The following is a 57,671-nucleotide window of genomic DNA, read 5'->3' as shown; positions in this document are numbered from 1 at the left end:
GTCCAGCGTCACGTCCGCGGTGGAGGTGTCGTTGTAGGTGAAATTCACCTGCGCGCCCAGGCCGAAGGGCAGCGTGTGCTGCGCATAGACCTCGACGCCCTGCGACACCGCGCTCGAACCGTTGGCGACGGTCGAATAGGATTCGATGAGCACCTGCTGCCCCGCAACCTCGCGCGTCACGTCCATCACCAGCGGCACGATGAAATTGTCGACATCCTTGCGGAACAAGGTGGTGCCGATCACCGAGCCGCGGCTGAAATACCATTCCAGCCCCACGTCATATTGCCAGGCGGAAAAGGGCTTCAGCCCCGAGTTGCCGCCGCTGCCCGACCAGCCTGCGAACTCGCCGAACTGGTCGCGGTCGAACGCATAGGCGTCCGACTTGTAGGTGAGCGAACGCGAGCCCGCGAGGTCGGAGATCGCCGGCCGGGCGACGACCTTTGCGACCGCGCCGCGCAGCAGCAGGTTGGGAGTGACGTCATAGGAGACGTTCAGGCTCGGCAGGAAATCCGTGTAGGTCTTGCGCTCGTTCAGGCGCACGTTCTCGATCCGCTCGCGCTCGGCCAGGGGCAGGATCTGGCAGTTGCCGTCGGCGCCGATCGGCCGGTTCGGATCGAGCGGGCCCAGGGGACCGTTGACGCAATAATCGTCAAGATACTGGAGCCGGTCCGAGGTCTCGTCGGTCTGGGTGGTGTGGACCAACCGGGCGCCCAGGTTGCCGCGCAGGCCCCCCGTGCCGAAGTTGAGCTGGGCATAGCCGCCCCACACTTCCTCGCTCAGGTCATAGACGTTGTTCGGCTCCTCGACCTGGACCGACGCACCGTAGCGCTCGTTGATGATTTCCAGGTACCGCTCGAAGTTGATGCCTGGGTAGAGGTTGGCGCTGAAGCCGCCGTTGATGTTGCCCATCGGCGTGTCGTAGAAATATTCGGGCTGGGCGACCGCACCTGCCGCCGTGTCCTGGTAGCGCTGGGTGTTGGCGTCATCGACATACCATTCGTTGCGGCCGGTCTCGCGATGGACCTTCAGCTTGCGCCACTTGCCGCCCAGCTGGATCGAGCGCAGCAGCCCCCCGTCGAACTCGCGCGTCAGGTCGAGCTGGAGATAGGGCTGGCTGATCTCGCTGTTGGTGAAGCTGGAGGTGGTGCCGCCGACGTCGATCTGGGCGATGCCGTTCATCAGATTCTGCTGGAGCTCGGGCGAGAATTCCATGGCCACGCCCTGGTTGCTCAGGTCCCAGGCGCTCAGGAAATTGCCGTTCTGCTCCTGCCCGGTGACGGTGATGCGGGGCTTGGCGGCGACCTGGAATCGCATCGAGGGCCCGCCCTCGGACATGGTCTTGCCGACCTTCAGCACCGCTTCGAAACGGTCCCGCTTGTAGCGCGCCTCGCCCTCGTAGGTCTGCGAGTGCTGCTTCTCCTTGCTGTAGTAGCCCGTAAGGCGCGGGGTCTCCATGGTGCACATCGGCGTGCTGGTGAGGCAGCTGGCGCCGGGTACCGCGAAGGTTGCGGACTGCATGACGGTGCCGCTCTCGTCGAACGCCGCATCGCTGAAGAACTTGCCATATCCCCATTCGGGGATGGTCAGCTGGTTGAGCACATAGTCGCTGCTGTATTCGAAGCGGAAATAGTTGGCGGTCAGCGTCAGATTATCGACCGGGCGAAACTGGGCGGTCGCCTGGATGCCGAAGCGCTCACGATCCTGGTCCATGACCTCGGCGCGCACCGACTGGGGCGCCCAATAGCCGGTATAGTGGGTGCCGTCGGTCGTGCTCTGGCCGCCGCCGGTCCAGTAGGACACCGCCGCATCATTGGCGATCGGGTTGCCGTTCACGTCGGTCGCGCGCTCCAGCACATTGCCATCGGCGTCGCGATCGCTCCACCAGCGCCAGGTACCGGCGGTCGAGCGCATCTCGCGGTTGGTGCGCTTCTGATAGACGCCGCCGATCAGGAAGCCGACCGTTTCCGCCTCGTTCTTCCACGAATATTGCGCGCCGATCTGCGGCTCGAACTTGTCGCTGTTGTCCGAATAGGTGCCTTCGGCCGAGATGAAGCCGGAGCCCGAGGGCACGTCAAAGGGGCGGCGGGTGTTGAGGATGATGGTCCCGCCGATGCCGCCCTCTTCCAGCCGGGCCTCGGATGACTTGTAGACCTCGGTGCTGGCGATGAAGTTCGACGGCAGCATGACGAAGTTGAACGAGCGCTGGGGATCGCCGCTATCCGCGCCGGCCAGGAAGTTGCCGTTCAGCAGCGTCTGGGTGAGGCCGGGCTGGAGTCCGCGGATGCTGACGCGGCTGCCCTCGCCGCCGTCGCGGGTGATGACGACGCCGGGCATGCGCTGCAGCGCGTCGGCGACGTTCTTGTCGGGGAACTTGCCGATGTCCTCGGCAGTGATGACGTCGATGAAGGCGTTGGCCTGGCGCTTTTGCTGAAGGCTCTGCTCGATCGACTCGCGATAGCCGGTGACGACGATCTCGGGCTCGTCCGCGGGCTCAGCAGCCACCGCACCGGGGACGTTTCCCACCGTGTCCTGCGCAAGCGCGACCAGCTGGCCGTCGTCGCCCACGACCTTCAGCCCGGACCCTGCGATCAGGCGGCGGAGCGCCTCCTGCCGGGTCAGTGTGCCCCGCACGGCCGGCGCCACTGCGCCCCGGACCTCGTCGGCGGGATAGACGATCTTCACCCCGGCCTGCTTGGAAAAGGCGATCAGCGCCTCGCCCAGCGCCTGGCTCGGCAGGTCGAAGCGGAACGTCGCCGCCTGAGCCGGCGTGGCGACGATCGCGGTGGACGTGATCAGGGCAGCAAAAAGCGAATGGAACGTGCGAGCGGACATGCGATGAACCCCCCCTGGCGCAGAAGCGCGCCACTCGCAGGGGTGACGGCGGGGCGGGGCGCCGCCTCCAAACCGCGCGAAAAAAAATCAGCGGGTCAGCGTATACCCTGCCTCGGTGCGCAGAACCCGTGCGCCCAGCGTCAGCGATACCGCCCGCAGGAATTGGTCGGGCTGGTGAAGATCAAAGCGCCCGCCGATCTTTTCGCGCGCGAGTGCTGCGTCCGCGACCCGGATCTTGGCGGTGAGATGGCGGTTGAAGTCGGCCGCCGCCTCGGCCAGCGAGACGTCCAGGAAGACGATCTCGCCGGCGCGCCACGCGATGAGCGATGCCACGCGTTCCGCACTGCCGCGGTGGACGCGCTGCCTGCCGTCCCGGCCGATCACCAGCGTGTCGTGCGGTTGCAACGACATGCCGGCCTCGGCGCCCGGCACCGGCATGGTCGTGCCGTCGACCAGGGTCAGCTCCGTCCTGCCGGACGTCGTGCGGGCATCCACCAGTCCTGCCGCCAGCGGGAAGGACCGGTCGTTCATGCGCAGCGCCGTGGTGCCGGCCTGCCGTATGTCCAACGCCACTTCGCCGCGATCCAGCCTCACGGCATGCTCCGCGCCTGCAAACCGCCACGCCAAGGCGCTGTCGGTGTTGAGATAGGCGACGCTGCCGTCCGGCAGGACCAGCCGCCGGGTTTCCCCGACCCCGGTGGTCGCATGCTGCCAGGCATAGGCGCGGCGGGTGAGCAGCGTCGAGCCGACCATCGCCAGGGGAAGCCCCACCGCGGCTGCCCGCAACCAGCTGCGCCGGCTCGCCCGCGCAACCGCATTGGGCTCGGCGGCGCCGCTGACCGTCAGGCTTTCCCAATTGTTGACCACGCGGGCATAGGCGACCGCATGCGCGGGATCGCGGTTCCGCCACGCCTCGAACTCCTCCTGGCGCGCGGTTCCCGCATCTAGGGAGGCGAACCAGCGCGCGGCTTCCGCGACAAGGGCATCCTGACCCAGAGGATCTTTCGAGTGGTGCATGGGTCAGCGAATCCGCATCCTGATCCGATCGGATGAACGACCGGCGGCGGGCCGATGCTTATCAAGCGGCATCGGATCAGAGAAGCGCCTTGCGCGCGCCCTCCTCCGACCGCTGTGCCTCCTGCCACCGATCCTGCGGGGTCAACGCATGGGTGAGCAGTTCGACCGCGCGGGCGAGCCGCTTTTCGAAGGTGGAGACGCTGATGCCAAGATCCTGCGCGATCTCCCGCGGGGTCTCCTCGGCAAAGCGGCGCCGGACCAGGGCGACCCTGCACCGCTCCGGCAGCGCGGAAATGGCGTGCTGCACCTGGGTCATCTGGGTCTGGGCGGCCACGACCCGGAAGCTGTCGGGCGTCTCATCCGCCAGGTCCAGCATGGCGGGGGAGGGGAGCGGCTGCATGGCCACCACGCGCGCCTGCCGGATGCGGTCGATCGCAATGTTGCGGATCATGCGCATGACATAGCCCGGCGGGTTGGCGATCGCGGCCCAGCCGTCCAGCGTGAACAGCTTGGCATAGGCTTCCTGCACGACGTCGCCCGCCTCGTCCTCATGGCGCATCGTTCGCCGCGCATAATCGATGTAGGCGCGCTCGTGCGGCAGCACCTCGTCGACGAACCAGCGATCTATCGGGCGGACATTGGGCGCGGTCACGGCAAGGCTCGGCTCGATGAGGGTCAGCCGCGCCTAAGAGACCAAGATGTAACTTTCGCGACAATTGGTCCGCAAGCGCAAGCCGACGCCTCCGAGATGCGGCCGCCCACCGACGAGGCGTTCCTGCAGAAGCGGCACGAAACGCTGACGGGCGGTCCCGCACGAACGCTGGCATCGGACGGGGGCAGTCGGCGGTCCAGACGGAGGAGGTCCGCGACAACCTGTTCCACATCCACACACCGGTGGTGCAGCAGCTCGCTTCCTTGTGCCGGGATCGCATGAACGGCCGTAGGAAAGGATGGCCTTCGGGAACGGTCGTCGAAGTAGTCGCTGTGAACGTAGCTAGTCGTTGGATCCAGCCTACAAACGGCTTAGGTCCGATGGCTGGTCACCACTTGCACTGTTCGCGACGGCACCATCATGGGGCGCTTTGATCTGCGGGTTCCGATTGGTCGAGTTCGCGCTTCAACGCACTCCGGATGGCGGCCGCCCGCCTCAGCCCATAAACTCGCAGATCACCTTTGTAACGGCCCTTGAGGTATGCCAGGTCCCAACGCGTTAGCGAGGTAGGAGGGCGGCTACTCGCTGGTGCGTCCAGCACCCTGAGAATGCTCTGCGAGTTAGCCACTGTCGTTCGTAAATCGCCATCTACGACCGTGCGCATCATCGCGTAATCTGCAATCTGCGTAGCGGACTGCCTGAGCAATGCCTTGCGCTCGATAATCACGACCGACGCAGCGACAGCGCGCGTGATCATGGACAGAATCCGTGACCCACCGACGGGGCTAGCCACGACGCGGGGGCCAAACCGCCTCGCGGCAAGCGGCATGTGCTGCGGATCGAAATCGCGCTTCAACTGCCAAGCCAAAACGGGACCGCCATCAGCGCGAGGCTCCTTGTCGAGAAGATCGCCGAAGAAAATAGGCTGCTGCGCCTTGAGGAGGTCCAGGAATGCGGCAATGTCATCCACGAAGAAAACAAACGCGCTCGCAATGCACGGTCGTGCTGCCGGCCTTACACCCGCGATTTCGGCTGCTCGCCACATGCGGGCGACGACCTCCTCATTGCGAGTGTCGCTGAGACCGAAGGCAGCCGGACAGTAGATGCCGGGTTCGTACAGCGCGATAGGATCAGCGGGATTCATCTCGGTCAGCGCGTCCACATATCCGGCAATCGCCTTATCTCGCTCCTTTCTGTTCATGCCCCTGACGACGATGTCTTCCTCGCCCGATGCTGCCGGCGTTACTGGCATCTGCGGCGCTACGGCTTGGGCTTGAGCGGAATGGGAGGTGCTGAGCAGCAGGAGAGGAAGCGAAAGTCTGCAAATCCTCCTTAATTGCTGATGGCCCATATCTCAGCTCCCTCCGTCGATGTGAACCGCGCCAAGGGATCACAGGACTGCTCGAGAAGTGTCGTAGGGCTAGCAAAGAAAACAAACTATTCCACTGTCGACGTCGCGTATCGATGCGCTCACGTGACAATCACCCGAGGTCCGCTTGGCGGCGCTTGATCCGCAGCCCCTTTTTTCAACTATTTCGAGCAGGCGGAGCGCAGATATCTGAGCGTCATCCCAAGCGCGGGGCACTCGACGCCCGGCTGTTGGCCATCAGCGACCGCCGCGCGCGGGCTGCCTGCGCGTCCTGCGGACGGGAACGTGGCGGGCGAGGCCGGCGGGGCCTAGCGGGAGCGCCAGCCTTCCGCCGCCGCAAAGACGATCAGCGCGCCCAGGGTGAGCAGCGCGCCCTTCAGTTCGAGCCAGTTCAAGGCGAAGTCGAATTCCATCGTGCCATCTCCTGCACCGGGAAGGATGCAGGCGTCTGGTACAGGATGGTTTTTGCTGCAGTGCGGCGCAAATGTAGGGAAGTGTTGCTGGGCGTGCCGCGCCGTGGAGAGAGCACGGCTCGGCGCCGGAAAAACTATCCGCGCTCGACGGGCACGTTCAGCATGTAGCCGACCCCGCGAATCGTGAGGATCGGGGCCGGCTTGTCGCCGACGCTCAGCTTGCGCCGGATCCGGCTCACCAGCACGTCGACGCTCCGGTCCGAGGAATCCTCGTTGCGCGTCCGCGTCAGCTCCAGCAGCCGCTCGCGCGCGACCGTCCGCTGCGCATGCTCCAGCAGCGTTACCAGCAGGTCGAATTCGGCCGCGGTCAGCTCCACGATCGCGTTGCTGGCGGATCGCAGTTCGCGTCGCGGGAGGTTCACGGTCCAGCCGTCGAAGCGCAGGTTGTCGCCGCTGCGGCCCCCATCCTGTTGTGTGGGAGCCGCACGCCGCAGGACGGCGCGGACGCGTGCCACCAGTTCCTCGGTGCTGAAGGGCTTGGGCAGATAATCGTCCGCGCCCAGTTCCAGCCCCACCACCCGGTCTGTTTCGCTGCCCTTGGCGCTCGCGAAGATGATCGGCGTGTTGCCCTTGCGCCGGATCTCGCGGCACAGGTCGATCCCGTTCGGTCCGGGCAGCATGATGTCGAGGACGATGAGGTCGATGACGCTTGCGTCCAGGAATGCCCACATCTCGGCTGCGCCGGAGGCTGTGCGGACGACAAAGCCGTTCCCCTGAAGCGCGCGCGCGATCAGGGTTCGCAACTGGGCGTCGTCTTCCACGATCAGGATCGTCGGAGCGGCCATGGCTATCCTTTTGCTTGCCGACGGCTGCCGGTCGAAAACGCTCGTGCGCGGGACTCCCGCTCGCGAGCCAGTGGCTGCCGGGGACCCGGCGACGACGGTGCATGGAAAGGGGGCCGCGGTCGGAGCTTTGCACTCTCTGGTTCGGGTCGCGACTTCCCGGTGCCGTCCCGTTCTAGCAAAGGCGCCGGCGGTTCCAAGCACCGTGTGCACAGAAATCCGATCGCCTGCGGATTCGATCCGGCGAACGGCGAGTGGCAGGCACCGATCCCGCAGGTTTCGAGCCCGGCTGCTTCCGTCATGGACAGGGCGGCACTGCGGCGCTTTAACGCAAGACTTGTTCGATCAGGAGGGAAGATGGCCCCGAACCGCAGAGCCGCTGTTATGCTCGCAGCTCTATGTCTGAGCCTGGGCCTGCCGGCCCATGCTGGCGCCGACGCGCAGGTGGCGCAGGAGGCGCTGCCGCAACAGGACGCTCCCGGGCTGACGCTGGCGCTTCCGTCCTATGAGGAAGCGCAGCAGGCCGATGCCGCGCGGCCGGGCGGCGCCCCTTCCGGCCCGCGGGTCGAAGCCGCCCGTGCCGCGGAAGAGGCTCGGGAAGCGGCCGAAGCGGAAGCGGCGCTGGTCCGGGAAGCGAATGCGCGCGAACGCGCCACGCTTGCGTCGGAGACTGGCCGGATCGCCGCCGAGCGCGAGGCGCAGATGGCCCAGTATCGCGAACAACAGCGCGCGCACGACGAAGCGCTGACTGCCTATGCGGCCCAGGTGGCGGCCGCCGAAGCGGCGCGCAAGCGCTGGCAGGCGGATGTCGCGGCGTGCCAGGCGGGCGATTACAGCCGCTGCGGTGCCGCTCCGACACCCGCTCCGCGCTGAGCCGCTCGGTCGAAGGGAGGGAGCAACCGATGTCGCGTGAGGAACAGTGGCTGGATCTGGAGCGGCAGGTCCGGGAGCGCACCGCCGAGCTCCGGACAAGCCGCGATCTGTTGCAGGCCACGATGGACAGCTCCACCGACATGATCCAGGTGTTCGAGGCGATCCGTGACGAAAACGGCCAAGTGGTCGACTTCCGCTGGGTGCTGAACAATCACACCTCCGAAAGCCTCTACGGCGAAATACGCGGGGAAAGCCTGCTTGAGCGCAATCCGGGCGTGGTGGAGGAGGGGATCTTCGACGCCTTTCGGCGAGTGACCGAAACCGGCATCCCGGAACAGGCCGAGCGTCGCTACCAGCACGAGCAGTTCGACGGCTGGTTCTACCAAAGCGTGGTGAAGCTCAACGACGGGGTCGCGACCACCACCAAGGAGATCAGCGTCTGGAAGGCCGCGCAGGCCCAGGTGCTGCGGCTGCGCGAGGAGGTGGCCGAATCGAAACTCAGTGCAAGCGAAGGCAGGCTCGCCGCGATCTTTGCGGATGCCCCGGTCGGTTTGTCGGAGATCAGCCTGGAGGGGCGCTTCCTGCGGGTGAACGGCGAGCTGTGCCGGCTGCTGGGCAGGGAACGCGACGACCTGCTCGCCCTGACGATCCTGGACGTGACGCATCCGGACGACCTCGCGAAAAGCCTGGCAAGCGTTCAATCCGCGATCGCCACCGGGGGCGCCGGTATGGTGGACAAGCGCTATTGCCGGCCCGACGGTACGGAGGTCTGGGCCAGCAGCACCGTGTCGCTGCTCCGCGACCCCGAAGGAAAGCCGCACAGCCTCCTGGTCGCCACGGCGGACCTGAGCGCGCGGCGCGAGGCGGAGGAAGCGCTGCGCGCCAGCACAGAGCGGCAGAAGATCCTGCTGGCGGAACTGCAGCACCGGGTTCGCAACATCCTGGCCGTGACTCGCTCCATCATCAGCCGGTCGCATGACGGGGAGCGGAGCACGGAGGAATATGTCCAGCACCTCCAGGGCCGCATCTCCGCGCTTGCGCGCACGCAGGTCCTGCTGACCCGCACGGCCGGTGCGGGCGTGGACCTGGAGAACATGATCCGCGACGAATTGCTCGCCCAGGCGGCCGCGGACGCGCAGTTTACGCTGGAGGGGCCCGACATTTTGCTGTCGCCGAAGGCGGCGGAGGTGCTGACGCTGGCGGTGCACGAACTCGCCACGAACGCGATCAAATATGGCGCCTTTTCGCGCACCGGCGCGCATCTGGACCTCCGCTGGCGGGTAGAACTCCGCGAGGGACAGGACTGGCTGCTGCTCGACTGGACCGAAACCGGGGTGCCGATCGTGGAGGCGACGCCCCGTCGCCTCGGCTTCGGGTCGGAACTCATCTCCAGGCGCATTCCCTATGAACTGCGCGGGTACGGCAGTTTCGAAATCCGGCCGGGCGGGTTTGCGAGCAGAATCGAATTTCCGCTCGTTCCGGGCGAGAGCATCCTTCAGTCGGGCGGGGATCCGCGGTGACCGAGGGCGCAGACCTCCGCGGCGCCCGCATCCTCGTTCTGGAGGATGACTATTACCTCGCCTGCGACCTGCAGAATGCGCTGGAACGTGCTGGTGCCACCGTGCTGGGACCGTTTGCCGCAGAAGCGGATGCCCGGCACGCACTCGACGCGGGGCGCCCGGATTGTGCCTTTCTGGACGTGAACCTGGGGGCGGGGATTTCCTTTTGTTTCCCCGACACGCTTGCCGAACGGGCCATCCCATTCGCCTTCGTGACCGGCTATGACCGCGAAGTCATCCCCGATGCCTTCGCCACGGTCGAACGCCTGGAGAAGCCGGTGGAGGCCGCCCGGGTACAAGTAGCTGCCGCTCGCCTGCTTCGTTCAGGCTAGGCCGCGGCTGGCGCGCGCGTCGCCGTCCGGCCGGGGCAGGCACAGATAGTCCGGGTCGAACTCGGCTGCCTCCACCAGTCCGTCCCAATCGTGAATCTGCACCTCGCTGCGCGAGATCTGAGCCAGGCCCTCGTCGCGCAGGACCTTCAGCGAGCGGTTGACGTGCACCGCGGTGAGGCCAAGCGCGTCCGCCATGAGCTCTTGGGTGATCGCCAGCGGAAAGCGTCCATCCCGAACCTCACCAATGGCCCGATAGCGTAGCGCCAGCTCGCACAACAGATGCGCCACCCGCCCCCGGGCGGTGCGGCGGCCGATGTTGACCAGCCTTTGCGCGACGATGTTCCCGTCGATGATGCAGTCCCGCCACAGCGCGGCGGCCAGGATCGGGTAATCGGCCGTCAGGTCGCGCAGTGCGCCGTGCGGAATCTGGAAGATCGTGGTCGCCGAAGCTGCCAGCAGGGCTCCGGGCGCGGCGGGAAGCGCCAGCGAAAAGAGGTTCGCCATGTCGCCGGCGATGTGGAACGTGATGAGCTGGCGCCTGCCATCCTCCAGTTGCGCAAAGCGCGAGACGACGCCTTCGGCGACCAGACACGCATAGTCCACCCGTTCGCCAAGCCGGATGATCTCGCGATTGGCGGCGATCCTCTTGGGAGCAGCGGGCAGCGCCAGCACGGCCCGTTCCTGCTCCGCCGTAAGGTCGGTGTGGGCCGCGAGCTTGCCCAGGAAGAGGCGCAACGATTCGGCAGCGGCGACGAACGGCATGCGGACCTCCCGCAAGGATCTGGACACCTCGCGATCAACGAACGCGTGTTAACGCGAGTCGGGCGCATCGATGGACACCGCCAAGCGGCGATGATCTCCCGCATTGCTGATCGCGCTTCGCTGGGCCAGAACCGCGCGATGGCGGTGCAACAGCATGTAGAAATCCCGATCGATGGTCCGCTTGTCGACGCCGATCTTCCCCGTCGCCGGCTTGCCCTTGTGGCAGAAGCGGCGGAGCGCCTGTTGGCGGCGGACGATCCGGCGCGCATGGTCGACGAGCTGTTCGTGCTGATCCAGGCGGAGCTGCGGCTGGACGTCTTCTTCAACTATCGCCTGGAAAACGACCGCCTGGTGCTCGAGGCGCATGGCGGCCTGAGCGAGGCGCAGGCCCGCGCCGGGGCCGAACTGCAGCTGGGCCAGGCGGTATGCGGCTGCGCCGCCCGCGACCGCCAGCGATTCCATGTGACGGGGGTGCAGGCGTCCGAGGATCCGATCGTGGCGTTCGTCCGCGGCATCGGCCTGGATGCCTATGCCTGCACGCCGCTCCTGCATGGCGACACGCTGATGGGGACGCTGGGGTTCGGCCGGCGCTGGGCGGACCGGTTCACCGACGACGAGCTCAGCTTCCTGCACACGCTGTGCCATTATGTCGCGCTCGCCAAATACCGGCTGGCGGTGGAGCGGGACCTGCGCGCCGGGCTGGAGCAGCGGGACCGCTTGCTCGGTGAACTCAACCATCGCGTCCGCAACGCCCTGCAGCTTGCGGTGAGCGTCGTCCGCCTGGAAGCCAGCTCGGCCACGGACCCGCACGCCGTGGAGGCGCTGGCGAAGGTCGCCGACCGGGTGGAGGTCATCGCCTCTGCCCACCGCCCGATCTATGCCGCCAACGATCTTCGCGTGGTGGGCCTGTCCGATCTGTTGCAGGCCGCAAGTGCCGGTTTGACGATCGACCGCATCGCGCTAAGCGGCGCGCCCGAAACGCGCTTGCCGATCGAACACGGCGTCGCGCTCGCGCTGCTGGTCCACACCATTGTGGCCGACGGTTCGCGTGCGGGCGAACCGGTTGCGATCGCGATCGTTGAGGGGGCAGATGCAACAGCGACGGAAGTTCGAGTGACGGGTGTGGATTCAACGGTTCAGCTGCTTGGCGGGCGTCTCCCCCAGGCGCTTTTGCGGCAGCTCGGGGCAGGCGTGGCCGAGGCGCCCGGCATGATCACCTTCCAGCTTCCGGCAGCCTCGCATGACTGAGCGCACAACCACGCTCAACCTGCTGATCGTCGAGGACGAGGCGCTGATCGCGATGACGATCGAGGATGCGCTCACCTCTTATGGTCACCGCGTGGTCGGCATCGCCGAGGACGTGGCCTCCGCGCTCAGCCTCGCGCGGGCGCACCCGGTCGATCTGGCACTGTGCGACGTGCGGCTGGCGCATGGCGACAGCGGTGTGGATGCAGCCGCCCGGCTGGCCGACCGCGGCATCCCGGTCGTGTATCTGAGCGGCAACTGCCCCACTGATGCGGCCGCGCCGCTGGTGGTGGGCTGCATCAGCAAGCCTTTCCGCACGGCAAGCCTGCACGCGTCGGTGCTGGCTGCCCATGCAATCGCCAAGGGCGGTTCCGCGATCAAGGCTCCCGAGGCGCTGGCGCTCTACGCCTGAGCCTCGCCCGGCGCGGTGGTGCGGATCGCGAAGACCAGGTCGCGCTCGATCGGCGCGGTCGTCACGCACAGCATGCCGTCGCGGCTCTCCGCCTCGTAGGATCCGGCCGCGTTCCCGTGCCGCGTGTCATAGGCCGTCACGCGATACGCGCCGTTTGCCAGGCCGGGGATGCGGAGGGTCGCAGGCGGTGCCAGTTCCTTGGATCGCACCGTGCCCTCCGGCGACAGGCTGTCGGTGCGGACCGCCCAGACGATCGCCTGCGCCTCGTCGCCACAGCCGACCAGCGCCAGCCCGGCATCGTCGCAGTGGAGCTCGTCGGTCAGGTTGCGGCGCCGAAAGCTCGTCCAGTCGATCCGCGGCAGGAACTGCGCCAGCACCTGCTGCGCCTGGCGCATGCCGGCGGTGAGCACATGCGGGTGGCGGTTGGGCCAGCGCATGCCCCCGCCTGCGCCGCCGCTCGCCAGGTGGGCCCATTGGATGTGGCGGAAATATTCGTCGTCGAACGCCTCGGGCAGCGTCCGCTTCTTGTCCTTGAAGCTGTGGATCGGGCCGTGCTCGGAATCGAAGACCGCGCGCCCGGTCCCAGCGTCCTGCACCGCCTTCTGCATCAGCCGGGCGACGGCAAGTGCCGGCGCCACGGTGTCGCGTGGCGCGTCGATGGTCCCCTTTTCGTAGAGGTGCGTGTTCGCGAAATCGAGGCCGGGGTGCCGGAAGATCGGCTCCACTAGCGCCGGATGGTTGATCAGCTCCGGACCGAAGACGGATACGGTCTGCAGATTGGCATAGCCGCGCCGTTCGATCTCGCGCGTGCGCAGCCAGCTGCCGACATCGTCGATGAACGGAGCGGCGGCTGCGGGATCGTTGCCGCCATGCGCGGGATGGATCTCGTTCCACAGGTCCCATGCGAACAGCGCCGGGCTGCCGCCCCAGCGGTCGCTGGCAAAGCCCAGCCGGTCCTTGATCGCTGCGCGCGTGTCCGGGCAGGTCAGCCAGCTCCCCCGGCTGGCGCACACGCCGCCATTGGCGCGGTTGTACGGGTGGTGCCGCCACCGGATCCACATGAAGAAGGTGTCGTACGGGGTCAGCAGCACGCGCAGCCCGGTTTTCTCGAGCAGCTCGAACAGGTCGTCCCACAGCCGCACCATGTTGGGCACGAAGCGTCCGACCGGCCGCTCGAAATAGCGGTGCTCGCCGTGGCAATATTCCAGCATCAGCCGGATGCAGGTGACGCCATGGTCGCGCAGCCAGAGCAGATGGCGTTCCACAGCCGCCGGATCGCGCCTGCGGAACAACGGGCTCAGCTCGGGCCAGGTGATGGCATCGTTGTGCCCGATCGGCGTCCACGCCGCTCCGTCGCCGCGGGTGAAATAGGGCAGCCCTTCGGGGGCATGGATGCGGTCGGGACGGCGGACCGCCTGGTCTGAAGCAAGAAGCACGCGAGCGGGGTAGCCGCTCGCGCCGCGCTTGGCCACTGCGCCGCCGGCCGGGTCCGCTGCGACCCAAGCCGGCCGCCTCCGCAAGCCATTCGGGCGGACAGGAAAACACGTTGGCTACGACGGACGATTATTGCGGTGGGAAGCCAGGCTGTTCTCAGGCAGGTTAAGGACAGTCGGTGTGTCGAGACCTAACAATAGGCCAGGCGCAGTGATCAGGGAGAGAAGATGGTGCAGCTGGGCGCAAGTCTGATGGCCACCCGAATCCGGGAAAAGAATTGGTCGTCGACGCCATTAGGCGCGCGCGATACCTGGCCGCTTGAGCTCACCACAACGCTGGGCCTCATACTCGATTCCGCGTTTCCCCTGTACTTGCTGTGGGGAGACGATCTCGTCAGCTTTTTCAACGATTCCTATGCAAAGGTTCTGGGCAAGAAGCCCGATGCGCTGGGCCGGTCCTTCCGGGACGTGTGGCCGGAAATCTGGGATGAATTTACCCCCATCTTCGCCACCGCACGGTCGGGCAAGGCGACCTGGCACGAGAACAAGCGGTTGCTCCTGGAACGCGGCCACGGCCTTGAGGAGACGTGGTGGACCTTTTCCTTCTCGCCCGTGCGCGACGCCGGCGATCGTGTCGCCGGGATCCTGTGCACCACCTGGGAAACCACCAAGCTGGTGCTTGCCGAACGCGAGGCGGCACGTCAGGCGGCCGAGCTGACCCGCTTCAGTGCGCTGGTGCCGGAACTGCTGTGGGTGACCCGCGGGCCCGGCTACACCGACTGGGCGAACCAGCGGATGATCGACTTCCTGGGATTGGACCCAGCCACCAGGGGAGCGGATTGGCCATCGGTCGTGCATCCGGACGACGTTCAGGCGGTCGCGTTGCGCTTCGAAAAGGCGCAGCGCCAGCGCGTGACGTTCGAAAGCCGGCACCGGTTGCGACGCGCCGATGGTGAATATCGCTGGGTGCTCGCGCGGTCGGAGCCGGTGTTCGGCCCCGACGGCGAAGTCGAAGGCTGGTACGGCGCCGCGACCGACATGCACGACTGGCACCTCGCTGCCGAAGCGATGCGATCCAAGGAGGAGCTGTTCGAAACCTTTGCCCGCTCGTCGCGCAAGGTGCTGTGGATGATCGATGCCGCCACCCAGCGAATCGAATATATGAGCGGAGATACCGCCCATATCTGGGGTGAGCAGACCGCTTCCCAGATTACGTCGTGGGACGATTGGGTGCGAACCGTCCATCCCGAAGATCGCGATCGTCAAACCGACTTCCTTCCTCGGCTGCTCGATGGCGAGCTGATCTCGGAGGAATATCGCGTGATCGGCGATCACGGCCTGGTCCGGCGCGTTCGCGAGACGTTGTTTCCGATACCCGACAAGGAGGGGCACATCCACTCCGTCGGAGGCATTGCCGAGCGGATTGATGCGGACGAGGTGCATCAGGTGTATCTGGTCGGGCTCGAACCGGTCCACGAAGCCCGGCTGGCGGGCTGTTTCTGGCGCAAGGGCTTCAAGTCGCAGACGTTCGAAGCCATCGACCAGTTCGTGAAGATCGCGCCTGCGCTTCAGCCGGGTTGCATCCTGTTCGAGGCAGGCGTGCCCACCAGCCTTGGACGGATCCTGGGGGCATTGGGCAGCAGGCGTACGGCGTTCCGGACCATCGCCTTGACCCCCCACCATGACGATGCCGGGGAAGTCCGCTCGCTGATGAAGATGGGTGCTTTTGACGTGCTGCCGGACTCCGGCGGAAGCGAGGAGCGTCTCCTGCGCATCGTGCGCGAGGCGCTTTTGTCGCTGTCCGCCGCGCCCAATGATGCGGTGCCCGCCGCCCAGTCTGCCCGCCAGCGCCTGCTCGCGCTTTCGGCCCGCGAACGCGAAGTGCTGACCCGCCTGATGGCGGGGCTCAGCAGCAAGCTGATCGCCAAGGAACTGGGGCTCAGCCCGCGCACTGTCGAGGTTCACCGTGCGAAGATCAAGGAACGGCTGCAGGTCGGAACCTTGTCGGAGGCGCTGGCACTGGCTGCTTCGGCAGGGCTGACTAGTTAACGCTACCACAAGTTGACGATGGTTAGCGCAAAGTAAACATTGCCGGTTCCCCCTACGTAGTCCCCTATGGGTTTGGGCGAATAGGCACTCCCCCTCCGTACAAATACATAAGTTGCTAGGTAAGAGACTGCCCCAGGTCCCTGAGGACCTGGGGTGGGTGAGCTGTTGCCTTTCGCAGGTGGGCGTGAGCCGCCGAAGACTGAGCTTCCGGAGGTGTCGATCGGCGCTTCACTGGAGCCATGAGGGAGATGACGAGCCGTGACTGCACAGACGAGTGACAATGTCGCCCCTGCCAGCCCTGCTGGCACGACCACCATCACTCCGGGATCGAGCGGTGTCGTCAAACTCCCCTATGCGCCCTCCGAAGTTGCAGGCTTTGCGCGCGAGGGAGATTCGCTGGTCGTCCGCCTTCAGGACGGCGGCACCACGCGGGTCGAGAATTTCTACACCGAAGTTACGGACGGCGCTCCCCGCGACCTGTTGCTGCAGGGTGCGGACGGGCATGTCTGGCTGGCCCGGGCGCCGCTTGGCAGCACGGACTTCAGCTTTATCGAGATCGCCGCGGGCGACCAGCTGGTAGGCGGCGCCATCGGCGCGGGCGCCGCCAGCGGCCTTGGCGGTCTTGCGGGTCCCTTGGCCGGCGTCGCTGCGGGCCTGGCAGGCGGCCTGGTTGGCGGCGCCATCACCGGCGGCGACTCCGACGATTCGGATGCAGATGCTGACGCGGATGCGGATGCTGACGCTGACGCTGACGCTGACGCTGACGCGGATGCCGACGCAGATGCGGATGCGGACTCGGATGCTGACGCTGACGCCGATGCGGACGCTGATGCTGACGCGGATGCCGATGCTGACGCGGATGCCGATGCTGACGCTGACGCTGACGCTGACGCGGATGCTGACGCTGACGCGGATGCTGACGCGGATGCTGACGCTGACGCAGATGCTGACGCAGATGCTGACGCAGATGCTGACGCTGATGCGGACGCAGATGCAGATGCAGATGCAGACGCAGACGCAGACGCAGACGCAGACGCAGACGCAGACGCAGACGCTGACGCTGACGCGGATGCCGATGCTGACGCCGACGCAGACGCTGACGCGGATGCCGATGCCGACGCTGACGCGGACGCAGACGCCGATACGGAGGCGCCTGAGGCACCTACCGGTCAGGCCAATGAGAACGGGACGGCGGTCACGGGAACCGGCGAGCCTGGTGCGACGGTCACCGTCACCAGTGCCGATGGCGCAGTTCTGGGCACCGGTCTGGTTGGCACGGACGGCCGCTACACGGTGGAGCTGTCGCCAGCGCAGGCGAATGGCGAGGCGCTCACGGTCAGCCAGGCCGATGCGGCTGGCAATGTCTCTGACCCGACCACCATCGATGCGCCCGACATCACCGCTCCTGGTGCGCCGACGGATGCCGACGTCAACGACACGGGGACGGCGGTTACGGGAACCGGCGAGCCCGGCGCGACGGTCACCGTCAACACTGCCGAAGGCGCAGTTCTGGGCACCGGCCTGGTAGGCACCGACGGCCGCTACACGGTGGAGCTGTCACCAGCGCAGGCGAATGGCGAGGCACTCACGGTCACCCAGGCCGATGCGGCCGGCAATGTCTCTGGCCCGACCACCATCGATGCGCCCGACATCACCGCTCCTGGTGCGCCGACTGAACTCGATGTGAGCGACGATGGGGCGGTGGTGACCGGTGTCGGTGAGCCGAATGCCCGGGTCGAAATCAAGGATCCTTCAGGCGCTGTCATCGGCTCGGGCACGGTCGGCTCGGACGGCCGCTTCACGATCGCGCTGACGGATCTGCAGAACGATGGAGAGACATTGGGTGTCGTCCTCATCGATGATGCCGGAAACGCATCGCAGTCCGCATCCGTCGTCGCGCCGATAGACGACACCGACGCGGACGCGGACGCTGACGCGGACGCGGACGCTGACGCGGACGCGGACGCGGACGCTGACGCGGACGCTGACGCGGACGCGGACGCTGACGCGGACGCGGACGCTGACGCTGACGCGGATGCCGACGCAGATGCTGACGCGGATGCCGACGCTGATGCTGATGCTGATGCTGACGCTGATGCTGATGCTGATGCTGATGCTGACGCCGACGCCGACGCCGACGCAGACGCTGACGCTGACGCGGATGCCGATGCCGATGCCGATGCCGATGCCGATGCTGACGCTGATGCGGACGCCGACGCCGATGCGGACGCTGACGCGGATGCCGATGCGGACGCTGACGCGGATGCCGATGCGGACGCTGACGCTGACGCCGACGCCGATGCGGACGCTGACGCGGATGCTGACGCAGACGCAGACGCCGATGCGGATGCCGACGCGGATGCCGACACAGACGCGGATGCTGACGCAGACGCTGACGCGGATGCTGACGCAGACGCGGATGCCGATGCAGATGCGGATGCTGACGCAGACGCGGATGCCGATGCAGATGCGGATGCGGACGCTGACGCCGACGCTGATGCAGACGCTGACGCTGATGCGGATGCGGATGCGGATGCGGACGCTGACGCCGACGCTGATGCAGACGCTGACGCCGACGCCGATGCTGATGCGGACGCTGACGCTGATGCTGATGCGGACGCTGACGCTGACGCTGATGCCGACGCCGACGCTGATGCAGACGCTGATGCGGATGCCGACGCTGATGCGGATGCGGACGCTGACGCGGATGCCGACGCAGACGCAGACGCGGATGCTGACGCAGACGCAGACGCAGATGCCGACGCTGACGCTGACGCTGATGCCGACGCGGATGCTGACGCGGATGCTGACGCTGACGCTGACGCGGATGCTGACGCCGACGCTGATGCCGATGCGGACGCTGACGCGGATGCTGACGCTGACGCGGATGCCGACGCGGATGCAGACGCTGACGCAGACGCGGATGCCGACGCTGACGCAGATGCTGACGCAGACGCAGACGCCGACGCCGACGCCGACGCGGATGCAGACGCTGACGCTGACGCAGACGCTGACGCTGATGCCGACGCTGACGCAGACGCTGACGCGGATGCCGACGCAGACGCTGACGCGGATGCCGACGCAGACGCGGATGCCGACGCCGACGCCGACGCAGACGCCGACGCTGACGCGGATGCCGACGCAGATGCTGACGCAGACGCCGACGCCGACGCGGATGCTGACGCTGACGCTGACGCTGACGCAGACGCTGATGCGGATGCCGACGCTGACGCCGACCTGGAGGTCGTCGCCTATGACGACGTCATTTCCGCCCAGATCGACATTGCGCCCGTGGTTTCCACCCGCGCGGCGACCGATGGCACCTCCGTGCTCCTCAACCTCGGCGGCTTCTCGGACAGCTTTACCTTCGAGGTGCCGGCCGAAACGGTGACCGACGCGGCCTTCACGATCACCGTGGACAGCCTGGTTGGCGTGCTGCCCGATGCGACGGCCGTGCTCGAGGTCGAGACCGACGCCGGCTGGGTGCAGCTCGGCGACGCCTCACAGGGCGGCGTGCTGGATCTGCTTAGCCTTGCCGGGACTGGCTTCCGGGTAACCGCGGACGATCTGCCGGCGGGCAACTATCGCCTCACCTATGGCGGCGGCGGCACGCTTGGCGTGGGTACCGAGGTGAACCTCGCCGCCCAGCTCACCGACACCAGCCTCACCAACTTCGAGGTGGCCAGCGCACCGCCCGTGATCGGCAACGTGTTCGCCGCGTCCGAAGCGGGTCCTGCCGACGTCCGCGGCCCTGGTGCCGTACTGCAGGTGCTGGGCGAAGACGGCAGCTTTGTCACCGTGAACGCCCCGACCGCGGTCGAGGGCCAGTTCGGAACGCTGGTGATCAACCCGGACGGCAGCTTCACCTACACGCCCGATGTCGACGCCTCCGACATCGGCGGGGTGGACCGCTTTACCTACCAGCTGGTCGGGCCGGAGGGGACGTCGCAGGCCACGCTCAACATGCGTCTCGACAGTCCGGATGCGCCGGTCCTCTGGGACAATACCGCCCCGGGGTCCCCCGGGACCACGGTGGTCGCGATCGGCGACACTGCGGAGGCGAGCGTTGTCCTGGGCCAGGGTGTCACCAGGACGACGACGGAGCCGGACGCCATCCGCTTCCAGACGCCGCAGCAGCAGGGCAGCTTTGACTTCACGGTCAGCCCCGACTCCAGCACGGACCTGACGCTCAACATCGTCACGCAGTCGGCCCTGGGCGTGCTGCCGGGCGCGAGCTTCAGCCTGCAGCAGTTCGTCGGCGGGCGGTGGGTTCCCGTCACCAGCGGTACCGGCGCGACGCTGATCGACGTGGTCGGGACTGCTCCCGGTGCATTCGAGGCCCGGGTCGAGGATCTTCCGGCAGGCAGCTACCGCGTGACGGTGACGCCGACGGGTATCAACCTGGGAACCGTCGCCGTCACTGGCGCGGCCCAGTTCGACACCACCTATTTCAACGAAGTGGAAGCCCGCGGCGTGGTCGCTGCGACCGGCAATGTGCTGGCAGGCGCGGACCAGGATATCCTGGGTTCGGACCTGACGGTGCTGCGCATCCGTCTGGCCGACGGCACGTTCGTGGCGCCGGGCTTCGGTGGCCAGCGGGTAGTCGGCGAGCATGGCACGCTGGTCATCCAGGCGAACGGCGACTTCACCTACACACCGTTCGAGAATGCAGGCGGAGTCGGTGAAGTCGATCGCTTCACCTACCAGCTCGTGCATCCAAACGGCCAGACGTCCATCGCCGAACTGGCGGTCACGATCGACGATTCCGACGCGGATGCGGACTCGGATGCAGACGCTGACGCCGATGCGGATGCGGATGCGGATGCGGACGCCGATGCGGATGCGGACGCTGATGCCGATGCCGATGCAGACGCAGACGCAGACGCAGACGCAGACGCTGACGCTGATGCGGATGCCGACGCTGATGCTGATGCTGACGCTGATGCAGACGCCGACGCTGATGCGGATGCCGACGCTGATGCGGATGCCGATGCCGACGCTGATGCGGATGCTGACGCTGATGCGGATGCTGATGCCGATGCCGACGCGGATGCTGACGCTGACGCCGACGCCGACGCTGACGCTGACGCTGACGCCGACGCTGACGCTGACGCTGATGCGGATGCGGATGCCGACGCCGACGCTGACGCGGATGCCGACGCTGATGCTGACGCCGATGCAGACGCCGACGTGCGTGCCTTTGACGATCTGGTGACCGCTCAGATCGACATCGCGCCGGTCGTGTCCACTCGGGCCGGGGCCGATGCCACGACCGTGCTCCTCAACCTCGGCACCTTCTCGGACAGCTTTGTCTTCGAGGTGCCGGCAGAGACGGTGACCGACGCCCGGTTCACGATCACGGTCGGCAGTCTGGTCGGCGTGCTGCCCAATGCGGCGGCCGTACTGGAGGTGGAAACCGACACCGGCTGGGTGCGGCTGGGAGACGCCACGCAGGGCGGGGTGATCGATCTGATCAACCTTGCGGGAACCGGCTTCATCGCCACGGCGGACGATCTTGCGGCCGGGACCTATCGCCTGACCTATGGCGGCGGTGGCACGCTTGGCTTGGGCACGCAGATCAACCTTGCGGCTCAGCTGACCGATACCAGCCTCACCCAGTTCGATGTGGTCGACGCACCGCCGGTGATCGGCAACGTGTTTGCCGCGTCCGAAGCCGGGCCGGCCGACGTACGCGGCGGCTCCGCCGTGCTGCAGGTGCTGGGCGAGGATGGCACCTATGTCACGGTGACGGCGCCGACCGAGGTCGATGGCCAGTTCGGAACGCTGGTGATCAACCCGGATGGCAGCTTCACCTACACGCCGGACGTGGAGGCGACCGACATCGGTCAGGTGGATAGCTTCGCCTATCAGCTGGTCGGCCCCAACGGGACGTCGCAGGCGACCATGAACGTGCGCCTGGACAGCCCGGATGCTGACATCATCTGGGACGACACCAACTTCGGGGCGCCCGGGACCACGGTGGTCACGTTCGGCGATACCGCGGAGGCGGGCATCGTGTTGGGAACGCGGGTCGGCGATCCTGTGATCGTCCCGAACGCGGTCAGCTATAACACCGGCCTGTTCCAGGCGAACCAAGGCAGCTTCACCTTCAATGTCGGAGCGAACACCACCACCGATGTGACGCTTGACCTACGGTCCAGCTCGGTACTCAACCTGCTGGGCGGTACGAGCTTCACGCTGGAACGGTCCGCCGGCGCAGGACGCTGGACGGCGGTCAGCAATGGAAGCGGCGGCTCGCTGGTCGATCTGGTGGGCCTTGCCGGCGGCGGCGTGCGGGCCGAGATCGATGACCTTGCGGCGGGGACTTATCGGGTGACGGTGACAAGCTCCGGCATCAGCCTGGGCACCACCGTCACGGGCACGGCCACCTACCAGACTACCTATCTGAACGAGGTAGAGGCGCAGGACGTCGTCGGCACCAGCGGCAATGTGCTCACCGGAGCAGGCGGCTCGGGCGGCGATGTGCTGGGCTCGGAGTACACGGTGCTGCGGGTTGAGGAGGGTGACGGCGTGTTCGTGGCGCCAGGCTATGGCGGCGAGCGCATCGCGGGCGAGCATGGCACGCTCCTGATCCAGGCGAACGGCGACTTCACCTACACGCCGTTCGAGGATGAAGCGGGGATCGGCCAGGTCGACCGCTTCACCTACCAGCTCGTGCATCCCAATGGTCAGACCTCCACCGCGGAGCTGTCCATCACGATCGGGGAGGCCGAAGCCGGCGTGCCGGTGATGCTGGCCGACACGTCGGCGGCGGATGCGCCACTGCTGGACCTGCATGCCGACGTCACACTGCTGGATGGGCTGAGCGCGCTGTCGCTGTCGGTGGACGATGGCCATCAACTCCGGCTGCCGTCGGACGACGCAGGCACGAACCTGCCTGCGGCCGAGCCTGACATGGGGGATCCGACTCAACTGGAGCTCCATGGCGACACGGTGGTGCTGGTCGGCCTCGACGACCTGCCGGCAAGCGGCGGCAGCGAGCATGGCGACGCGACCACGATCGGGTCGGACACGGACGTGGTCACTCTGCCGGCGTTCGAGGACGTGCTGGAGATCGAGCCGCAGGATGCGGTGCACGATGATCCTCCGGCAACCACAACGGAGGAGACCCCGATCGTCCATGCCGACGCGGCAGTGACGGTCGAGACCGAGCCAGTCGTCCTGATCGACAATCCCTTGCACGACCCATGGGCGAATGCCGCGATCCACGTCTGACAAAGGACCGGTGCCGGTCAGCATGGCACCTCGCCGGCAGCGTTCGCGCTGCCGGCGATGGCTCGCCCGGATTTCCGCCGTCGCGCTGATCGCCGGCGGGCTGCTGCCGATCGCCCAAGCGCAGCAGGGCGGGACGGTTGTGGCCGAACCCGGGCCGGGCCCTGCTGCCGATCCGATCGGTCCCCCGGCGCCTCCGGGGCTCGAACCCCTGGGCGCGCTTTCGCTGGAGGTGGCGGTACGCCGCGCGGTCGAGTGGAACCCCTCGATCGAGGAGGCGGTCGCGCGGATCGGCGCGGAAGAGGCGGAAATCCGTGTCGCCCGCGCTGGTTATTACCCGACGATCCGGGGCGGCATCGGCACCGAATACGACAACCGGCTGCGGGGATCGGCGTGGCTGCCGCGTCCGCAGGTGTCGGCATCGCAGATGCTGCTCGACTTCGGCAAAGTCTCCAGCGACGTGGCTGCCGCGCGGGCGGGCGTGGAGATCAGTCGCGCCCAGCTGCTGCTCGCGGTGGACAATCTGGTGCGCGATACGGCCCAGACCGTGGTCGAGATCCAGCGACATGAGGCGCTGATCGAGGTCGCCGATGCCCAGCTCGAAAGCGTGCAGGCGATCAACACGCTGGTGCAGCAGCGCACCAGCGCCGGCGCCAGCACCCGTTCGGACGCGGTGCAGGCGGAGGCCCGCGTGGAGGCAGCCCGTGTCGCGGTGCTCGAGATCCGCGCGCAGCTGGAACGCTGGCGCGGGGTGCTTGGCTATCTGATCGGCAGCAAGGGGCCGGTGGCGACGGTACGCAGCGAAACGCCCGTCTGGCTGGACCAGATGTGCGAGGGGCCGGCGCCCGATCTGGCGCAGGTGCCATCGGTTCAGGAGGCGAACGCGCGGCGCGAGCAGGCAACGGCCGAGTTGCAACGCAGCCGCGCCGACGCCTTGCCGACGCTCTCGCTCGATGCCGGGGCGTCCCCCGACGTGCGCGATCCGATCTCGAGCCGCAGCTATTACAACTTCGGCCTGTCGGTCTCCAGCACCCTGTTCCAGGGCGGCGCGTCGCGGGCGCGGCGGGCGGGCGCCGAACAGTCCTTGCGTGCCGCCGATGCAGCGGTGGAGGCAAGCAACCTGGAGGTCGCGCGCGCGCTGGCCGAGGCCCGCCAGCAGATCCCGAGTCTGCGCCAGCGCAGCGAGTCGCTCGGCTCGCGCGAGGCGATGATGCGCGAGACCGGCAAGCTCTATCGCCTGCAATATCTGGAGATGGGCACGCGCACGCTGATCGACCTGCTCAACGCCGAGCAGGAGCTGCACCAGGTGCTGTTCGATCGAGTCAACGCCGCGCACGACCTGCGCCGCCTGGAACTCGATTGCATGTTCAACAAGGGCCAGTCGCGGGACCGCTTTGCCTTGAGCGGGATGCGGGTGCGCGGGGTGACCTTATGATGATGCACAAGCCGATCGTGGGCACGCCGCTCGCGGACGATCCCGGCGACGCCGCTGCCGCGCAGGAGGTGATCGAGCGCTGGATCGCAGCATTGCGGCAGGTCGCCACCCAGTTCCGGCTGCCCCAGTCGATGCAGGCCGCCCGCCTGTCCGCGGCCTGGGATGCGGCGACCGACGAGCGCGACCGCGTGACCAACCTCGCCTCCCGCATGGGGCTGCGGGTAAAGTTCGAAGGCCCCGCGCTGCTCGACGGCGAGCTGTCGCCCTGGCGGCTGCCGCTGATCGTCAAGCTGCGCAACGGGCAGGTGGGCGTGCTGGCCGGCGCCAGTGCCGATGGCGAGGGCAGTTTCCAGACCGCGGGTCCGGGCGAGCTGCCGGTCACGGTGCGCATCGCCGATCTCCGTGCACAGGCCGAGCTGGTGGTGCTCGCCCGGCCCGCGCGCGGCATCCCCGATGCGCGCGTCGACGCCTATGTCGAGCCGTTCGAGCCCAAGTGGCTGTGGAAGCTCGCCTTCCAGGAGCGCAGCGGCTACGCGCCGGTGCTCGTCGCCTCGCTGCTGGTGCATCTGCTGGGGCTGACCGGCATCATCTTCTCGATGCAGGTCTATGACCGGGTGGTCCCGGCCGAGTCCTTTCCTACCCTCTACGTCCTGTTCATCGGCGTGCTGCTGGCGATCGGTTTCGACTTCGTGCTGCGGCAGCTGCGCACCGGGGTGATCGATCTGCTCGGCAAGCGCGCGGACCTGCGCATCTCCGACCGCGTGTTCGGCCATGCGCTGCGGGTCCGCAACCGGGCGCGGCCGGTGTCGACCGGCAGCTTCACCGCCCAGCTGCGCGACATGGACCAGGTGCGCGAGCTGATGACCTCCACCACCGTGGCGGCGATCGCGGACCTGCCCTTCTTCTTCCTGTTCCTGGGCATCTTCTGGTTCATCGGCGGCACGCTGGTGCTGGTGCCGCTCGTGGCGCTGGTGCTGCTGGTGGTGCCCGCCGTCCTCGCCCAGCCCAAGCTGCGCGCCTATGCGGTGGAAGCCGCGCGGGAAGCATCGCTGCGCAGCGGCATTCTGATCGAGGTCGTCCAGGGCATCGAGGACATGAAGACGCTGCAGGCGGAGGACCGTTTCCAGCAGCAGTGGAACCACCTGAACGCGGTGACGGGCGAGGCGCAACTGCGGCTGCGCGCGCTGACGGCGCGGCTCGTGTCCTGGACGCAGACGGTGCAGATGGGCGTTTACGCCGCGGTCATCTTCTTTGGCGCGCCGCTGGTGATGGCGGGCGACATGACGACGGGCGCGCTGGTCGGTGCCTCCATGCTCGGCTCGCGCATGATGACTCCGTTGGCGCAGGTGACTCAGGTGCTCAGCCGACTGCAACAGGCGCGCACCAGCATCGCCGGCCTCGACAAGGTGATGGCGCTGCCGGTCGATCATCCGGACCGCGAATCGCGCGTGCATCTGCCGCGGATCTCCGGCGACCTGACGGTGCGCGACGCCGTGTTCCGTTATGGCGATCCGCAGTCGCCGGCGGCGCTGACGGTCAGCAAGCTGCAGATCAAGGCCGGCGAAAAGGTCGCAATCCTCGGCCGCAATGGTGCTGGCAAGTCCACGCTGTTGCAGGCGCTGGGCGGCATGCTGGAGCCGATCCAGGGCGAGGTGCTGGTCGATGACGTCGCGCTGGCACAGGTCGACCCCGCCGATGTGCGCCGCGACATCAGCCTGTTGTCCCAGCGCGCGCGGCTGTTCCACGGGACGATCCGCGACAATCTGCTGATGGGGGCGCCGCATGCCGGCGACGAGGAGATCCGCGCGGTGCTCTCGACGGTCGGCGCGGACGAGTTCGTGCGGCGGCTGCCGCGCGGGTTGGAGCACGTCATCTTCGAAGGGGGAGCGGGCCTTTCCGGCGGCCAGGTGCAGGCGCTGCTGCTCGCCCGGCTGCTGATCCGTGATCCCTCGGTGATCCTGCTGGACGAGCCCACCGCGTCGATGGACGAAACGACGGAACGCCACTTCATCGCACGCTTCCGCGAATGGAGCGCCGAGCGCACGGTGGTGATCGCCACCCACCGCACCCGCGCGCTCGAGCTGGTCGACCGGCTGATCGTGGTGGAGGGCGGACGCATCGTCGCAGACGGCCCGCGCGACGAGATGCTGGAACGGCTGCGGGCACCGCGCCCCGCGGCCAAGGTGGTGCCGGTACGGAAGGATCGCGCCTGATGGCCAGCAACGCCGATGCGCTGAACGGAAGCTGGGTGTTCGGCGACGCCGACGGCATCCGGCTGGGCCGCGCGATGCGGCTGATCTGGGTGATCTTCGCCTGCCTCGCCGCGCTCTGCATCTGGGCCTATTTCGCGCGGCTCGACGAGGTGGCGACGGGCGCCGGCCGGGTGGTGCCCTCCACCCGCGAACAGGTGATCCAGTCGCTGGAGGGCGGCATCCTCGCCAAGCTGGCGGTCAAGCAGGACGACATTGTCCAGCCAGGCCAGATGCTGGCGCAGCTCGACCCCACCCAGAGCGAGTCCACGTTCGAGGAAAGCGCGGCCAAGTATCGCGCCGCGCTCGCCAGCGTCGCGCGGCTGGAGGCGGAGGTGGGACAGACCTCGCCCGTCTTTCCTGCCGAACTCAACGCCTTTCCTGAGCTCAAGGCCAAGGAACTGCGCCTCTACCAGGCGCGGCGCAGCAGCCTCGACAAGTCGCTGGCCTGGATCCGCCGATCGATCGCGCTGCTCACCAATGAGGTGCAGATCGGCCAGCGGCTGATCGCGGTCGGCGCGTCGAGCAACGTCGAGGTACTGCGCTTGCAGCGCCAGCTTGCGGAGCTGGAGCTGAAACAGGCCGACCTCACCTCGGAATACATCGTCCAGGCGCGAGAGGAACTGGCCAAGGCCAATGCCGAGGTCGCGACCCTCTCGCCGGTGGTGAAGGGCCGCGCCGACACGCTTGCCCGGCTGACGTTGCGCTCGCCGGTGCGCGGCATCGTCAAGAACATCGAAGTGTCGACGATCGGCGGCGTCATCCCGCCCAACGGCAAGCTGATGGATATCGTACCGCTGGACGACCGACTGCTGGTGGAGGCGCGCATTTCGCCGCGCGACATCGCCTTCATCCACCCCAACCAGTCGGCCAGCGTCAAGATCACCGCCTATGATTTCGCGATCTACGGCGGGCTGAAGGGGAAGGTCACCACCATCTCTCCCGACACGATCAAGGACGAGGTGAAGCCCGACGTCGAATATTATCGCGTGCTGATCCGGACCGATCGTGACGCGCTGGTGAACAAGGCCGGGCGCCGCTTCCCGATCGTGCCCGGCATGGTGGCGACTGCCGACATCCACACCGGCAGCAAGACCGTGTTCCAGTATCTCACAAAGCCGTTCAATCGCGGGCGCGAGGCGCTGCGGGAACGGTGAGCCTGTTCGGGGCTTGGTGGGCGACCGCCCTTCTCCTGTCGCTGTCTGCGGAGACCCCGATGCCGCCCCGGCTGATGCCCAACGAAGTTCAGCGCCCCGCCCCCTTGCGGGTGCCGCGCGGCCGCGAGGCCTTCGACGCGCGTGAGGCGCTGAACGGCGCCATCGGCAGCCGGCGTCGCTGCGCGGACGTGCCCGATGCCTATTGGGTGGCGACGCCCGGCGGCGGCGCCTGCATGCGCACCTATCCGGCCGGAACTCCGCGCGCCGGCGGCACGATGCTGGTCTATCTGTCGGGCGACGTGCTGCTGCGCGGGCGTGGTGGCGTGCGCCTGATCGCGGCAAGCTATGCCCGGCGTTCCCCGGCCGACATTCGCCAGGAGATGGCGCGCTGGTCGCGCGACGCCGGCACTCCCGCGCTGTTTCTCGCGCGGCCGGGGCTCTACGGCTCCTCCGGCAATCATGGCGCGCGGCGGCGGATCGAGGAGGTGCGGCTGGTCGATGGCGCGCTGGACCGGATCAAGGCGCGCTACCGGGTCTCGCGCTTCATCCTGGCGGGGCATTCGGGTGGCGGCCAGCTGGTGGCGGCGCTGCTCGGCCGCCGGCGGGACGTCAGCGCCGCCTTCATCAGCTCGGGACTGGTCTCCGCGGCCGAGGTGATGCGCGCCTACCAAAAGCGGCGCGGTCGCAATGCCGGGCCGGTCGAGGACCCGAACGCCGTCTATGATCCGATCGGCCATGTCCGGGAAATCCCGCGCCCGGCGCCCGACATCTTCGTCCTTTCGGATCCGGGCGACCGCGCGGTGCCGTTCCTCAGCCAGCGCCATTACGTCGAACGGCTGCGCAGCGCTGGCCTGCACCCCACCCACCTCCTGCTGAAGGGGGAGGGGCGAACCCGCCACCTGCTGGTCGGGCCGCTGAAGGCAGGCGCCGCGCTTTATGCGCGGGGCGAGGATGCCGCGGCGATCAGCGCGGCGTTGCGCGCGATGGCGCCGCTGCCGCCTCCACCGCAGGAATCCGCTCGCTGAGCAGCGCACGCGCGGCCGCGTCGCGCGCCGCGCGGGTGGGGGCGCCCAGCACCGCTGCGATCCAGCGCCTGCCGCCTGCATCCAGTACCGACAGCAGCAGGTGGTGGGCACGTGCGCCCACGCTGCCGGTGCGCAGCCCGTCCACGCCGACCGCGGTGCCGAGCAGCCGGTTGGTGTTGGGGTAGGCCACGCCCTTCCACGTAAACGCGGGCCGGGCCGACAGCGCATGAACCGCAGGTGCCTGTGTGAGCACATGCGCGCCCAAAAGGATGGCGTCGGCGCCGGTGATCGCCTGTCCACGCCCCACGCCGCTTGCCGAGGCGAAGCGTGACGCGGTCATGCCGATTGCCTGCGCGCGTTCGTTCATCAATTGGACAAAGGCTTCGGCCGAGCCGCTGTGCCACTCGGCGAGCGCCTGCGCCGCCTCGTTCGCGCCGACGATCGCAGTGGCGGCCATCAGGTCGCCGAGCGCCACGGCTTCTCCGGCCTCCAGCCGCCAGCGGCTGTTGACGGCCGCGGCCGCTGGCGAGACGGGGACCAGCACCTCCGTGCCGATGCCGAGCGCCTGGCGGCGCTCCTCGACCAGACAGAGGGTGAGCAGCTTGGCGAGGGCGGCCGGGTGATGCGCCGCATCGGCATGTTCGGCGAACACCATACGCCCGGCCTCCAGGTCGTAGAGCAGCCGGCTCTGCGGCGGCGTGGGCTGTGCCGCCGGCCGCAACAGGGGCTGGGGGGTCCTGCCGGCCTGGGCCTTGAGCCAGTCGACCAGTTCGTGGATGCGCCGGCTGTTTGACCCCTTGAACAGCACCACGTCCCCGTCCCGGAGATCCGCGCGCACCGCCGCCATCAGGGCCTCCAGCGTCGATGCATGGGTGCCGCGCTGGTGCGACGGCAGCGCCGCCCAGAACCGGCTCCAAAGGGACCCAAGCGCATGCACGCGCGCGATCCGCGGATCGACGGCCGTGGCGAGTGCGTGGTGGAACGGCTCCTCGCCTTCGCCAAGCTCGGCCATCTCGCCCAGCACCGCCACGCGGCGGGTGCCGGGGCGCTGGGTCAGGTCGGCAAGCGCCGCGGCCATCGATGCGGGATTGGCGTTGTAGGCGTCGTCGATCAGCGTCACCCGCTTGCCGTCGATCGCCAGCGGCAGCGTTTCGCCACGACCGGGAAGCGAGCGGAACCCGGCCAGCGCCTCGAGCGCCGGCTCGATCGGGTGGCCCAGCGCTGCGACCGCGGCGAGTGTGGCCAGCGCGTTCAGCGCCATGTGCTCGCCCGATGCGCCGAGCGTAAACCGCACCGGCCGGCCGAACACCAGCGCCTCCACCGCGCCGCGGCCGCCGTCGTAGGACAGCAGCCGTACGTCGCAACCCTCCGACCGGCCATAGTGGATCACGCGCAGCTGCCGCGCCTGTGCGGCGGCATGGACGATGTGCCACTGGTCCATTTCGCGGTTGAGAATGGCGCTACCGCCCGGCGCCATGCCCAGGAAGATCGCGCTCTTGGTGCGCGCGATGTCCGCGACGCTGCTGCCGCCGGTCAGGTGCGCAGGCGCGATGTTGGTGAAGATCGCCACGTCCGGCCGGGCCAGCCGGGCGCTGTGCGCCATGCGGCCGACCGCCAGTTCCAGCACGACATGCCTGGCGTCCGGGGCAAGCGAGGCAAGGTTCCAGGCGACGCCATGCGGAAGATTGGCGTTGTGCGCGCTGCGCCCGACCGGACCGAAGGGCTCCAGCACATGCGCCAGCATGGCGACCGCGGTCGTCTTTCCCGCGCTTCCGGTGACGGCCAGGACGGGCGCCGTCAGCTGTCGCCGTGCCGCCCTGCCGAGTTCGAGAACGGCATCGCCGGTGTCGGCAACGCGCAGCACCGGCATGCCCGGCGGCACGCTAGCCGGATCCCCGTCGGTGATGACGGCCGCGGGTGGCGGCGACAGGGTGGCGACTGCCGCCGCGCGCATCCCGCGCCCCGTCGCGCCCAATCGGACCACCGCCAGCTGGCCAGGGCGATAGGTGGGCGGGTGGATGCAGACGCCGTCTGCGGACCAGCCGGCGGGCGGCGGGACGATCCAGCGCCCGCCGGTCGCCGTCGCCAGGCTCTCCGCATTCCACGGGCCTGCCGTACCGGATGCCGGCGTGGCGGGCCGCAGCGGCGACCCTTGCGTGCGGTAGCGGTGATAGGCGACAAGGCCGGAGAGGTAATGCTCCACATCGTCGATGCGGACGCGAAAGCCATGGTGGCGGATGAAGAAGCTGCCGGCGATGCGGTCCGGCCGGGCGAAGTCCATCGCCAGTTCCGGCCAGAAATGGCCATTGAGCAGGTGGCGCACGCGCGCCTCCAGTGCCTCGTTGAAGCGGTCGACGTCGACTTCGGCGAGCAGGTGGCGGTGCTCGGGCATGTCGGCGATCCGCGCCAGCATGGCATGCGCGGCCATCATCAGCTCGAGCAGGGTGGGAAAGGTCGTGATCCGGTCGCGGACGAAGTCGAGATAGCCGGCGACATTGCGGATGCCGAAGCGGAGATAGCGTTCCTCCGGCCGCACCAGCGTCAGCTCGTTGGTGCAATAGCCGAGCCAGTGGTCGTGGTGCTGCCAATGCCCGGCCGCGAGGAAATGGTCATAGGCGCGCTCGACCACGGCCAGCCAGCGCGGATCGCCGGTGAGTCCGTGGAGCCGCATCAGCGCGAACGCAGCCTCGCCCTCATAATAGATGGTCCGAAACGCCTGCACGACCTTCAGGTCGGGATAGTGGAGCACGTGCGTGAAGGCACCGGTCTCCTGCTTCTGCATCGAGCGGATGCCGAGTGCCAGCTGCTCCATCAGCGCGAGATGGTCGCGGCAGCCGGTCGCCTTGGCGTGCTGGACGAGCGCCAGGATCGCGACCGCGCTGCCGCCCAGCTTGATCTCGTCGCCCATGTCCACAAGGAACGCGGCCTGCGTGCCGTCGCCCAGCATGGCTGGGCGGATGAGTTCCCGTACCAGATAGCCGAGCGCACGGTTGATCGCAGCGGCGAGCTGCGGGTCGTGCAGCATCTCCCACGCCTCGATCATCGCATAGGTGGAGCTGGCGTGACGCAGCGCATTGTACGTGTCGATCCTGCGGTCGAAGCACGGGTGATAGCCATAGACGAAGCGGCCATCGTCGCCGACCTGGGCGGCGAGGTACAGGGCGCCGTCCTGCACCAGCGCCGCGACATGGTCCGGGGTCAGCGGCTCCAGCCGTCGGCGCCCGCGCGCCAGCCCTTCGCTCTCCAGCGGCACGCAGGTCCCGGCATCGTCGGCAAAGGCCGCCTCAGTGGAAAAGAGGAACAGCGGCGTCTCGTCGGCAAAGTCGATGGCGGTCGAGGTGCCGTACTTCCGCCGCGCATAGCTGGCGAAATTGCCCTCGTTCACCACCGCATGGCCGATGGTGTTGCCGCCATAGAGCATCGCGTTGGCGTTGAGCTCCTGCTCCAGGAACGCGCGCTCGAACTGCGCGTCGAGGGCGATGCCATAGCGGAAATAGTTGCGCTTGGTCTGGCGCAGGCTGGCGCGAAGCTTGCCCCAGCTGCTGGGCTGGACTTCGGTCACACGCTCGACGCGCAGCCAGCGGGGCGGGCTCGCCTGTGCCGCCTCCTGGACCAGCGCGGACAGGCGCGACCATGCTTCCTCGAAACCGGCGCCGCGCGCGGTCAGGACGGCGGCACGGCGGTCGCCCGAGCCGAAGGCGGCGAAGAGGATCGTGTCGCCTGTGCCATCGTCGCCCGTGCCCCTGGCCGCGAGCAGCCCGTGCAGGCCCGACAGCATTTCCGCGATCAACATGGCAGTTCCTTGTGGTTCCGCCGCCAATCTGGCGAGCGGAGGTTACCGCCCGACTAAGATACGCCTTTCCCGCTGAGGCCGCACGTCAGCATCCCCCCCCGACCCAGCTTCCGTATTCCCGCGCGGGCGAGACCTCTGCGAAACCCTTTCTCGTGCTCCCGCGCAGGCGGGAAATCAGAGCCCAGCGCAACAGCGCCGGTTTACGCCTGCAACCCGGGGCTCCCGCCTTGGCGGGAGCACAAGAGGCGGGAGTGCGGGAGGTCTTTCTACCCCGCGCTGCGTCCACCCGCTGCCGGGAGTTCGCGGATGCTGGCGGATTCCTCCCACAGGTTGATCCCGCCCTCGCCGGCGTGCGCGTCGATGCGCGCCAGCTCGTCGTCGGTGAAATCAAGGCGGTTGAGCGCATCCAGGCTGTTGTCGAGCTGCGCCACCGTGCGCGCGCCGATCAGCGCGGACGTGACGCGCGGGTCGCGCAGTACCCAGGCGATCGCCATCTGCGCCAGGCTCTGCCCGCGTGCCTGGGCAATCTCGCCGAGCGCCCGCACGCGCGCAAGGTTTTCTTCCGTCAGCAGGCCCTCAGACAGCGAACCGCCGCGTGCCGCGCGCGCATCGGCGGGAACACCGCCCAGATATTTGTTGGTGAGCATGCCCTGCGCGAGCGGCGAAAAGGCGATGCAGCCGGTGCCGAGGTCGGCGAGCGTCGCCAGCAGGTCGCGCTCGATCCAGCGGTTGAGCATCGAATAGCTCGGCTGGTGGATCAGCAGCGGCACCTTGTGCTCGGTGAGGATTGCCGCTGCCTGCTGCGTCAGCTCGGGCGAATAGGAGGAGATGCCGACGTACAGCGCCTTGCCCTGTGCATGGAGCTGCGCGAGCGCGCCCATGGTCTCTTCGAGCGGCGTGTCGGGATCGACGCGATGCGAGTAGAAGATGTCGACATAGTCGAGGCCCATCCGCTTCAGGCTCTGCTCGCAGCTGGCGATCAGATATTTGCGGCTGCCGCCGATGCCGCCATAGGGCCCGGGCCACATGTCCCAGCCGGCCTTGGAGGAGATCAGCAGCTCGTCGCGGTGGGCGCGGAAATCGTGCGCCATCACGCGCCCGAAATTCTCCTCCGCCGAGCCATAGGGCGGGCCATAGTTGTTCGCGAGATCGAAATGGGTGACGCCGCGGTCGAACGCGCGGCGCAGGATCGCGCGGCCCGTCTCGAACACGTCTTCGCCGCCGAAATTCTGCCACAGCCCCAGGCTGATCGCCGGCAGGTTCAGTCCGCTGCGACCGCACCGCCGATAGGGCATGCGCCCGTCATAGCGTGCGGGGTCAGGCTGATAGGGGGGCTCGAACGACATTCGGCAGGTCTCCGGGTCTGGGGCCTGCGCCATGTAGGAACAACGGTACGCCGGGGCCAGGCCCGGACGCGACCCCGGTCAGGGAACACGCGCCAGCCAGCGACGCTGCCGCTGGCTGGACGTGCAGAGGGAGGCCGGACGTTTCGCCCGGTCGAGAGACGGTCAGCGCCCGCCGGAGCTGCCGCCAGAGCTGCCACCGGTGCCGGTGCCGCCTGCGCCACCCATGGTGGTCGAGCCGCCCGAGCTGCCGCCCGTGCCAGTGCCACCCGCACCGGTGCCGGAGCCGCCCGAGCTTCCGGTGGTCGAACCGCCGGAGCTTCCCGACATGCCGTCTGGAATCGTGCCGGTCGAACCCGGCGTGGACGAGCTGCCCGAGCCGGTCGTGCTGTCGGTGGTGGTCGGCGAGGTCGTGGTGCTCCGGCGGTTACGCGAACCGCTCCGGGTCTGCCGGCCGGTGGTGGTCGTCGATGACGTGTCGGGGCTGGTGGTCTGCGTACCACGCTGCGTGTCGGTCGTCGTTTCCGTGCCCGGCGTCGTGGTCGGGCTGGTCGTCGGGCTGGTCGTGGTCGGGCTAGTGGTCGTCTGGGCGATCGCGGCGGCTGAGCCACAAACCGCCAGCATACCGATCAAGATCGTCTTGCGCATGATGGGGTTTCCTTCTCCAAAACCTCAAGGCCAAACGCCCCGGAATCAAAGAAGTGCCGTCGTTCCACTCGCTTGAGCGCAAGTAAAAAGCCTTACATCGTAAAGCGTTGATTCATCCGCACTGCGCCCGGTGCAGCAGTTTCTGGTCGGCGAGCACCAGCGCGACCATGGCTTCCACCACCGGAACCCCGCGGATGCCGACACAAGGGTCATGCCGCCCCCGGGTGGCGAGCGTGGTCGCCTCACCCGTTCGGGTAATGGTCTCCATCGGCGTCAGGATCGAGCTGGTCGGCTTGAACGCGACGCGCAGCCGCACCGGCTGGCCCGTGGCGATCCCGCCCGCGATCCCGCCGGCGTGGTTGGCGAGGAAGGCGGGACCCGCTTCACCCGGGCGCATCGGATCGGCATTCTCCTCGCCGGAAAGCGCGGCTGCCGCAAAGCCGTCGCCGATCTCGACGCCCTTGACGGCGTTGATCGACATGGCGGCCGCCGCAAGCTCGCTGTCGAGCTTGGCATAGAGCGGCGCGCCCCACCCGGCGGGGACCCCCGTCGCTTCGCAGGCGACGACGGCGCCGAGCGACGAGCCGGCCTTGCGCGCGCGGTCGACCAGCGCCTCCCAGCGGACGGCGGCTTGCGGATCGGGGCAGAAGAAGGGATTGCGGCCGATCTCGGCGGCATCGAAGTTCGCATAGTCGATCGCGTCGCCGCCGATCGCCTCGACCCAGGCGGTGATGGTCACTTCCGGGATCACCAGCCGCGCGACGGCACCGGCGGCCACGCGCGACGCGGTTTCGCGCGCGGAGGAACGCCCGCCGCCGCGATAGTCGCGGAAGCCGTATTTGGCGTCATAGGCATAGTCGGCGTGGCCAGGGCGATAGGCCTGGGCAACCTCCGAATAATCCTTGGAGCGCTGGTCGACGTTCTCGATCATCAGCGAAATCGGGGTGCCGGTGGTGCGGCCCTCGAACACGCCGGAAAGGATGCGGACTTCGTCGGGTTCGCGCCGCTGGGTCGTGAAGCGCGAGGTGCCGGGGCGGCGCGCGTCGAGGAACGGCTGGAGGTCGGCCTCGGAAATCGCAATTCCCGGTGGGCAGCCGTCGACCACCGCGCCGATCGCGGGTCCATGGCTCTCGCCCCAGGTGGTGAAGCGGAACACCCGCCCGAAGCTGTTGACGCTCATGCCCTCTCCCCGAGCAGCGCAAAGGCACTGGCGTGGCGGGCCTCGCCGCGGACACCGCAGGGCATCGCGCCCTGCTGCAGCGGCAGTGCCAGCAAATTCTCGCCCGCATAGGGTGAGTCGAACCCCTGCGCCCAGTCGGCGGCAAAGCCCAGCCGCCCATAATATTCCGGATCGCCCAGCACGAAGCACAGGTGCACGCCAGCATCCATCAGATGCTGCAGCCCCGCGCGGACCAGCGCCTCGCCCACGCCCTGGCGACGGTGCGAGGCGGCGACCGCGACCGGCGCCAGTGCCACCGCGGCGATGGGCTTGCCCGCGATGTCCACGGCCATGCGGCTGAACGCGACCATGCCCGCAAGCATGCCGTCGTCCTCATCGTCTGCCACCAGCGTCAGGACCATGTCGCCGTCGATGCACAGCCGCTGGACCAGCATCGCCTCGTCAGGCGCCGGGAAGGCGGTGCGCAGCAGCGCGTCGATGGCGGCCACGTCCCCGCCCGAGGCCGGGCGGATGGTGATGCTCACGACAGCGCGATGTCGGGTGCGTCCTCGGCCTTCATGCCGATGACGTTGTAGCCGCCATCGACATGGTGGATCTCGCCGGTGACGCCGCTCGCCAGGTCGGAGAGCATGTAAAGGCCGGCGCCGCCGACGTCCTCGATGGTGACGTTGCGGCGGAGCGGCGAGTTCAGCTCGTTCCACTTCAGGATGTAGCGGAAGTCGCCGATGCCCGAGGCCGCGAGCGTCTTGATCGGGCCGGCCGAGATTGCGTTGACGCGGATGTTGTCGCGCCCAAGGTCGACCGCCAGATATTTGACCGAGGTGTCGAGCGCCGACTTGGCCACACCCATCACGTTGTAGTGGGGAACGACCTTTTCCGAGCCATAATAGGTCAGCGTCAGCAGGCTGCCGCCGTTCGGCATCATCTCCCGCGCGCGCTTGGCGACGGCGGTGAAGCTGAAGACCGAGATGTTCATGGTCATCAGGAAGTTTTCGAGGCTGGTGTCGTAGTAGCGACCGCGCAGCTCGTTCTTGTCCGCAAAGCCGATCGCGTGGACGACGAAGTCGATCGTCGGCCACTTCTGCGCCAGCTCGTCGAACGCGCGGTCGAGCGCGCCCATGTCCGACACGTCGCATTCGATCAGCGTGTCCGAGCCCAGCTGCTCGGCGAGGGGCTTCACGCGCTTGCCCAGCGCCTCACCCTGATAGGTAAAGGCCATCTCCGCGCCCTGCTCGTGGAGCGCCTTGGCGATGCCCCATGCCAGCGAACGATCGTTGGCAAGCCCCATGATGAGCCCACGCTTGCCCTGCATCAGTCCCGTCACGCCGCTGTATCCTCCTGTGGTCCGGCCGGCTCCTCTAGCCCCGCTTCGGGGGTTTCCGCCAGCGCCGCGTTCAACTCTGCGCCGACGACCACCCCCAACCCCACGACGAAGAAGAAGATCAGCGCGATCATGACGCCCGCCAGGCTGCCGTAGGTGAGATCATAGCCACCAAGCAAGTCGAGCGCCAAAGGCAGCAGCGCCGTGGTGCCCAGCCACCAGCCCGCGGTCAGCGCCGCGCCCGGCCATTTGGGACATTTGCTGTAGCGGTATTTGCTGGGGGTGAGGCTGTAGAACAGCATGTAGAGCGCGACGAACAGCGCGACCGCCGGCGCCAGCCGCGCGACCGAGAGGATGCGCGCCGTGTCGGTCAGGAACGGCATCACGCGCAGGATGAACTGTTCGATGCCGAGCAGCGCCACCTGGAAGCTGAACGCCGCCATCGCCAGGATCACCGAACCGACGATCAGGCCGATCGACCCCAGGCGATATTCCCAGAACGGCCGGTTGAACGGGATGCCATAGGCCTGACGCAGGATCGAGCGCACCGTTTCGATGAAGCCGGTGGTGGTCCACAGCCCGACAATCGCGCCCAGCCATAGCAGCGATCCCGATCGCGCCTGAAGCACGTCCAGGATCGGCTTCTCGAGGACGCCCGCGACTTCCGGCGGGACGGTGCGCAGGAACGCCTCGACCGCATGCACGCCGTCGCCGGTGCGCCCCACCAGCCGCGCGACCGCGGCCGCGACGATGAAGAAGGGGAACAGCGTGACCAGCGACAGATAGGCGAGGTTGCCGGCGTGGGTGAAGCCGTCGGTATAGGTGCCCACCGCCACCCGGCGCAGGATCTCGATCACGCGCGCGCTCAGGCCCATGCGCGACAACAGCGGCGCGTGCCGGTGCCTGCGCGCTTCCGGGCTTTGGGGAGAAACCGCGCCGACCAATGGACCGGAGCCGGCGCGGGGATCGGTCACAGGCCGAGCTTCGACCGCGGATCCTGGTCGCGGCCGGGCCAGCCCTGCACGAATTCGACCAGCGCGTCGTCGCCGACCGGCAGGTCGACCATCAGCGTCACCAGCTGGTCGCCGCGGCCGCCACCCTTCTTGTGGAAGCCGCGGCCCTTCAGGCGCAGCACCTTGCCCGAGGTCGAGCCCCTGGGCACCTTGAGCATCACCGCGCCCTCGACGGTGGGCACGCGCACTTCGCCGCCCAGCACCGCCTCGGCCAGGCTGATCGGCAGGTCCAGGCGGATGTCGTCGCCGTCGCGAGTGAAGAAGCGATGCGGCTGCACCTCGATAGTGACAATCGCGTCACCGGGCCCGCCGGCACCCGGGTCCCCCTTGCCGGCGAGGCGCATCTGGGTGCCGCTCTCGACGCCTGCGGGCAATTTCAGGTCGATCGTCTTGCCGTCGCGCAGCATGATCCGCTGCGGGCTGAGCGTCGCCGCGTCGGTCAAGGAGACCGACAGGCGGTAGGGAACGTTCGCGCCCTTGGGCGCCTGGCGCCGGCCGAAGCTGCCGCCGCCGAACCCTCCGCCACCGCGCTGGCCGCCGCCAAACAGTCCGCCGAACAGATCCTCGAACCCGCCCGCGTCGCCATCGCCGAAATCGAACTGGCTGCGTCCGCCAGCACCCGGCCGGAACCCGCCGCCCGGACCCCCGCCAAAGCCGAACGGCGCGCTCGGGTTGCCGTCGCCGTCGATCTCGCCGCGGTCGAAGCGGGCGCGCTTGTCCTTGTCGGTGAGCAGGTCATAGGCCTGCGTCACCTGGCTGAAGCGCTCGGCCGCCTTGGGATTGTCCTTGTTCCGGTCGGGGTGCAGCTCTTTTGCGAGCGTGCGATACGCCTTCTTGATGTCCGCTTCGCTCGCGTCGCGCGCGACGCCCAGGGTTGCGTAAGGGTCTGCCATGCCCGTTAGCTAGGCGGTACGGGGCGGTACGGCAATGGGTGCGGCCCAACCATTGTTCAAGCGGAACGAAGCGGCGGGAACGGCCGTTTTCCGGAGCATGAACGCCTGTGCCTCTCCCGCCCGTCGGCGCCTGCTCGCCCAATCCGCGCTGCTGCTCCCGTTGCTCGCCCTGCCGGGTTGCGCGACGACGCTGGGAAGCACTGGCGTGGAAGAGGGCGTGCGCCGGCTGCTGACGCTGTCGAGCGAGCGTGCCTTTGCCCGGCTGACGGAGCCTGGCGGCTTCTACGACGACCAGCTCACCCGCCTGACCCTGCCCGACATCGGCAGCGGCAACGACGTGCTCGGCGCGGTGCTGCGCACGAACGCGGTGCGCAGCCGGGTGGCGATGGCGCTCAACGACGTAGCGGTGGATGCGGCCGAGCGGGCGACGCCGGTGGTGCTCGACTCGATCCGGTCGATGACGCTGTCCGATGCGGTGGCGGTGCTGCGCGGCGGCCCGACCGCGGCGACCGACCTGCTTCAGCGCCAGGTCGGCGGCGCGCTGGTGGAGGCGATGCTTCCCGAATTTTCGTCCGGCCTGCGATCGGATGCGCTGGAGATCCTGTCGGCGGTCGCAGGCTCGCGCACCGGCATCGACTATCTCGCGCTCGCGCGCGCCGGTGCGGATCAGGCCGGCCAGGCGATCTTCCGCGCGATCGGGCGCGAGGAAGCGGCGATTCGTGCCGACCCGCGCAGCACCCGCGACCCGGCGCTGATCGCACTGCTGGGCGGCGCTTCGCTGGTGCGCTGAGAGGCGAGCGCCGCGCAGGTGGCGCGGGTGTCCCCCTCAATCCTCCAGCGGCGCCACGTCGACCGACACCGTCATCGTCTGCGCCCCCGATCCCAGCACCACGCCGTCGATCGGTGCGATCTCGCCATAGTCGCGGCCGACCGCGACGATGACATGGTCGTTCGCCATCCAGATGCCGTTGGTGGGATCGACGCCGACCCAGCCGTGGCGGTCGCCGCACCACAGCAACACCCAGGCATGGGTGGCATCCGCTCCCACCAGCCGCGGCTTGGCCGGCGGCGGCAGCGTGCGCAGATAGCCCGACGCATAGGCCGCCGGCAGGCCCGCCGCGCGCAGGCCTGAAATCATGATCTGCGCGAAATCCTGGCACACGCCGCCCCGCTTGGCGAATGCAACGTGCGGGGGCGTGTCGACCAGCGTGGCGGTGGTGTCGAACGCGAACTCGCGCTGGATGCGCCGGGCAAGCGCGATCGCCGCCTCCAGCGCGCCGCGCTCCGGGTCGAGCTCCTGGGCGCACCATGCGCCGATGTCGCGATTGAGCGGGATGTGCGGCGACGGGAAGAGGTAGCTCGCCGGGCTCGCCGGCCCCGCGTCCTGGCTGGCGCGCGCCTGGGCGGCGATGTCGGCCAGGCTGGGGTCGTCGGGTGCCGGCACCGGGATCGGCCGGTCCACCGTCATGCGTGCGCGGCTTTCGATCGTGAGCACCTTTTCCGGGCGCTCGACCACCAGCCGCAGGACGTTGGCAAGCCCCGCCTGTGCGCGCGCCGGCGCGGTGTGGCCGCCCGGCTCGACGGAAAGCGAATAGTCGTCCAGCGTCTGGCCGGACCACAGGATCGGCTTCAGCCGCAGGTTGCAGCGCGCAAAGCCGGCTGCCTGCGCATACTGAAAGCGTGTCACATGGCGGATGGCATAGCGCATCATGCCAAGGTTAACCCCGTGCCGCGCAGCGGTTCCGCGCCCTGCAGGAAATAGCGCGTGGCGATCGCGTTCGAAAGCTGCATCAGCCGGCCCTCCAGTGCCGTCACCGCCGCGGTGTCGAAGCTCGCGGCGGTCGCGGTCGCGACCATCGCCTGCACCTCGACCGCCAGCGCCTGTTGCGGCTCGGCGAGCCCGGAATCGGACAGCACCGGCAGGCGCGCGAGGTGGTCGCCGATCGCGCCGATCTGGAACGCGATCGCACGCGGGTTGCCCGGGTCAAGGGCGACCAGGTCCACCACCGGTAGCCGCGCAAAACCGGTGAGGTAGCGCTGGCGATAGCTGATCTGGCTGTCGGCCAGGTCGAGCAGCGTCGACAGGTCGTCGGCGGTCGCCTCGGGCGTCACAAAGGTCGCGAGCGCGCGGGTGATCGCCAGTGCGCGTTCTAGCCGGCGGCCAAGGTCATGGAAGCGCCAGGCATCCGTGCGCGCCATGTGTTCGGCCGAAAGCCCGGCAAGCGCTGCATAGCGGCGCTGGAGCGAGCCGGCACGGTCGAGCAGCCCGCCGCGGGTGGGATGCGGCGCGTCGAGCAGCCGCAGCATGTCCGCCGACAGCCGGTCACGGGAGATGGCGCCGATCCCTGCCGCCAGCCGGTTGATCCGGCGGACATTGTGCCACTGGGCGTCGTCGCCGTCGATCGCGGCGCGGGCGAACTCCACCAGCTCGCGCCGCCGCCGGCCGGCGGGCGCCGGGGCGGCATTGGCCTGGGCGATCAGCGTGACCAGTCGGGCGACGGTGGGGTCGTCCAGCGCCGCGCCCGTGTCGGCGCTGATCGAATGGCCGAGCAGCACGCGGAGCGCCCCCAGCAGGGCCTCGCCCCGCTCCAGATAGCGGCCGAGCCAGAAGAGATTGTCGGCGACGCGGCTGGGCAGCGTTCCTGGATTGCGCCGCAGCTCGATCGTATTCGCCTGGGGCAGCAGCGAAACCGGCAGCACCGGGTCCGGCCCGTGGACGCAGACGTCGGCGGACCAGCTGCCCTCGCCCATCACGGTCGCGCGCGTGTCGGTCTGGTTGCCGATGCGCGCAAAGCCGCCGGGCAGCACCGCCCAGTTGCCGTCGGCGTCGCGGGCGGCGAACACGCGCAGGGTAAAGGGTCGCGGCTCCAGCCGCTCGCCATCGACGAAGGGAAGGGTGGAGAGCTGCACCGCTTCCTGGCCGACATAATCCTGCGGCCGGCGCATCATGTCCTCTGCCAGCAGCCGCCGCGCGTCGGCGTCGAGCGCGGCGCCAGGCACCGCCTTGCACCCCGGCAGGCCGAGCGGGACGGGGCCGAACGCGGGCGCGATCACCATCTGGTCGAGGTTGGCGAGCACATGCGCGCGCTCGGCCGGCTGCCCGCACCACCAGGTGGCGACGTTGGGAAGCTGCAGCGGCGCGCCGTTCAGCCGCTCCGCCAGCGCGGGGAGGAAGGCGGCAACCGCCGGCGCCTCCAGCATGCCCGCGCCCGGCGCATTGGCGATGACGACATTGCCCGCCGCCATCGCGTCGATCAATCCCGGGACGCCGATGGTCGAGCGTGAATCAAAGGCAAGCGGATCGAGGCGCCGCGGGTCCACCCGCCGGCACAATGCATCGATCCGCTTCAGCCCGGCAATGGTGCGGACATAGAGCTGGTCGTTGCGGACGGCGAGGTCGGCGCCTTCGACCAGCAAGAAGCCCAGGTAGCGGGCGAGATGCGCCTGCTCGGCATAGCTCGGGTCGAGCCGGCCGGGGGTGAGCAGGCCAATGCGCGGCTCGCTGCGGCGGCAGGCGGCGGCGAGGCCATCGCGCATTGCCGCGAAGAATGGCGCATGGCGCCGCACGTTGAGCCGGCCCTGCAGCCCGCCCAGGGTGCGCGCGATCGCCAGCCGGTTCTCGAGTGCATAGCCCGCCCCCTCCGGGGCGCGCAGGTGGTCGGCGAGCACGCGCCAGCGTCCGTCCCCGTCGCGGCACAGGTCGGCCGCAAGGAAATGGAGGTGGTGCCCGCCCGGCGGCGTCACCCCCACCATCGGGCGCAGGAACAAGGGGCTGCCGGTGACCAGCGCCGCCGGGATCGCGCCGTCCGACACCAGCCGGCTGGGACCATAAAGATCGGCGGTCACGGTCTCCAGAAGTTCGGCGCGCTCGACGATGCCGGCGGCGATTGCCTGCCATTCGTCGCTGGCGATCAGCAGCGGAACGGGGGAGAGCGGCCAGCGGCGCTCCTCGCTTTCGCCGGGGATGCGGCGGCCCAGGCCGACGTCCTCCGCCTGTTGCTGCGCGCGTTCGCGGGCATGGTCGAGCGAATCGCCGGCGGCGGCGGCAAGCTCCTCCAGCGCGGCGAGCCAGGGCGCGCGGTCGCCCGCATCGCACAGCACGTCGCCCGCCAGGGAATGTGCGCAATATTCGGCGGCCCAACGCCTGGCGATGGTGGCGGCGTCGAACAGGCTGTTGGCTCGGTCCGGCACTCGTCACCCCGATCGCGTTTGGCCGGTGTCACCACAAAGCGCGGCGGGGCGCAACCGGGGATCGCGTCTGGGGCGATCCTCCCTCAAAGATCGGGCAGCGGCTGGTCGGCGATCCCCCAGCCGGCGAGCCCGCGGCTGTTGGCGCGCTCGATGAGCTCGGCGGCATCGTGGATCGAGAAGCGCTTGGGCGTCTCGATGTCGCCGAACTCGGCCCAGCTGACGGGGGCCGCGACATGGGCGCCGGGGCGGGCGCGCGCCGAATAGGGCATGACCGCGGTGGCGCCGCGCTGGTTGCGCAGCCAGTCGATGAAGATGCGGCCGACCCGCTTTGCCTTGGACATGGTGGCGGTGAAGCGTTCGGGTTCGGCAGCGGCCATGGCGCGGGCGAAGCGATCGGCAAAGGACTTCACCGCCGGCCATTCGGCCTGGGGGGTGAGCGGCACGACGACGTGCACGCCCTTGCCGCCCGACAGCATCGGGAAGCTCGCCAGGCCCATGTCGGCGAGGTGGCGTTTCAGGTCCTCGGCGGCGCGCTGCACGTCCTTCCAGTCGAGGCCTTCGTCGGGGTCCAGGTCGAACACCAGCCGGTCGGGGCGCTCGACATCCTCGGCGCGCGATCCCCAGCCGTGGAACTCGATCGTGCCCATCTGCACGCAGGCCATCAGCCCGTCGAGGTCGCGGACGTAGAGATAGGGCTGGGTCGAGCCGTCCTTTTCGCGGATGTCGACGTGGTCAACATGGTCGCCGAAGCTGCCGGCGTCGTGCTTCTGGAAGAAGCATTGCTTGGCGCGCCCCTGGGGGCAGCGGACCAGGCTGATCGGGCGATTGGCGACCCAGGGCAGCATGATCGGCGAGACCTGGGCGATGTAGGTGGCGAGATCGCCCTTGGTCAGCCCGTCCTCCGGGAAGATCACGCGGTCCGGGTTGGTGATCTTGATCGAGGAGGTTGGCACCTCGGCCTTGCCGCGCGCCGGCGTCGGCTCGGGCGTTTCGGCGACCACTTCCTCCGGGCGCTTGTCCTCGCGCAGGCCGACGAAGCTCGCGTGGCGGATGACCTGTTCGGCGGTGAATTCGGCGAAGGCGACCTCGGCGACGAGCTTGGGCTCCACCCAATGCGCGCCGCGTGCCGCCGCGCGGGGGACGGAGACCGGCGGCGTCTTGGTGGCGATCTTGTCGAGGCGTTCGCGCAGGTCGTCGATGGTGTCGGCGTTGAAGCCGGTGCCGACCTTGCCGGCATAGACGAGGCCGTCCGGCCCGTTCACCGCCAGCAGCAGCGAGCGCAGGCCCCGGCTGGCGGCGGTCGACGGCGACCAGCCGACGATCACGAACTCCTGCCGGCGGATGCACTTGGTCTTGAGCCAGCCCTTAGTGCGGGTGCCGCGATAGGGGGCGTCGGCGCGCTTGGAGACGACGCCCTCATAGCCCTCGCGGCACATCGCCTCGAACAGCTTCTCGCCGGCGCCGACGACATGCTCGGAATAGTGTAGGCGGGCGTCGACATTCTCGATCAGCGGCCGCAGCCGGTCCTTGCGCTGCACCTGGGGGAGGGCGCGCAGGTCCTCGCCATTCACCTCGAGCAGGTCGAAGGCGAAGAAGGCCATGTCGCCGCCGTTGCTGATCGCCTCCTGCAGCGTCGAGAAGTCGGGGCGGCCGTCCTTGAACGCGACGATCTCGCCGTCGATCAGCGCGCTGCCGGCGGGGATGGCGGCGGCGGCCTCGGCAATGCCGGGGAACTTGGGCGTCCAGTCGAGCCCGCTGCGGGTGTAGATGGTGGGGCCGCCCTTGCCGATCGCAACCAGCGCGCGATAGCCGTCGTACTTTACCTCGTGCAGCCAGGCGTTGCCGTCAGGGACGGCGTCGACCAGCGTGCACAGCTGCGGTTCGGTGAAGTCGGGACGCTTGCCGGCTTGCGCGGTCTTTGCGCGCGACTTGGCCGGGGCGCGGGGTTCGGGCTTGGTGGGGGTCTTGGCAGCCGGCTTGGCTTTTGCCTTGGGCTTGGTCGCGGCCTTCTTGCCGGCGGCGATCTCGTCCATGGTGCGGCCGGTCTTGACGCTGGTGAGCGCGGTTTCGACCAGGGTGTCGGCGCCGCCTGCCTCCGCATCGCCGATCTTGCGCAGCAGCCAGTTCTCGTTCTTCTCGCGGCCGCGTGGTTTCAAGCGGATCAGCAGCCACTCGCCCTTCATCCGCTCTCCGTCGAGGACGAAGTGGAGGTGGCCCTTCTCCAGGTCCTTGGCGGACTTGCCGGCGATCGGCGCCCAGGTGCCGTCGTCCCACAGCATCACCGTGCCGCCGCCATACTCGCCCTTGGGGATGGTGCCTTCGAAGTCGCCGTAGGAGAGCGGATGGTCCTCGGTCCGCACCGCCAGCCGTTTCTCGTCGGGGTCGAGGCTGGGGCCGCGCGTCACCGCCCAACTTTTGAGCACGCCGTCGAGCTCGATGCGAAAGTCCCAGTGGAGGCGTGTCGCGTCATGCTTCTGGACGATGAAGCGGTTGCCGTGGCCGGGCTCCAGCGTGCCGGCGGGCTCGGCCGTGCGGCTGAAGTCGCGCTTGGCGTTGTAGAGGGCGAGGGGGTCGGTCTTGGGCATTCAACGGCCCCTTCTAATCTGTGCTCCCGCGCAGGCGGGAGCCCAGGGCCAAGCAGAGCAACGGGCGTAAGTGTGCGGAACTCTGGATTCCCGCCTGCGCGGGAATACGGTGGGTGCGCGGGCCGGGCGAGCGTCAAGCACGTTTGCGGGCCGGGGCCTTGGCGGCGGGCTTGGCAGCCGGCTTCTTTGCGGCCGTCTTGCGCGCGGGCTTGTCTTCGGCGGCATCGTTGGCGGCCGCCTTGCTGGCGGTGCGCTTCTTGGGTGCGGGCTTGCCGCTGGTGTCGCCGGGCTTTTCCAGCGATTTCTTGAGCGCGGCCATGAGGTCGACCACGTTGGAGCCGGTCGGGCGCGCGTCCTCGTCCTCGTTGGTGTCGACGATCTTGCCCTTGGACTTCTTCTTGCGCTCGATCAGGTCTTTCAGCGCATCGACATAGCGGTCGTGGAATTCCTGGGGATCGAACTTCGCGGACTTCTTGGCGATCAGCGTCTCGGCGAGGTCGAGCAGGTCCTCGTCCGGCTTTTCGTCGGGGATGTCGCGGAAATAGCCCTGGGCGCGGTGCACCTCGTCGGCGTAGCGCAGCGTCTCCAGGATCATGCCGCGGCCGCAGGGTTTCAGGCTCACCACATATTCGCGGCCGCGCAGCGCGAGCTGGCCCAGACCCACCTTCTTGGTGCGGCGCAGCGCCTCGCGCAGGACGATGAACGCCTCTTCGGCGAGGTCGTCGGCCGGCACGACGAAATAGGGCTTCTCGTAGTAGAGCACGTCGATCTCGTTCGCGTCGACGAACTGGGTGAGCTCGAGCGTCTTCTTGGACTCGAGCTTCACCGCGTCGATCTCATCCTGTTCGAGCAGGATGTAGTTGCCCTTCTCAACCTCATAGCCCTTGACGATCTCGTCGGGGTCGACGGGGCCGACGCCGGCCACGCTCTTTTCGTACTTGATCGGCTTGCCGGTCGGCTCGTGGATCTGCCGGAAGGAGACCGCCGCACCGGACTTCGTCGCCGTGTAGATTTCCACGGGGATCGACACCAGCGCGAGCCGTATCTGCCCCTGCCAATAGGCCCTTGCCGCCATTGCCGTTTCCTTGTTGCGCAACCGATTCAATTCCCAGGAGAAAGAGTCGTTCCCAAGCCGGGGCATCATGGTGTGGTCGCGGGGGTGCGAAACGGCGCCAAGCGGCGTATAGGGCCGCGCATGATGACCGACCCTTTCGCGCTGTTCGACACCTGGCTGGACGAGGCCGCGGCGAGCGAGCCCAACGACCCCAATGCCATGGCGCTGGCCACGGCGGACGCGCGCGGACGCCCGTCGGTGCGCGAGGTGCTGCTGAAGGGGCATGGCCCGGAGCTGGGCTTCGTTTTCTACACCAATCGCGAGAGCCGCAAGGGCGCCGACCTCGCCGCCAATTCGCAGGCGGCGCTGCTGTTCCACTGGAAGGGGCTGCGCCGGCAGGTGCGGGTCGAAGGCGCCGTCGTCCAGGCGAGCGATGCCGAGTCGGACGTGTATTTCGCCTCGCGGCCGCGCGACTCGCAGCTGGGCGCCTGGGCGTCGCTCCAGTCGCGCCCGCTGGAGGCGCGCGAGCGGTTCGAGGAGCGGTTCGCCGAGGTGCAGGCGCGCTTTGCGGGCGGCGACGTGCCGCGCCCGCCGCACTGGGGCGGCTATCGCGTCGTGCCCGACACCATCGAGTTCTGGCAGGACCGCGCCTATCGCCTGCACGAGCGGCGGCTGTTCACCCGTACGCAGGAGGGCTGGACCGAGGGGCTGTTGTTCCCATGACCGAGGCCGAACGCGGGCGGATCATCCCCTATGCGGTGCGGGCGGCGATCGCGTCGGTCGCGATGGCGCTGTCGCTGCTTGCGCTCAAGGGGGTGGCGGCGTGGACCACCGGCTCGGTGGCGATGCTCGGCAGCCTTGCCGACACCGCGCTCGACCTGCTCGCCTCGCTGGTGACGCTCTACGGCGTGCGGCTGGCGGCGACCCCGGCCGACCACGACCACCGGTTCGGCCATGGCAAGGCGGAGGCGCTGGCGGCGCTGTTCCAGGTGGCGCTGATCGCGGCCTCCGCCGTCGGCATTGCCTGGCGCGCCATTGCCGCGTTCGCCGCCCCAGGGGAGACCGCCGATCCGCAGTTCGGCATTGGCGTGTCGATCGTCGCCATCCTCGCGACCTTTGCGCTGCTCGCCTATCAGCGCGCGATCATCCGCAAGACCGGATCGGTCGCGATCCGCGCCGACAGCGTCCATTACCAGTCCGACCTGCTGCTCAACCTGGCGGTGATCGCCGCGATCGCGCTCGACCAATATGTCGGCTGGTCCGGCGCCGACCCGCTGTTCGGCATCGCCATCGCGCTGTGGCTCGCCTGGGGCGCGTTCCGCGCGTCCAGCCAGGCGATCGACCAGCTGATGGACAAGGAATGGCCGGAGGCGGAGCGGCGCGCGTTCCTGGACGTGGCGGCACGTCAGGAGGGGCTGCGCGGCATTCACGACTTCCGCACGCGCCGCTCCGGCAGCCACGATTTCGCGCAGTTCCACATGGAGGTGGACCGCACGCTGAGCGTCGGCGACGCGCACGACATCGTCGAGGCGGTGGAGAAGAACCTGCGCCGCGCCTATCCGCGCGTCGAGGTGCTGATCCACCTCGATCCCGAGGGGCATGTCGATACCGACAATCCGCTGGTGGAGGCGGACGTGACGCCGCACTGGTTCGGCAAGCGGGTGGGAGGATGAGCATGCGCGTACCGTTCACGCAAGTCGATGCATTCGCCGACGCGCCGTTCGCGGGCAATCCGGCGGCGGTGCTCCAGCTCGACGCCTGGCCCGAGGATGCGGTGCTCCAGCAGGTCGCGGCCGAGAACAATCTTTCGGAAACCGCGTTCCTGGTGCCCGACGCGAGCGGCGAGGCCGATCGCGAGTTGCGCTGGTTCACCCCCACAGAGGAGGTGATGCTGTGCGGCCATGCGACGCTGGCGAGCGGCCACACGCTGCTGTCGGCCGATCCGGCGCTGGAGCGGGTGCGGTTCCGCACGCGCCGTGCCGGGGTGCTGGAAGTGGCGCGCGACGGCGAGGGTTATGCGATGGTGCTGCCCGCCTGGGCGCCCGAGCCGAAGCCGCTGCCGGAGATCGTGGCGGCGCTGGGCTGTGCAGTCGAGGAGACGCTGTGGCACGCCAACGGCTATGCGCTGGCGGTGGTGGCGCATGCCGAAACCGTCGAGCAGCTTCAGCCCGATCCCGCCGGGTTGATGGTGGAGGGCGAGGCGATCGTGATCGTCACGGCACCGGGCCGCGACACCGACGTGATCAGCCGGGTGTTCGCGCCGGGCTGCGGGATCGCCGAGGACCCGGTGACGGGCTCCGCCCATGCGGTGATGGCGACCTATTGGACGCAGCGGCTGGGGCGCGACCGCTTCACCGCCTATCAGGCGAGCGCACGCGGCGGGCGGCTGAACGTGCGGCTGGACGGGGAGCGCGCGGTCCTGGGCGGGCGCTGCGTCACGGTCATCGAGGGAAGCTTCCTGCTGCCGTGAGGGCGGGGGGAGAGGGCATGTCGTCCCAATCCCCCTCTGTTCGTGCCGGCTAGAGATCGAGTAGCGCCGCAAGGCGCGTATCGAGAGCTCGAATCGAGGTGCGGTTCCGCGCGCCAAACCTGTCTCTCGATACGCCCTCTCGATACGCTGCTGACGCAGCTACTCGACGGCTACTCGAGACGAACGGCTTTGTGGGGGGCTCAGGCAGCCAGTGCCATCGCGGACTCGGTCTCGGCGATCCAGCCGCCGCCCAGCACCCGCTCGCCCGCGTAGAGCACTGCCGCCTGGCCGGGGGCCACGCCATATTCCGGAGCCTCGAACACCAGTCGGTCGCCCTCCAGCCGCGCCGGCACGGGCTTGGCCATCGAGCGCACCTTGGCGGTCAGCGGCTGGCCGCGATCGCCGCCCAGCCAGTTGATGTCGGAAAGCCGCGCCGCGCCCACCGCCAAGGCGATGCGCGGACCCACGACCAGGCGGCGGCTCTCCGGTTCCAGCCGCACGACGTACAGCGGTTCGGGCTGGCCGCCGATTTCCAGCCCGCGGCGCTGCCCGACCGTGAAGCCGACCAGCCCGTCGTGCGACCCAAGCACCCGGCCCTCCAGGTCGACGATCTCGCCGCCCGCATCCGCCCCCGGCCGCAGCTTCTTCACCAGCCCGGCATAGTCGCCGTCGGGCACGAAGCAGATGTCCTGGCTGTCGGGCTTGGCCGCGACGCCCAGGCCCATCTTCGCGGCGATCTCGCGCACGCGCGCCTTGGGCATGCCGCCCAGCGGGAAGCGGATGAAGTCCAACTGCGCGCGCGTGGTGGCGAACAGGAAATAGCTCTGGTCGCGGGCCGGATCGACCGCGCGGTGCAGCTCGGCGCCCTCGGCCCCCTCCACTCGCCGGACATAATGGCCGGTCGCCAGGCAATCGGCGCCCAGGTCGCGCGCCAGCGCCAGGAGGTCGGTGAACTTCGGCCCCATGTTGCACTTCACGCACGGAATCGGCGTGCGCCCCGCGAGATATTCGTCGGCGAAATCGTCGATGACGTTTTCGCGGAAGCTCGTCTCATGGTCGAAGACGTAATGGGCGATGCCAAGGCTGTCGCACACCGCGCGCGCGTCGCGGATGTCGCGGCCGGCGCAGCAGCTGCCCGCGCGGCCCACGGCGGCGCCATGGTCGTAGAGCTGGAGCGTCACGCCGATCGTCTCGGCACCCGTGCGCGCGGCGAGTGCGGCCACCACCGAACTGTCGACGCCGCCAGACATGGCGACGACGATGCGGCGCGCGCGCACCGGAGACTCAAGCTGGAAATCGCCCTCGATCATGGGCGGCCACATAGGGTGCGCGACGACCGGATGCAAAATCCGCGACGGGTGGAGGGCACCTTTACGGGCTGTTTAACTTCGCGTCGTACTTCAATGGGCTCCGGCCGTTCGGAAAGGAGCCCCGTTGGACCTGAGTTTCGCCCGATTGGAACGCGGCATTGCGGTCACCGCCTTGCCCGTCGATCTGGCCGTGCTGCTTGCCAGGGCAAGCGCGCGCCAGGCGGCAAGCGTTACCGCGCGGGTGCAGGCACGGGTCACCGCGGTGCGCGTCAGCGAAAGTCTGCTGTCGCCGCGTCACGGCGCGTTCCACCCAACGGTTGCCGAGGCGCTGCGCCCACCGGCGCATCCGCTTGGGCAAGCGCCCGGGCAGGGATGAAGGGATTTTTTACCCGCCGCGCGTAAAAGGGGTTTGAACGGGGCGTCGGTCGCTTGGGGGCAGGCCGCCGACCATTGAGGTGAAGATGATCGAAAACCAGAAGATCCGTCCTGCAAAGGCGATCGGTCCGCTTGGCGAGCCGCTGACGCTCGACTCGTTGCCGCCGCCCGACACGACGCGGTGGGTCGTCCGGCGCAAGGCGGAAGTGGTCGCGGCCGTCAACGGCGGCCTGCTGACCATCGACGAGGTCTGCACTCGCTACAGCCTCTCGCCCGAGGAATTCGCGAGCTGGCAGCGGGCCATCGACCGATCGGGCATGCCGGGCCTGCGCGTTACGCGCATCCAGCATTACCGCTCGCTCTACGAGCGCCAGCAGAAATACTGACGGCCCCGCCGCAAGGGCTGCAACGCCATCGGCCGCGCACGGGTGGACGCGGGCGCCCCCGCGCTCTAGGGCAGCCCCGCTTTTCACGCATATAAAGGAACTGGCGTGGCGAACGTGGCGGTAATCGGCGCTCAATGGGGCGACGAGGGCAAGGGCAAGATCGTCGATTGGCTGGCGGAGCGCGCCGATGTGGTGGTGCGCTTCCAGGGCGGGCACAACGCCGGTCATACGCTGGTGGTCGACGGCAAGACCTACAAGCTGTCGCTGCTGCCGTCGGGCATCGTGCGCGGCACGCCTTCCGTCATCGGCAACGGTGTCGTGCTCGACCCCTGGGCGCTTCGGGACGAAGTGGCCCGCCTGCGCGAGCAGGGCGTGGAGGTTACCCCCGACACGCTGCGCATCGCCGACAATTGCACGCTGATCCTGCCGTTCCACCGCGACCTGGACGGTCTGCGCGAGGATGCGAGCGGCGCGGGCAAGATCGGCACCACCCGCCGCGGCATCGGTCCGGCGTACGAGGACAAGGTCGGCCGCCGCGCGCTGCGCGTTTGCGACCTGGCCCATCTCGATTCGCTCGAGCCGCAGCTCGATCGCCTGTCTGCGCACCACGACGCGCTGCGCGCGGGCTTTGGCGAGCCGCCGATCGACCGCGCCGCGCTGCTCGAGCAGCTGCGCGAGATCGCGGGCTTCGTGCTGCCGTTCGCACGGCCGGTGTGGCGTGACCTCAACGAGGCACGCACCCGCGGGCGCCGCATCCTGTTCGAGGGCGCACAGGGCGTGCTGCTCGACATCGACCACGGCACCTATCCGTTCGTCACCTCGTCCAATACCATCGCGGGCACCGCGGCGGGCGGTTCGGGCCTGGGCCCGGGCGCGGTCGGCTTCGTGCTGGGGATCGCCAAGGCCTACACCACCCGCGTCGGTTCGGGCCCGTTCCCGACCGAGCTGGAGGATGCGACCGGCCAGCGGCTGGGCGAGCGCGGGCATGAGTTCGGCACCGTCACCGGCCGCAAGCGCCGCTGCGGCTGGTTCGACGCGGTGCTGGTGCGCCAGTCGGTCGCGGTGTCCGGCGTGACCGGCATCGCGCTCACCAAGCTCGACGTGCTCGACGGGTTCGAGGAAATCTCGATCTGCACGGGCTACAAGCTCGGCGACGAGACGCTCGACTATTATCCCGCCCACGCCGCCGACCAGGCGAAGGTCGAGCCGATCTACGAGACGATGGCCGGCTGGCAGGAGTCGACGGCGGGCGCGCGCAGCTGGGCCGAGCTTCCGGCGCAGGCGATCAAGTACATTCGCCGCGTCGAGGAACTGATCCAGTGCCCGGTGGCGCTGGTGTCGACCAGCCCCGAGCGCGAGGACACGATCCTGGTACGGGATCCGTTCGCGGACTGAGGCGTGCGCCCCGGCGAAGGCCGGGGCCCCGTCCTTTCACCGTAAAGCACAGCGTGTCCGGACGCTGACGTTCGTCAGCAGGATGGCAGGGGATTAGGCGAGCAGGAAACCCCTACTCCCGCGTACGCCCGAAATCGTCGCGCGCGTCATCCTGGCCCTGCTCCACGATCGAGCGGCGGATCGCGCGGGTGCGGCTGAACAGCTCGAACAGCTCGTCGCCCTGGCCCCAGCGGATCGCGCGCTGCAGTGCGGACAGATCCTCCGAGAAGCGTTGGAGCATGTCCAGCACCGCCTCGCGGTTGTTGAGGAACACGTCGCGCCACATCGTCGGATCGGATGCGGCGATGCGGGTGAAGTCGCGAAACCCACCGGCCGAATATTTGATCACCTCGCTCTGCGTCACTTCCTCGAGGTCCGAGGCGGTGCCGACGATCGTATAGGCGATCAGGTGCGGCAGATGGCTGGTGACCGCGAGCACGCGGTCGTGGTGCTCGGGCGCCATCCGCTCGATGTCGGCGCCCAGCCGGCGCCAGAACTCTGCCACACGCTCGACCGCGACGGGATCGGCGTCTTCGGCGGGGGTGAGGATGCACCAGCGGTTGCGGAACAGCGTCGCGAAGCCTGCCTCCGGGCCCGAGCGCTCGGTGCCGGCGACCGGGTGGGCGGGCACGACGGCGGCGCCGGGAAGCGCCTCGGCCAGCGCCTGGGCGACGCTGGTCTTGCTGGAACCGACATCGCTTACGATCACGCCCGGCGGCAGGTCGGGCGCGAGCTCGGCGGCGACGGCGCCGATCGCGCCGACCGGCACGCACAGCACCACCAGCTCGGCATCGAGCACCGCCGCACCGGGATGGTCCGCGACATCATCGACCAGACGGAGCGCACGCGCAGTTTCACGCACCTGGGGGTCGGCGTCGTGGCCGGTGAGGCGGACGCCCGGCATCGCCTCCCGCACCGCGCGCGCGACCGAGGAGCCGATCAGCCCCAGGCCGATGACGGCGACACGGGCAAACGGCAGCATCAGCCGACGATCCTGCGCAGCGCTTCGGCCAGGCCGCGCATCTGCGCTTCGGTGCCGATGGTGATGCGCAGGCCGTTGGCAAGGCCCTGGCCCGGCAGCCAGCGGGTGATGTAGCCGGCGTCCATCAGCCCCTTGTAGGCCGTCTCGGCCGATACGGGTCCTTCGAACAACACCAGCAGGAAGTTGGTTTCGGACGGCACCGCCCGCAGCCCGGCATTGCCGAGCGCCGCGACCTCGCCTGCCAGCCAGTCGCGCCACTGGCGGTTGTACGCACGGCTGCGTTCGACGAAGCCGGTGTCGCCGACCGCCGCGACCGCCGCCAGCTGGCCGGCCGATGTCACGTTGAAGGGCGCGCGGATGCGTTGCATCGCGTCGATCGCCTTGGCCGACCCATAGCCCCAGCCGATCCGCTCGGCGGCAAGCCCGTGAATCTTCGAGAAGGTACGGGTGACGAACACGTTCTCGTGGCGCTCTGCGAGCATGAGGCCGAGGTCGTCGTCCTCCGGCTCCACATATTCGGCATAGGCCTGGTCGATGACCAGCATCACCTGCGGCGGCAGCCCGGCGTGCAGCCGCGCGATCTCGGCGGCGGGCGCGAAGGTGCCTGTCGGGTTATTGGGGTTGGCGACATAGACCAACGTCGTCCGCTCGGTCACTGCCGCCAGAATGGCGTCGATGTCGGTCGCGTGATCGCGGTCGAGCGCCACCACCGGGGTCGCCCCCACGCGGCGGATGGCGATGTCATAGAGTGCAAAGCCGTAGCGGACGTAGATCGCCTCGTCGCCCGGCCCCGCATAGGCGCCTGCGGCTAGGTGCAGCAGCTCGTCCGAGCCGGTGCCATAGATGACGCGCGCCGGATCGAGGCCGTGGGCGGCGGCCAGTGCCTCGCGCAGCGCGGTCGCGCCCGGATCCGGGTAGCGCTCCAGGCTGTCCTGCGCCGCCGCAAACGCCGCTCGCGCCGCGGGTGAGGTGCCGAGCGGGTTTTCGTTCGCGGAAAGTTTCACGACCGGACGGCCGCCATCGGTGGTCGCGCGGCCCGGGACATAGGGCGCGATGTCGAGGACCCAGGGCTTGGGAGCGGGAGCGTTCATGGCGTCGGCAGTGGCGCAACGCCTGCGCGAAGGCAAGGCAGGGGCGGGGGCGGAAATTGCCGAGCTCGGCCTCGGTGCGGCTGCCTCCCGTTCGTCCACAGTAGCCATGGAGCACAGTCGAAGTCGCGTATCGAAGGACGGTCTGCGGTGCTTCGATACGGCGCTTCAGCTGCGCTCAGCCCCTGCTCAGCACGAACGGATATCCCTTGGAGGCCCGCTTCAGCCTTCCGACTCCTCCACCGCCACCTTCGCGCGGCCCTTGAAGCCTTGCGCGATCACATACCATTCCGACGATCCCTTGCGGCTCGCGGGCGGCTTGGCGTGCTTGACCGTGCTGAAGTTGCGCTTGAGCTCCGCGATCAGGGCGTTGTCCGCGCCGCCCGCCAGCGACTTGGCGACAAAGGCGCCGCCGGGGCGCAGCACTTCGCAGGCGAACATCACGCCGGCCTCCACCAGCGCCATGGTGCGCAGGTGATCGGTCTGGGGATGGCCGACGGTGTTGGCTGCCATGTCCGACATCACCAGGTCCGCCTCGCCGCCCAGCGCCTCGCGCAGCAGGTCCGGCGCGGTGTCGTGCAGGAAGTCGAGCTGGAAGATGGTGACGCCGTCGATCGGATCGACCGGCAGGAGGTCGATGCCGGCGATCGCGGCCGATGGCGCGAGCTTGCGGACCACCTGCGACCAGCCGCCCGGTGCGATGCCCAGGTCGACCACGCGCTTGACGCCGCGCAGCAGCTGGAAGCGCTCGTTCAGCTCCAGGAGCTTGTAGGCGGCGCGGCTGCGATAGCCTTCGGCCTTCGCGCGCTTCACGTATGGGTCGTTCAACTGGCGCTCGAGCCAGCGGGTCGATTGCGCGGTGCGGCCGCGGGCGGTGCGGACGCGCTGGCGTCCCGGAGGTGCGCCCCTCATGCGTAGCGCCCCTGCATCAGGCGGCGCAGGATCCCCTCGCGGATGCCGCGGTCGGCGATGCCCAGCCGCTCGGCGGGCCACAGGTCCAGGATCGCCTCCAGGATGGCGCAGCCCGCGACCACCAGGTCGGCGCGCTCCGGCCCGATGCAGGCGACCTTGGCGCGGCCGGACAGCTCCAGCCCGGCCAGCCGGCGGCTGACCTGGCGCATCGCGTCGGAAGGCACGATCAGCCCGTCGATCGCCGAGCGATCATAGCTGTCGAGCCCCAGGTGGACGCTGGCGAGCGTGGTCACGGTGCCGCTGGTGCCCAGCAGCCTGCGTTGCCCGTCGACCTGCGGCAGCCGCCTGGCAAAGGGCGCGAAGCTGTCGACCACGCATTGGCGCATCGCGTCGAACGCGCCGCTCGCGATCGGTGCATCGCGGCCTGCGCCCAGGCTTTCGGTCAGCGAGACCACGCCCCAGGGGGTGCTGTGCCAGTCGACCACGCTCGGCACCGTGCCCGTGGTGTCGAGCAGCACCAGTTCGGTCGAGCCGCCGCCGATGTCGAACACCAAAGCGGGGCCTTCGCCCGGCTCCAGCAGCGCGTGGCAGCCGAGCACGGCGAGGCGCGCCTCCTCCTCGGCCGAGATCACGTCCAGAAAGATACCGGTCTCCTCATGTACGCGCCGGATGAAATCGGCGCCGTTGCTTGCCCGCCGGCACGCCTCGGTCGCGACCGCGCGCGACAGGGTGACATTGCGGCGGCGCAGCTTGTCGGCACAGATTTTCAGCGCGGCGATGGTGCGTTCGATCGCCGCTTCGCTCAGCCGGCCGGTCGCCGCAAGCCCTTCGCCCAGGCGCACGATTCGCGAAAAGGCGTCGACCACGGCAAAGCCCTGGCCCTGCGGCCGGGCAATCAGCAGCCGGCAGTTGTTCGTGCCAAGGTCCAGCGCCGCGAAATGGCGCGCCCTCGGGAAGCGCGGTTGCGCTGATGCATGTGGTGCCGAACGGACGGGGGCAGCGCCCCGCCGGTGCGGCAACCGGGCGGTCGTATCCCCCATGCCGTCACTTTCTTCTTATGTTCTGTTCCGTCACGGCGGAGATCCGCCGCTCGGTGCTTGGGGCAGAAACTAGCGGAAGCTGCCGGCAGCGGCAAGGTGAGGGTGGCGGGGGAAAGGCGGTGCACCCGCGTTCCGCGATGGGACGCCCGGCATGCCCGGCGGAGCGTGGCGGCACGCCAAAAATCGAGTGGATGCGAAAACAGGCTTGACCGCATCGCGCGCGCCTCCTAACAGCGCGCCCTCACGACGTTGCCCTGTCGTCTAATGGTAAGACTACGGACTCTGACTCCGTCAATCGTGGTTCGAATCCACGCGGGGCATCCAGTGTTTAGCAGCCCACTGGCTGGCACTTGGATCCCGGGCTTTTCGTGAGCGCCCGAACATCGCTGCAATCCAGTTTCCTCGGCGCGACCTTGCCGCACACCGGCTAAGGATCGCCGCTGCGCTTGCTTGTGCGCCGGGGTAGCGTCTCCTGAAGGACACGGCGGACCAGCAGGTGGCCCGCCCCTTTGTTGAAGGAGCGAGCCGCCTGCCTGCCGATTACTTTCCGGCGAGCGGAACGGGTCCCGCCACGGGTTGGGCGCCGAAGATCGACTTGAAGGTCGCCGCAGCGTGCGGATACTGGCCGTGGCTCAGGTCGCCCTGGAACGCGGAGTTGTTGTTCCAATAGCCCTGGAAGAGGACGTGGTGGTCGTCAAACCACTTCGCGGCCGACTGGATGTACGGCCCTGCCGTGTCGGAGTTGACGCCCCATTCCGAATACG

Annotated in this window: 44 protein-coding genes, 1 tRNA gene and 1 pseudogene (2 of these 46 cut by a window edge); 21 read left to right on the top strand and 25 right to left on the bottom strand. The window is 68.6% G+C overall.

Annotation, left to right across the window (positions count from 1 at the left end; all coding sequences use genetic code 11):
• From LK533_RS10215 to LK533_RS10195, 5 genes are all read right to left on the bottom strand, one after another.
• On the bottom strand, positions 1–2,832 hold the 5' portion of the coding sequence (locus tag LK533_RS10215; protein ID WP_229362718.1) for a TonB-dependent receptor. Its footprint begins 345 nt before the window's first position; only the first 2,832 of its 3,177 coding nucleotides appear in the window; it begins with the start codon at positions 2,830–2,832; its stop codon lies off the left edge, out of view.
• Between the two features lie 87 nt (positions 2,833–2,919).
• Positions 2,920–3,849 (bottom strand): FecR family protein, encoded by a 930-nt coding sequence (locus tag LK533_RS10210; protein WP_229362717.1) that lies wholly within the window; start codon positions 3,847–3,849, stop codon positions 2,920–2,922.
• Positions 3,850–3,925: 76 nt separating this feature from the next.
• The gene (locus tag LK533_RS10205) at positions 3,926–4,501 is read right to left on the bottom strand and encodes an RNA polymerase sigma factor (RefSeq protein WP_229362716.1); all 576 of its coding nucleotides are present in this window, start codon (positions 4,499–4,501) and stop codon (positions 3,926–3,928) included.
• 418 nt (positions 4,502–4,919) lie between these two features.
• Positions 4,920–5,852, bottom strand: a complete 933-nt coding sequence (locus tag LK533_RS10200; RefSeq protein WP_229362715.1) for a hypothetical protein — start codon at positions 5,850–5,852, stop codon at positions 4,920–4,922.
• Positions 5,853–6,417: 565 nt separating this feature from the next.
• Positions 6,418–7,128, bottom strand: a complete 711-nt coding sequence (locus LK533_RS10195) for a response regulator (RefSeq protein ID WP_229362714.1) — start codon at positions 7,126–7,128, stop codon at positions 6,418–6,420.
• 381 nt (positions 7,129–7,509) lie between these two features.
• Between LK533_RS10195 and LK533_RS10190 the strand changes: the two genes are divergently transcribed.
• Genes LK533_RS10190 through LK533_RS10180 form a run of 3 tightly spaced genes read left to right on the top strand, consistent with a single transcriptional unit; the run spans position 7,510 to position 9,889 of the window.
• Entirely contained in the window at positions 7,510–7,998 is a 489-nt protein-coding gene (locus LK533_RS10190) for a hypothetical protein (RefSeq protein WP_229362713.1), read from the top strand.
• Positions 7,999–8,027: 29 nt separating this feature from the next.
• Complete coding sequence (locus LK533_RS10185) at positions 8,028–9,518, top strand: sensor histidine kinase (protein WP_229362711.1); 1,491 nt, start codon at positions 8,028–8,030, stop codon at positions 9,516–9,518.
• Positions 9,515–9,889, top strand: a complete 375-nt coding sequence (locus LK533_RS10180) for a hypothetical protein (RefSeq protein WP_229362705.1) — start codon at positions 9,515–9,517, stop codon at positions 9,887–9,889. Before LK533_RS10185 ends, LK533_RS10180 begins: the two co-directional genes overlap by 4 nt.
• Here LK533_RS10180 and LK533_RS10175 read toward each other — a convergent pair.
• Positions 9,881–10,651 carry a Crp/Fnr family transcriptional regulator gene (locus LK533_RS10175; RefSeq protein WP_229362703.1) on the bottom strand — a complete coding sequence of 257 codons (771 nt, stop codon included), beginning with the start codon at positions 10,649–10,651 and terminating at the stop codon, positions 9,881–9,883. The two genes, LK533_RS10180 and LK533_RS10175, sit on opposite strands and share 9 nt — an antisense overlap.
• A 90-nt stretch (positions 10,652–10,741) precedes the next feature.
• Here LK533_RS10175 and LK533_RS10170 point away from each other — a divergent pair, with 90 nt between their 5' ends.
• A complete protein-coding gene (locus LK533_RS10170) occupies positions 10,742–11,899 on the top strand; it encodes a histidine kinase dimerization/phosphoacceptor domain -containing protein (RefSeq protein WP_229362701.1) in 1,158 nt (385 codons plus the stop codon).
• Entirely contained in the window at positions 11,892–12,308 is a 417-nt protein-coding gene (locus LK533_RS10165; RefSeq protein WP_229362699.1) for a response regulator, read from the top strand. The genes LK533_RS10170 and LK533_RS10165 overlap by 8 nt, the downstream gene beginning before the upstream one ends.
• On the opposite strand, the gene LK533_RS10160 is transcribed toward LK533_RS10165, so the two are convergent.
• Positions 12,299–13,744 (bottom strand): hypothetical protein, encoded by a 1,446-nt coding sequence (locus LK533_RS10160; protein WP_229362698.1) that lies wholly within the window; start codon positions 13,742–13,744, stop codon positions 12,299–12,301. The two genes, LK533_RS10165 and LK533_RS10160, sit on opposite strands and share 10 nt — an antisense overlap.
• Before the next feature lie 249 nt (positions 13,745–13,993).
• Between LK533_RS10160 and LK533_RS10155 the strand changes: the two genes are divergently transcribed.
• From LK533_RS10155 to LK533_RS10120, 8 genes and pseudogenes are all read left to right on the top strand, one after another.
• A complete protein-coding gene (locus tag LK533_RS10155) occupies positions 13,994–15,790 on the top strand; it encodes a PAS domain-containing protein (protein ID WP_229362697.1) in 1,797 nt (598 codons plus the stop codon).
• A gap of 258 nt (positions 15,791–16,048) precedes the next feature.
• Positions 16,049–17,680 (top strand): annotated as a pseudogene (locus tag LK533_RS18045) (Ig-like domain-containing protein); the annotation flags it as partial.
• Between the two features lie 157 nt (positions 17,681–17,837).
• Positions 17,838–19,181 carry a hypothetical protein gene (locus LK533_RS10145; RefSeq protein WP_229362694.1) on the top strand — a complete coding sequence of 448 codons (1,344 nt, stop codon included), beginning with the start codon at positions 17,838–17,840 and terminating at the stop codon, positions 19,179–19,181.
• The gene (locus tag LK533_RS10140) at positions 19,082–23,026 is read left to right on the top strand and encodes a BapA/Bap/LapF family large adhesin (RefSeq protein WP_229362692.1); all 3,945 of its coding nucleotides are present in this window, start codon (positions 19,082–19,084) and stop codon (positions 23,024–23,026) included. The genes LK533_RS10145 and LK533_RS10140 overlap by 100 nt, the downstream gene beginning before the upstream one ends.
• A gap of 22 nt (positions 23,027–23,048) precedes the next feature.
• On the top strand, positions 23,049–24,458 hold the full coding sequence (locus LK533_RS10135; RefSeq protein ID WP_229362690.1) for a TolC family protein: 1,410 nt from the start codon (positions 23,049–23,051) through the stop codon (positions 24,456–24,458).
• Entirely contained in the window at positions 24,458–26,671 is a 2,214-nt protein-coding gene (locus LK533_RS10130) for a type I secretion system permease/ATPase (RefSeq protein WP_229362688.1), read from the top strand. The genes LK533_RS10135 and LK533_RS10130 overlap by 1 nt, the downstream gene beginning before the upstream one ends.
• Positions 26,671–27,864, top strand: a complete 1,194-nt coding sequence (locus LK533_RS10125; protein ID WP_229362687.1) for an HlyD family type I secretion periplasmic adaptor subunit — start codon at positions 26,671–26,673, stop codon at positions 27,862–27,864. The genes LK533_RS10130 and LK533_RS10125 overlap by 1 nt, the downstream gene beginning before the upstream one ends.
• Before the next feature lie 74 nt (positions 27,865–27,938).
• Positions 27,939–28,889: an alpha/beta hydrolase family protein gene (locus tag LK533_RS10120; RefSeq protein WP_229362685.1), complete on the top strand. Its 951-nt coding sequence runs from the start codon at positions 27,939–27,941 to the stop codon at positions 28,887–28,889.
• On the opposite strand, the gene LK533_RS10115 is transcribed toward LK533_RS10120, so the two are convergent.
• From LK533_RS10115 to LK533_RS10080, 8 genes are all read right to left on the bottom strand, one after another.
• A complete protein-coding gene (locus tag LK533_RS10115) occupies positions 28,828–32,682 on the bottom strand; it encodes a Mur ligase family protein (RefSeq protein WP_229362684.1) in 3,855 nt (1,284 codons plus the stop codon). The two genes, LK533_RS10120 and LK533_RS10115, sit on opposite strands and share 62 nt — an antisense overlap.
• A gap of 266 nt (positions 32,683–32,948) precedes the next feature.
• Positions 32,949–34,028 (bottom strand): L-glyceraldehyde 3-phosphate reductase, encoded by a 1,080-nt coding sequence (gene mgrA, locus LK533_RS10110; protein WP_229362813.1) that lies wholly within the window; start codon positions 34,026–34,028, stop codon positions 32,949–32,951.
• Positions 34,029–34,190: 162 nt separating this feature from the next.
• Complete coding sequence (locus tag LK533_RS10105; RefSeq protein ID WP_229362683.1) at positions 34,191–34,673, bottom strand: hypothetical protein; 483 nt, start codon at positions 34,671–34,673, stop codon at positions 34,191–34,193.
• 112 nt (positions 34,674–34,785) lie between these two features.
• A complete protein-coding gene (aroC, locus tag LK533_RS10100) occupies positions 34,786–35,853 on the bottom strand; it encodes a chorismate synthase (RefSeq protein WP_229362681.1) in 1,068 nt (355 codons plus the stop codon).
• Positions 35,850–36,377 carry a GNAT family N-acetyltransferase gene (locus LK533_RS10095; RefSeq protein WP_229362679.1) on the bottom strand — a complete coding sequence of 176 codons (528 nt, stop codon included), beginning with the start codon at positions 36,375–36,377 and terminating at the stop codon, positions 35,850–35,852. Before LK533_RS10095 ends, aroC begins: the two co-directional genes overlap by 4 nt.
• Entirely contained in the window at positions 36,374–37,177 is an 804-nt protein-coding gene (fabI, locus tag LK533_RS10090; RefSeq protein WP_324255283.1) for an enoyl-ACP reductase FabI, read from the bottom strand. The genes LK533_RS10095 and fabI overlap by 4 nt, the downstream gene beginning before the upstream one ends.
• Entirely contained in the window at positions 37,174–38,049 is an 876-nt protein-coding gene (locus tag LK533_RS10085) for a YihY/virulence factor BrkB family protein (protein WP_229362810.1), read from the bottom strand. The genes fabI and LK533_RS10085 overlap by 4 nt, the downstream gene beginning before the upstream one ends.
• A gap of 95 nt (positions 38,050–38,144) precedes the next feature.
• Complete coding sequence (locus LK533_RS10080) at positions 38,145–39,080, bottom strand: DnaJ C-terminal domain-containing protein (protein ID WP_229362678.1); 936 nt, start codon at positions 39,078–39,080, stop codon at positions 38,145–38,147.
• A gap of 97 nt (positions 39,081–39,177) precedes the next feature.
• Here LK533_RS10080 and LK533_RS10075 point away from each other — a divergent pair, with 97 nt between their 5' ends.
• The gene (locus tag LK533_RS10075; protein ID WP_229362677.1) at positions 39,178–39,870 is read left to right on the top strand and encodes a DUF4197 domain-containing protein; all 693 of its coding nucleotides are present in this window, start codon (positions 39,178–39,180) and stop codon (positions 39,868–39,870) included.
• Positions 39,871–39,906: 36 nt separating this feature from the next.
• Here the strand turns inward: LK533_RS10075 and LK533_RS10070 are convergent, their stop codons facing one another.
• From LK533_RS10070 to LK533_RS10055, 4 genes are all read right to left on the bottom strand, one after another.
• Positions 39,907–40,788: a transglutaminase family protein gene (locus LK533_RS10070; RefSeq protein WP_229362809.1), complete on the bottom strand. Its 882-nt coding sequence runs from the start codon at positions 40,786–40,788 to the stop codon at positions 39,907–39,909.
• On the bottom strand, positions 40,788–43,271 hold the full coding sequence (locus LK533_RS10065; RefSeq protein ID WP_229362676.1) for a circularly permuted type 2 ATP-grasp protein: 2,484 nt from the start codon (positions 43,269–43,271) through the stop codon (positions 40,788–40,790). The genes LK533_RS10070 and LK533_RS10065 overlap by 1 nt, the downstream gene beginning before the upstream one ends.
• Positions 43,272–43,354: 83 nt before the next feature.
• Positions 43,355–45,856, bottom strand: coding sequence for a DNA ligase D (gene ligD, locus LK533_RS10060; RefSeq protein ID WP_229362675.1), 2,502 nt, complete (start codon positions 45,854–45,856; stop codon positions 43,355–43,357).
• A 133-nt stretch (positions 45,857–45,989) separates the two neighbouring features.
• Complete coding sequence (locus LK533_RS10055) at positions 45,990–46,931, bottom strand: Ku protein (RefSeq protein ID WP_229362674.1); 942 nt, start codon at positions 46,929–46,931, stop codon at positions 45,990–45,992.
• A gap of 120 nt (positions 46,932–47,051) precedes the next feature.
• On the opposite strand from LK533_RS10055, the gene pdxH reads away from it, so the two are divergent.
• The 3 genes from pdxH to LK533_RS10040 are packed head-to-tail and all read left to right on the top strand — an operon-like array spanning position 47,052 to position 49,380.
• Positions 47,052–47,633 (top strand): pyridoxamine 5'-phosphate oxidase, encoded by a 582-nt coding sequence (pdxH, locus tag LK533_RS10050; RefSeq protein ID WP_229362672.1) that lies wholly within the window; start codon positions 47,052–47,054, stop codon positions 47,631–47,633.
• Positions 47,630–48,583, top strand: coding sequence for a cation diffusion facilitator family transporter (locus LK533_RS10045; RefSeq protein ID WP_229362671.1), 954 nt, complete (start codon positions 47,630–47,632; stop codon positions 48,581–48,583). Before pdxH ends, LK533_RS10045 begins: the two co-directional genes overlap by 4 nt.
• Before the next feature lie 2 nt (positions 48,584–48,585).
• Positions 48,586–49,380 carry a PhzF family phenazine biosynthesis protein gene (locus tag LK533_RS10040; RefSeq protein WP_229362669.1) on the top strand — a complete coding sequence of 265 codons (795 nt, stop codon included), beginning with the start codon at positions 48,586–48,588 and terminating at the stop codon, positions 49,378–49,380.
• A 200-nt stretch (positions 49,381–49,580) separates the two neighbouring features.
• Here the strand turns inward: LK533_RS10040 and mnmA are convergent, their stop codons facing one another.
• Entirely contained in the window at positions 49,581–50,690 is a 1,110-nt protein-coding gene (gene mnmA, locus LK533_RS10035; RefSeq protein WP_229362668.1) for a tRNA 2-thiouridine(34) synthase MnmA, read from the bottom strand.
• A 124-nt stretch (positions 50,691–50,814) separates the two neighbouring features.
• Here mnmA and LK533_RS10030 point away from each other — a divergent pair, with 124 nt between their 5' ends.
• The 3 genes from LK533_RS10030 to LK533_RS10020 all read left to right on the top strand — a co-directional run bounded on the left by LK533_RS10030 (position 50,815) and on the right by LK533_RS10020 (position 52,846).
• Complete coding sequence (locus LK533_RS10030) at positions 50,815–51,066, top strand: hypothetical protein (RefSeq protein WP_229362667.1); 252 nt, start codon at positions 50,815–50,817, stop codon at positions 51,064–51,066.
• A gap of 85 nt (positions 51,067–51,151) precedes the next feature.
• Positions 51,152–51,451: a DUF1153 domain-containing protein gene (locus LK533_RS10025; RefSeq protein WP_229362665.1), complete on the top strand. Its 300-nt coding sequence runs from the start codon at positions 51,152–51,154 to the stop codon at positions 51,449–51,451.
• Positions 51,452–51,556: 105 nt separating this feature from the next.
• Entirely contained in the window at positions 51,557–52,846 is a 1,290-nt protein-coding gene (locus LK533_RS10020) for an adenylosuccinate synthase (protein ID WP_229362663.1), read from the top strand.
• Between the two features lie 112 nt (positions 52,847–52,958).
• Here the strand turns inward: LK533_RS10020 and LK533_RS10015 are convergent, their stop codons facing one another.
• The 4 genes from LK533_RS10015 to LK533_RS10000 form a co-directional block, all read right to left on the bottom strand.
• The gene (locus LK533_RS10015) at positions 52,959–53,867 is read right to left on the bottom strand and encodes a prephenate/arogenate dehydrogenase family protein (RefSeq protein ID WP_229362661.1); all 909 of its coding nucleotides are present in this window, start codon (positions 53,865–53,867) and stop codon (positions 52,959–52,961) included.
• Positions 53,867–54,958, bottom strand: a complete 1,092-nt coding sequence (locus LK533_RS10010) for a pyridoxal phosphate-dependent aminotransferase (RefSeq protein WP_229362659.1) — start codon at positions 54,956–54,958, stop codon at positions 53,867–53,869. Before LK533_RS10010 ends, LK533_RS10015 begins: the two co-directional genes overlap by 1 nt.
• 219 nt (positions 54,959–55,177) lie before the next feature.
• Positions 55,178–55,867 carry an RlmE family RNA methyltransferase gene (locus LK533_RS10005; protein WP_229362657.1) on the bottom strand — a complete coding sequence of 230 codons (690 nt, stop codon included), beginning with the start codon at positions 55,865–55,867 and terminating at the stop codon, positions 55,178–55,180.
• Positions 55,864–56,907 (bottom strand): Ppx/GppA phosphatase family protein, encoded by a 1,044-nt coding sequence (locus LK533_RS10000; RefSeq protein ID WP_229362655.1) that lies wholly within the window; start codon positions 56,905–56,907, stop codon positions 55,864–55,866. Before LK533_RS10000 ends, LK533_RS10005 begins: the two co-directional genes overlap by 4 nt.
• 250 nt (positions 56,908–57,157) lie before the next feature.
• Between LK533_RS10000 and LK533_RS09995 the strand changes: the two genes are divergently transcribed.
• Positions 57,158–57,231 (top strand) — tRNA-Gln (locus LK533_RS09995).
• Between the two features lie 216 nt (positions 57,232–57,447).
• Here the strand turns inward: LK533_RS09995 and LK533_RS09990 are convergent.
• Positions 57,448–57,671, bottom strand: partial view of a glycosyl hydrolase gene (locus LK533_RS09990; protein WP_229362653.1) — the 3' end only. 898 nt of this gene lie beyond the right edge of the window; the window shows 224 of its 1,122 coding nt (coding positions 899–1,122); its start codon lies beyond the right edge, outside the window — the gene reads right to left on this strand; the stop codon is at positions 57,448–57,450.

The sequence above is a fragment of the Sphingomonas sp. PL-96 genome, from assembly GCF_020707215.1.
GTDB lineage: Bacteria > Pseudomonadota > Alphaproteobacteria > Sphingomonadales > Sphingomonadaceae > Sphingomonas.
The sequence above is the reverse complement of the archived record's forward strand: the minus strand, read 5'-3'. Positions and strand labels throughout refer to the sequence as shown.

What these genes read in the sequence shown, in the direction of transcription:
- LK533_RS10210 (WP_229362717.1), bottom strand. Translation starts at nt 3,849, where the DNA reads ATGCACCACTCGAAAGATCCTCTGGGTCAGGATGCCCTTGTCGCGGAA.
- LK533_RS10200 (WP_229362715.1), bottom strand. Translation starts at nt 5,852, where the DNA reads ATGGGCCATCAGCAATTAAGGAGGATTTGCAGACTTTCGCTTCCTCTC.
- LK533_RS10195 (WP_229362714.1), bottom strand. Translation starts at nt 7,128, where the DNA reads ATGGCCGCTCCGACGATCCTGATCGTGGAAGACGACGCCCAGTTGCGA.
- LK533_RS10190 (WP_229362713.1), top strand. Translation starts at nt 7,510, where the DNA reads ATGCTCGCAGCTCTATGTCTGAGCCTGGGCCTGCCGGCCCATGCTGGC.
- LK533_RS10185 (WP_229362711.1), top strand. Translation starts at nt 8,028, where the DNA reads ATGTCGCGTGAGGAACAGTGGCTGGATCTGGAGCGGCAGGTCCGGGAG.
- LK533_RS10175 (WP_229362703.1), bottom strand. Translation starts at nt 10,651, where the DNA reads ATGCCGTTCGTCGCCGCTGCCGAATCGTTGCGCCTCTTCCTGGGCAAG.
- LK533_RS10170 (WP_229362701.1), top strand. Translation starts at nt 10,742, where the DNA reads ATGATCTCCCGCATTGCTGATCGCGCTTCGCTGGGCCAGAACCGCGCG.
- LK533_RS10165 (WP_229362699.1), top strand. Translation starts at nt 11,892, where the DNA reads ATGACTGAGCGCACAACCACGCTCAACCTGCTGATCGTCGAGGACGAG.
- LK533_RS10155 (WP_229362697.1), top strand. Translation starts at nt 13,994, where the DNA reads ATGGCCACCCGAATCCGGGAAAAGAATTGGTCGTCGACGCCATTAGGC.
- LK533_RS10145 (WP_229362694.1), top strand. Translation starts at nt 17,838, where the DNA reads ATGCTGACGCGGATGCCGACGCTGATGCTGATGCTGATGCTGACGCTG.
- LK533_RS10135 (WP_229362690.1), top strand. Translation starts at nt 23,049, where the DNA reads ATGGCACCTCGCCGGCAGCGTTCGCGCTGCCGGCGATGGCTCGCCCGG.
- LK533_RS10130 (WP_229362688.1), top strand. Translation starts at nt 24,458, where the DNA reads ATGATGCACAAGCCGATCGTGGGCACGCCGCTCGCGGACGATCCCGGC.
- LK533_RS10125 (WP_229362687.1), top strand. Translation starts at nt 26,671, where the DNA reads ATGGCCAGCAACGCCGATGCGCTGAACGGAAGCTGGGTGTTCGGCGAC.
- LK533_RS10120 (WP_229362685.1), top strand. Translation starts at nt 27,939, where the DNA reads ATGCCCAACGAAGTTCAGCGCCCCGCCCCCTTGCGGGTGCCGCGCGGC.
- LK533_RS10115 (WP_229362684.1), bottom strand. Translation starts at nt 32,682, where the DNA reads ATGTTGATCGCGGAAATGCTGTCGGGCCTGCACGGGCTGCTCGCGGCC.
- mgrA (WP_229362813.1), bottom strand. Translation starts at nt 34,028, where the DNA reads ATGTCGTTCGAGCCCCCCTATCAGCCTGACCCCGCACGCTATGACGGG.
- LK533_RS10105 (WP_229362683.1), bottom strand. Translation starts at nt 34,673, where the DNA reads ATGCGCAAGACGATCTTGATCGGTATGCTGGCGGTTTGTGGCTCAGCC.
- aroC (WP_229362681.1), bottom strand. Translation starts at nt 35,853, where the DNA reads ATGAGCGTCAACAGCTTCGGGCGGGTGTTCCGCTTCACCACCTGGGGC.
- LK533_RS10085 (WP_229362810.1), bottom strand. Translation starts at nt 38,049, where the DNA reads ATGGGCCTGAGCGCGCGCGTGATCGAGATCCTGCGCCGGGTGGCGGTG.
- LK533_RS10080 (WP_229362678.1), bottom strand. Translation starts at nt 39,080, where the DNA reads ATGGCAGACCCTTACGCAACCCTGGGCGTCGCGCGCGACGCGAGCGAA.
- LK533_RS10075 (WP_229362677.1), top strand. Translation starts at nt 39,178, where the DNA reads ATGAACGCCTGTGCCTCTCCCGCCCGTCGGCGCCTGCTCGCCCAATCC.
- LK533_RS10070 (WP_229362809.1), bottom strand. Translation starts at nt 40,788, where the DNA reads ATGCGCTATGCCATCCGCCATGTGACACGCTTTCAGTATGCGCAGGCA.
- ligD (WP_229362675.1), bottom strand. Translation starts at nt 45,856, where the DNA reads ATGCCCAAGACCGACCCCCTCGCCCTCTACAACGCCAAGCGCGACTTC.
- LK533_RS10055 (WP_229362674.1), bottom strand. Translation starts at nt 46,931, where the DNA reads ATGGCGGCAAGGGCCTATTGGCAGGGGCAGATACGGCTCGCGCTGGTG.
- pdxH (WP_229362672.1), top strand. Translation starts at nt 47,052, where the DNA reads ATGATGACCGACCCTTTCGCGCTGTTCGACACCTGGCTGGACGAGGCC.
- LK533_RS10045 (WP_229362671.1), top strand. Translation starts at nt 47,630, where the DNA reads ATGACCGAGGCCGAACGCGGGCGGATCATCCCCTATGCGGTGCGGGCG.
- LK533_RS10040 (WP_229362669.1), top strand. Translation starts at nt 48,586, where the DNA reads ATGCGCGTACCGTTCACGCAAGTCGATGCATTCGCCGACGCGCCGTTC.
- mnmA (WP_229362668.1), bottom strand. Translation starts at nt 50,690, where the DNA reads ATGATCGAGGGCGATTTCCAGCTTGAGTCTCCGGTGCGCGCGCGCCGC.
- LK533_RS10025 (WP_229362665.1), top strand. Translation starts at nt 51,152, where the DNA reads ATGATCGAAAACCAGAAGATCCGTCCTGCAAAGGCGATCGGTCCGCTT.
- LK533_RS10015 (WP_229362661.1), bottom strand. Translation starts at nt 53,867, where the DNA reads ATGCTGCCGTTTGCCCGTGTCGCCGTCATCGGCCTGGGGCTGATCGGC.
- LK533_RS10010 (WP_229362659.1), bottom strand. Translation starts at nt 54,958, where the DNA reads ATGAACGCTCCCGCTCCCAAGCCCTGGGTCCTCGACATCGCGCCCTAT.
- LK533_RS10005 (WP_229362657.1), bottom strand. Translation starts at nt 55,867, where the DNA reads ATGAGGGGCGCACCTCCGGGACGCCAGCGCGTCCGCACCGCCCGCGGC.
- LK533_RS10000 (WP_229362655.1), bottom strand. Translation starts at nt 56,907, where the DNA reads ATGGGGGATACGACCGCCCGGTTGCCGCACCGGCGGGGCGCTGCCCCC.